Consider the following 57,671-nt stretch of genomic DNA (forward strand, 5'->3'; position numbering starts at 1 on the left):
CTGCAGGGGGGACCCTGTGGGAGAGTAGGACGCCGCCGAACAATTTTTAAGTGAAAGCCCTGTCGGGAACTTCGGTTCCCGGCAGGGCTTTCTCGCGTTGTTCTCCGGGCCACTCGGCGTTCATGTTGGACCCGGATCATCTGCAGCTATGGGACGTGCAGCGGAGAGACTTGAGCGGGCTCTGAGGGACTCGGGTGTGGGCGTCGGCGACGAGGTCGTCATGCCGTCGTTCGCGACCCAGGATGTGGCGCACGCCGTCCGGTCGGCCGGTGCCATACCGGTGTTCGCCGACATCGACGCCGACTCCTTCTGCCTCTCGGCCGAAGCGGCGGCGGGCGCGGTCACCCCGCGCACTGCCGCGATCGTGCCGGTCCATCAGTTCGGGCACCGCGCGGATCTGGCCGGGATCGGTGAAACGGCCCGCCGCCATGGGCTGTTGCTCCTCGACCACGAGGAGGACGAAAGCCCGGCCGCGGAGATCCTGCGGCGCCAGGCGCATGCCGCCTATCTGAGCGCCCGGCTCCGGGGCGTGCGCACCCCGCGCGTCGCCACGGGCGCCGGCCACACCTATCAGCAGTACGTGGTGCGCGTACCGGGGAACGGCCGACCCGACCGGGATGCGTTCGCGATGGTGCTGCGGAACAAGGGCATAGCCTGCCGGGTGCCCGTGCAGACACCCGTCCACCGGACGCCCGGTTTCCGGCGGGATCTCTGGCTGCCGGAGACGGAGCGGGCCGCGGACGACTCCCTGGCGCTGCCGTCCGGCGCGTCGCTCTCCCGCCGCGAACTGCAGCGGGTGGTGTCCGCCTGCAACGCTCTGGGCGGACTGCTGCGTCCGAGGTCCCGGCAGGGGAGTGGTCGGGAGCGCTCCGCGGCTCGGGTATGATCTATCCCGTTGCCGCGCCCCAATAGCTCAGTCGGCAGAGCGTCTCCATGGTAAGGAGAAGGTCTACGGTTCGATTCCGTATTGGGGCTCAGAACAGGAAGCCCCCGCCGTGAGGCGGGGGCTTCCGCATGTCCGGGCTCAGACGGCCGGGTCGGTGGGCGGCTCCGGGACCCGCATGGCGAGGATCGCCATGTCGTCCGAGGCGGGTTCGGCGGCGAAGCGCTCCACGGCGCGGAGTACGCGGGCGGCGACCGCGCCGGCCGTCAGACCCGTGCACGTCGTGAGCACCTCGGCCAGGCCCTCGTCGCCGAGCATCCGGGTGCCCTCGCGGCGCTCGGTGACCCCGTCCGTGACGCACAGAAGGACGTCGCCGGGGGCCAGGGTGACCTCTTCCTCGTAGAGTTCGAGGTCCTCCATGACACCCAGCAGCGGCTGCGGCTCCGCTGCCGGCGCCACGCTGCCGTCCTGCCGCAGGCGCAGGGGTTGCGGATGCCCCGCACAGACGACCTTGAGGAGAGCGCTGCCGTCGGGCTGCGGCCACAACTCGCCGTAGAGCAGGGTGAGGAAGCGGCTGCGGGCACCCTCGTCCAGGATGGCGTCGTTGAGCCGCCCCAGTACGGCAGGGCCGCCCAGGCCCTCGCGGGCGAGGAGCCGCAGCGCGTGCCGCGCGAGGCCGGTGACGGCGGCGGCCTCGGGGCCGGTGCCGCAGACGTCACCGATGGCGAAGCCGTAGGCGCCGTCGCGGATCGGGAAGAGGTCGTAGAAGTCGCCGCCGACCTCATTGCCCTCTCCTGCCGCGCGGTAGATCACCTCGACCTCGACGCCGGGCACATCGGGCAGCTCCGGCGGCAGCAGGCTGCGCTGGAGGGACTGGCTGATGGCGGTGCGCTCGGAGTAGAGGCGGGCGTTGTCCAGGGCGAGAGCGGCCCGCCGGGACAAGTCCTCGGCCAGCTCCAGGATTTCCTGGCGGAAGTGTTCATCGGACGGCTTGCCGAGGGTGAGCATGCCGATGACGCGGTTACGGGCCACCAAGGGCAGGACGACCGTTTCGCCGCCAACGGCGGACGCCGTGGCGAGCGACGGTCCGGGGCCGTGGGCGGCGCCGGAGTCGTCACCGAGGCCGAGGTTCCGCAGTGAACTGCGCAGGGCCGCGGAGTGGGCCGCGTCGCTGGGGGCGGTCCAGACACGGGCGCCGGGGGTCGGTACCGGATCCGGCGGCGGGACCTTGCCGAGCAGGGTCTTGAGGCCGTCGATCCGGTCCTCGTCCTCGTGCAGCACGTAGGAGAGCCCGGGCTCGGAGGACTGGTCGGCCACCGTGTAGACGGCGCACCAGGTGGCGAGGGTCGGGACCGTCATCTGCGCCATCAGGGCCAGCGTCTGGTCCCGGTCGAGGGTGCCCGCGAGCAGATCGGAGGCCTCGACGAGGAAGGAGAGCGAGCCGCGGCGGAGCCGTTCCAGCTCGGTGAGGCGGGCCCGTTCCACCGCGAGGGCGATGCGGTCGGCCGCGAACTGCAGGCGCAGGGCCTCCTCGTTGCTGTAGCGGCCGGCGGCCTCCGCGGCCACGCCCAGGGAGCCGGTGAGCCGGCCCTCGACCTTGAGAGGGACGGTGACGACGGAGCGCATGCCCGTACCGGCGAGGAGCGGGACGGCGCCGGGGACGACGGTGAGGTCTTCGTGGACGGCGGGCATCCGGGCGGAACCGTACCGTCCGGTGCCGGCCTCGACGGGAACCCGGGCGAAGCGCTGGCGGGCCGAGGGGAGGCCGGTGGAGGCGCGGACCTCCAGTTCGGTCTCGTCATCCGTGGCGAGCAGCAGGTAGGCCGCGTCGCCGTCGAGCATGTCGCGGGCGCGCTCGACGGTGCGCTGGAGGAGGCCGTCGAGGTCGTCGGGGGCGGGAGATCCGATGAAGACCTCGAAGGGGTCCGCGGCCGTGCCCTGGCGGTCCCCGGAGGCGGTGGAGCCGTCCGCCGAGGCGGGGGCGCGCAGGGTCGTCTGCAGCACTGCGCGCTCGTGGTCGCGTACGAGCAGGCAGACGGTGGAGGGGTCGCCGTCGGCGTCCCGGACGCGCAGATGGGAGGCGTAGACCGGGACGACGCGGCCGTCCGCCGCGCGAATGCCGTAGGAGCCCTCCCACCGGGAGAGCTGGAGGGCTTCGGCGATCCCGGTGCCGGTGCCGGGGGTGTGCGGCCAGGCGGCGAAGTCGGTGAGGGGTCTGCCGAGGACCTTCCCGGTCTCGTGGCCGAAGAGGACTTCCGCGTCCTCGTTCCAGGAGCTGACGGCACCGTCGCGGTCGATCTGGACGACGGCGACCCGGACCCGGGAGTCGGCCACGGGGAGGGCGTCGGTGGGCAGGGCGGGGCCGGCCGACCGGGTGCCCGCGGGCCGCTCGGGGAGGGTGAGCTCGAACCAGACCTGCTTGTGGGTCGAGCTGTACTCCACGCCCCAGCCGGCGGCGATCGCTCCGCAGAGCATCAGTCCGCGGCCGCCCTCCCGGTCGGGGTTGGCGGCCTGCGCGGCGTTGTGCTGCAGAGGGACGTCGCGCTCCGGGTAGCGGTCGGCGACCTCGACGCGGACCCTGTCGTCGGAGCGCAGGCAGAGGACGTCGGCGGCGGTGCCGGCGTGGACCACGGCGTTGGTGACGAGCTCGCTGGTGAGGACGACCGCGTCGTCGACGATGTCGGAGCAGCCCCAGCCCTGGAGGGTGTCGCGGACGAAGGCACGGGCGCTGGCGACCGAGCGCCCGACCGGCTCGAAGGTGGCCGTAGCCCGCGCGCTGATCACTGGTCTCCTCGGAAAGGTCTCGGTGCCGGGGGAGCGCATCCCGGGAAGGGCGGGGGTGTCGGGGTGCGGGCCGCCGGCGCCGTCGGGCAGACGGCCGGTGCCGCGGTCCGTGTCGTCCTGCCGGACCAGGCTCTCGCCCCGCTCCTTCATCCCACTCCCTCTGGCCGGGCGGCTGACAGCCGTGCCTCTCCGGCCTCCCCAGTCACATGCTTCACCACCGGTGCTTTGGCCGGAGGTGGACAGCCGCATGCAAGGTTACTTACCTTCGCCGTCCGCGAGGATGCCGGTCGCGGGTGATTCCCCCCGGAGAGTGCCGTCGGACGGTGTGCGATGCTGCCGAACTGTTATGGCCTGGTTGGGACGGGGTGAAACACTGGGCGGGTTCAGGAGTCCGGGGAGAACGGTCAACCCTGCAGGAGGACACGGTGGAGTCGGGCGCAGCGGCGCGAAGCACCAAGACGCGCGCGAAGAGCGGGCGCTCTCGTGGCGGCGGGACGACCGAGGTGGACACGGCGGCGCTCAACCGGCTGCTCACCGCGTTGTCGGCGATGCGGGACGGTAATTTCCGCAAGCGGCTGACCGTCTCGGGTGACGGCACCATGGCGGAGATCGCTGCCGTTTTCAACGAGGTGGCGGACCGCAACCAGCAGCTGACCGGGGAGATCGCCCGGGTCCGCCGGGTCGTGGGCCGTGAGGGCAAGCTCACCGAGCGGCTGGAGACGGGCCCGTGCGAGGGCTCGTGGGCGTCGGCGATCGACGCGACGAACGCGCTGGTGGACGACCTGGTGCGCCCGGTCTCCGAGGTCGGCCGGGTGCTGTCGGCGGTGTCCGAGGGCGATCTCGAGCAGCGCATGGACCTGCGCTCGCAGAACCCGGACGGAGCGGCGCACCCGCTGCGCGGTGAGTTCCTGAAGGTCGGGCGCACGGTCAACGGGCTCGTCGACCAGCTGTCGGCGTTCACCGACGAGGTGACGCGGGTGGCCAGCGAGGTGGGCACCGAGGGCAAGCTCGGGGGCCAGGCCAAGGTCCGGGGGATGTCGGGTTCGTGGAAGGACCTGACGGATTCCGTGAACACGATGGCGTACCGGCTGACGGCGCAGGTGCGGGACATCGCGCTGGTCACCACGGCGGTGGCCAAGGGTGATCTGTCGCGCAAGGTCACGGTGCACGTGGCCGGCGAGATGCTGGAGCTCAAGAACACCGTCAACACGATGGTCGACCAGCTCTCCTCCTTCTCCTCCGAGGTGACGCGCGTGGCGCGGGAGGTGGGCACCGAGGGCGAGCTCGGCGGCCAGGCGCAGGTGCCCGGGGTGGCGGGTGTCTGGAAGGACCTGACGGACTCCGTCAACATCATGGCGGGCAATCTGACCGCTCAGGTGCGCGGGATCGCCCAGGTGACGACGGCCGTGGCGAACGGCGACCTGTCGCAGAAGGTGACGGTGAGCGCGCGCGGCGAGGTGGCGCAGCTCGCCGAGACGATCAACACCATGACCGAGACCCTGCGGACGTTCGCGGGTGAGGTGACGCGTGTGGCGCGGGAGGTCGGCGCCGAGGGTGAGCTGGGCGGTCAGGCGCAGGTGCCGGGTGCGGCGGGCACGTGGAAGGACCTGACGGATTCGGTGAACACGGCGTTCCGCAATCTGACGGGTCAGGTGCGGGATATCGCGCAGGTGACGACGGCGGTGGCCAATGGCGATCTGTCGCAGAAGGTCACGGTCGACGTCTCGGGCGAGATGCTGGAGCTGAAGAACACCGTCAACACGATGGTGGACCAGTTGTCGTCCTTCGGTGCCGAAGTGACCCGGGTGGCGCGGGAGATCGGTGTCGAGGGTGAGCTGGGCGGTCAGGCGCAGGTGCCGGGTGCGGCGGGCACGTGGAAGGACCTGACGGATTCGGTGAACACGGCGTTCCGCAACCTGACGGGTCAGGTGCGGAACATCGCGCAGGTGACGACGGCGGTGGCCAATGGCGATCTGTCGCAGAAGGTCACGGTCGACGTCTCCGGCGAGATGCTCCAGCTGAAGAACACCGTCAACACGATGGTCGACCAGCTCTCCTCCTTCGCCGACCAGGTCACCAGGATGGCCAGGGACGTGGGCACGGAGGGGCGGCTGGGCGGCCAGGCCCGGGTCGACGGGGTGTCCGGCACCTGGAAGGACCTGACGGACTCCGTCAACTTCATGGCCGGCAATCTGACCTCGCAGGTGCGCCAGATCGCGCAGGTGACGACGGCCGTCGCCCGGGGTGACCTCTCGCAGAAGATCGAGGTGGACGCGCGCGGCGAGATCCTCGAACTCAAGAACACGATCAACACGATGGTGGACCAGCTGTCCGCGTTCGCCGACCAGGTGACGCGGGTGGCGCGCGAGGTCGGCACGGAGGGCCGGCTGGGCGGTCAGGCGCAGGTGCCGGGCGTGGCCGGGGTCTGGCGGGATCTGACCGACTCCGTGAACGGCATGGCGGGCAACCTGACCGCTCAGGTCCGCAACATCGCGCAGGTCGCCACGGCGGTCGCCCGGGGTGATCTCTCGCAGAAGATCGACGTGGACGCGCGCGGGGAGATCCTGGAGCTCAAGAACACCCTCAACACGATGGTGGACCAGCTCTCCTCGTTCGCGGAGCAGGTGACGCGGGTCGCCCGCGAGGTGGGCACCGAGGGCATCCTCGGCGGCCAGGCGGAGGTGCAGGGCGTCTCCGGCACCTGGAAGGACCTCACGCAGTCCGTCAACTTCATGGCCAACAATCTGACGACCCAGGTGCGGAACATCGCGCAGGTGACGACGGCGGTGGCCAACGGCGATCTGTCGCAGAAGGTGACCGTCGACGCGAAGGGCGAGATCCTCGCCCTCGTCACCACCGTCAACACCATGGTCGACACCCTCTCCTCGTTCGCGGAGCAGGTGACGCGGGTGGCGCGCGAGGTGGGCACCGAGGGGCAGCTGGGCGGCCAGGCCCGCGTACGCGACGTGTCGGGCATCTGGAAGGACCTGACGGACAACGTCAACCTGATGGCGAACAACCTCACCATCCAGGTGCGGAACATCGCCCAGGTCTCGTCCGCGGTCGCCAACGGCGACCTCACCAAGAAGGTGACGGTGGAGGCGCGCGGTGAGGTCGCGCAGCTCGCCGACACCGTCAACACGATGGTGACCACGCTCTCGTCCTTCGCCGACGAGGTGACGCGCGTGGCCCGCGAAGTGGGCACGGAGGGCATCCTCGGCGGCCAGGCCCGGGTGCCGGGCGTCGCCGGCACCTGGAAGGACCTCACCGAGTCGGTGAACTCGATGGCGTCCAACCTGACGGGGCAGGTGCGCAACATCGCGATGGTGACCACCGCGGTCGCCAAGGGCGATCTGACCAAGAAGATCGACGTGGACGCGCGCGGGGAGATCCTGGAGCTCAAGACGACCATCAACACGATGGTGGACCAGCTCTCGTCCTTCGCGGACCAGGTGACGCGGGTGGCGCGCGAGGTGGGCACCGAGGGGCAGCTCGGCGGCCAGGCCCGGGTGCGCGACGTGGACGGCACCTGGCGCGACCTGACCGAGTCGGTGAACGAGATGGCCGGGAACCTCACCCGGCAGGTGCGGGCCATCGCCGCGGTCGCCGCCGCGGTGACCCGGGGCGACCTCAACCTCAAGATCGACGTGGACGCCGCGGGTGAGATCCTGGAGCTCCAGGACAACATCAACACGATGATCGCGACCCTGCGCGAGACCACGCTCGCCAACAAGGAGCAGGACTGGCTCAAGGGCAACCTCGCGCGGATCTCCGGTCTGATGCAGGGCCGCCGCGACCTCGCCGACGTGGCCCGGCTGATCATGAGCGAGCTGACCCCGGTCGTCTCCGCGCAGCACGGGGCCTTCTTCCTCGCGGCCCCGGCCGACTCGGAGAGCACCGAGGTCGCCGCCATAGACGACGCGGGCTCCTACGAGCTGCGTCTGATCGGCTCGTACGGATACTCGATGGGGGCGATGCCCACCGCCTTCCGGCCGGGTGAGTCGCTCATCGGTACGGCCGCGGAGGAGAAGCGCGCGATTCTGGTCGAGAACGCGCCGCCCGGCTACCTCAAGATCTCCTCGGGGCTCGGGGAGGCCCCGCCGGCCCATGTGATCGTCCTGCCGGTGCTCTTCGAGGGCCAGGTCCTCGGCGTGATCGAGCTGGCCTCCTTCCAGCCCTTCACACAGATCCAGAAGGACTTCCTCAACCAGATCGCCGAGATGATCGCCACGAGCGTCAACACCATCAGCGTCAACACCAAGACGGAGGTGCTGCTCAAGCAGTCGCAGGAGCTGACGGAGCAACTCCAGGACCGGTCGGAGGAGTTGGAGAACCGCCAGAAGGCTCTCCAGGCGTCCAACGCCGAACTGGAGGAGAAGGCCGAGCTGCTGGCCCGGCAGAACCGCGACATCGAGGTGAAGAACACCGAGATCGAGGAGGCACGGCAGGTGCTGGAGGAGCGGGCCGAACAGCTCGCCGTCTCCATGCGCTACAAGTCCGAGTTCCTGGCCAACATGTCGCACGAGCTGCGGACCCCGCTGAACTCGCTGCTCATCCTGGCCAAGCTGCTCGCCGACAACGCGGACGGCAATCTCTCCCCGAAGCAGGTGGAGTTCGCCGAGACGATCCACGGCGCGGGGTCCGATCTGCTTCAGCTGATCAACGACATCCTCGATCTGTCGAAGGTCGAGGCGGGCAAGATGGACATCAGCCCGTCCCGGATCGCCCTGGTCCAGCTCGTCGACTACGTCGAGGCGACCTTCCGTCCGCTGACCGCGGAGAAGGGCCTGGACTTCTCCGTGCGGGTCTCCCCGGAGCTGCCGGGCACGCTGCACACCGACGAGCAGCGGCTCCTGCAGGTGCTGCGGAACCTGCTGTCGAACGCGGTGAAGTTCACCGACGGCGGCGCGGTGGAACTCGTCATCCGCCCGGCCGGAAACGATGTGCCGGACGCCATCCGCGAGCAGCTCCTGGAGCACGGTTCGCTGCAGGAGATGGACGCCCCGATGATCGCGTTCTCGGTCACCGACACCGGTATCGGCATCGCGGCCAGCAAGATGCGGGTGATCTTCGAGGCGTTCAAGCAGGCCGACGGAACCACCAGCCGCAAGTACGGCGGCACGGGCCTCGGCCTCTCCATCAGCCGGGAGATCGCCCGGCTGCTGGGCGGCGAGATCCACGCCGCGAGCGAACCGGGCCGCGGCTCGACCTTCACGCTGTACCTGCCGCTCAATCCCGGCGAACTCCCGCCGCAGGGCTACCCGCAGCTCGCTCCCGCCGCCGCCGACCGCGGCCGGGGCCGGCGCGGCGCCGACGGGATGCCCGAGGGGACGGCCGGGGCGACGGACGTCGCGGAGATCGGTGAGGGCACGCCGGTGGAGCGGCCCGCGCCCCGCCGCGCCGCCGCCGGACGGGCTCTGGGGCGCCGCCGCGCGGCGGAGTCGCGGGCCGAACTCCCGCCGGTGCCAACGGCGGAGGGGATCTCCGCGGAGCCGCAGTCGGCTCCCCCGGAGGCGTGGCTCGGCAACGGCCAGGACCTGGTGGTCCCCCGCTCGGGGGGCGGCGGCTTCCACGGGGAGAAGGTGCTGATCGTCGACGACGACATCCGCAACGTGTTCGCGCTGACGAGTGTGCTCGAACAGCACGGGCTCTCCGTGCTGTACGCCGAGAACGGGCGCGAGGGCATCGAGGTCCTGGAGCAGCACGACGACGTGGCGCTGGTGCTGATGGACATCATGATGCCCGAGATGGACGGGTACGCCACGACGGCCGCGATCCGCAGGATGCCCCAGTTCGCCGGGCTTCCCATCATCGCGCTCACCGCGAAGGCGATGAAGGGGGACCGGGAGAAGAGCATTGACGCCGGGGCCTCGGACTACGTGACCAAACCGGTCGACACCGACCATCTGCTGACGGTCATGGAACAGTGGATGCGGCCGCGTGCCGACTGACCGGTGCGGGCAGGTGTGGGAACGCTCCAACCGGGGAACCTTCTGGTCTTCCGTGGCGTTTTCGCTGTGTGCACAGTGACATCGCGGTGACAGGGTGTGGTGACAGGCGGGGTGCGGTTACGATGACCGGCACAAGGACGGGCGGCGCAAGGGAGTCGTCCCCTGGGGCGGCCTCCGGTGCTTCCCCGCGCTCATCGAGCAGGGGAGGCCCCGCGCCGGGGCGAGGAGGACGGGCCATGGTGCAGAAGGCCAAGATCCTCCTGGTCGATGACCGGCCGGAGAATCTGCTGGCGCTGGAGGCCATTCTCTCCGCGCTCGATCAGACACTGGTACGGGCATCGTCAGGGGAGGAAGCGCTCAAGGCGCTGCTGACGGACGACTTCGCGGTCATCCTGCTGGACGTCCAGATGCCGGGCATGGACGGTTTCGAGACCGCGGCGCACATCAAGCGGCGGGAGCGGACCCGCGACATTCCGATCATTTTTCTGACGGCCATCAACCACGGCCCCCATCACACCTTCCGCGGGTACGCGGCGGGCGCCGTGGACTACATCTCCAAGCCCTTCGACCCGTGGGTCCTGCGGGCCAAGGTGTCGGTCTTCGTCGAGCTGTACATGAAGAACTGCCAACTGCGCGAGCAGGCGGCGCTGTTGCGGGCGCAACTGGAGGGCAGCCGTCCCGAACCCGGCGAGTCGACGGAGCCGGCCGGGCTGCTCGCCGAACTCTCCGCGCGGCTCGCCGCGGTGGAGGAACAGGCGGAGGCCCTGTCCAAGCAGTTGGACGACTCCGCGGACGCGGCCGCCGTGGCCACGGCCGCGCATCTGGAACGCAAACTCACCGGTCTGCGGCGGGCACTGGACGCCCTGGAGCCCGGCACGGCCGGCACCGGAACGGTTCCCCCGCAGGGCTGAGCGGGCTTGACGCCACGTCACCCACGACGTCCGTAGCGCGACACGAACGGGTCAACCAGTGGCCACACGTGTACCGTCCGCCCGGCACCGGTAACCTCGCCCCATGGCCTCACGTACGTCCGGCAAGGGTTCCCAGGGCGCAGCGGGCACCTCTCAGGCGCGCGGTGGCCGTGCCGGGGGCGCCGCGAAGAAGGCTCCCGCGAAGAAGACCCCGGCAAGGAAGGCGCCGGCGAAGCGGGCCCCCGTTAAGAAGGCGGCGGCCAAACCCGCTCCCTCACCGACCGGGGGTGTCCTCCGCCTGGTGCGGGCGGTGTGGCTCGGCCTCGCCCACCTGGTCGGCGCACTGTTCCGCGGCGTCGGGCGCGGCGCCAGGAACCTCGACCCGGCCCACCGCAAGGACGGGCTGGCGCTGCTGCTGCTCGGCCTGGCCCTCGTCGTGGCGGCCGGCACCTGGTCCAGCCTCGAGGGACCGGTCGGCGATCTGGTGGAGATGCTCGTCACCGGAGCGTTCGGCCGGCTGGATCTGCTGGCGCCGCTGCTGCTGGGCACCGTCGCCGTGCGGCTCATCCGGCATCCGGAGAAGCCGGAGGCCAACGGGCGGATCGTGATCGGCCTCTCCGCCCTCGTCATCGGGGTGCTCGGGCAGGTCCACATGGCGTGCGGCTCGCCCGGGCGCGGAGAGGGCACCGAGGCCATCCAGGACGCCGGCGGACTGATCGGCTGGGCCGCCTCCAAGCCGCTGATCTTCACGGTCGGCGAGGTGCTGGCCGTCCCTCTGCTGGTGCTGGTCACGGTCTTCGGGCTGCTGGTCGTCACGGCGACTCCCGTCAACGCCATTCCGCAGCGGCTGCGGCTGCTCGGTGTGCGGCTCGGGATCCTGGAAGCCGCCGCCGCGGCACAGGCACCGGCGCCCGACGACGTGGCGTACGAGCAGGAGTGGCGCCGGACGCTCGACCACGAGCCGCGCCGCGGGGCCTCCCGGGCAGGCGCGGCGGCCGCCGACCCGGACGGTGCCGAGGAGGAGGCGCTCTCGCGGCGGCGGAAGTCCCGTCGCGCGCGCGGAGCGCACACCGCGGGTCGGTCGTCGGAGGCCGTGGACGCGGCGGCCGCCGGCGCGGCCTCCGTGGACGGTGCCGTGCTGCACGGGGTGCAGCCCTCGCCGGTGGTCGCCGGGCTGAGCCACGGTGTCGCGTCCGAGCGCACGGCCGAGGTCCCGGGAGCCCGGGAGGCGGAGGAGGCGGCGACCGCCGCGGTGTCCGCCGCTCCGGCGGCCGGACGGATGCGGAAGGAGCCGGCCGCGGGGCAGGACGGCCCCGGGACCGTACCGGACCTGACGCGCAAGGCGCCCGAGCCGGCCGACGCGCTGCCCCCGCGCGCCGAGCAGCTCCAGCTCTCCGGGGACATCACGTATGCGCTGCCCTCCCTCGACCTGCTGGAGCGCGGTGGGCCGGGCAAGACGCGGAGTGCCGCGAACGACGCCGTGGTGGCCTCGCTGACCACGGTGTTCACGGAGTTCAAGGTGGACGCCGCCGTCACCGGCTTCACCCGCGGACCGACGGTGACCCGCTACGAGGTCGAACTCGGCCCGGCGGTCAAGGTCGAGCGGATCACCGCGCTCACCAAGAACATCGCCTACGCCGTGGCCAGCCCCGACGTGCGGATCATCAGCCCCATCCCCGGCAAGTCCGCCGTCGGCATCGAGATCCCCAACACGGACCGGGAGATGGTCAATCTCGGGGACGTCCTGCGGCTGGCCGACGCCGCGGGCGACGAGCATCCCATGCTGGTGGCCCTGGGCAAGGACGTCGAGGGCGGCTATGTGATGGCCAACCTCGCGAAGATGCCGCACATCCTGGTGGCCGGCGCCACCGGTTCCGGCAAGTCCTCCTGCATCAACTGCCTGATCACGTCCATCATGGTCCGGGCCACGCCGGAGGACGTGCGGATGGTGCTGGTCGACCCCAAGCGGGTGGAGCTGACCGCGTACGAGGGCATCCCGCACCTGATCACGCCGATCATCACCAATCCGAAGCGTGCGGCCGAGGCGCTCCAGTGGGTCGTCCGGGAGATGGACCTGCGCTACGACGACCTGGCGGCCTACGGCTACCGGCACATCGACGACTTCAACGCCGCGGTGCGCAGCGGCAAGGCGAAGGCGCCGGAGGGCAGCGAGCGGGAGCTGCAGCCGTATCCGTATCTGCTGGTGATCGTGGACGAGCTGGCGGATTTGATGATGGTCGCGCCGCGGGACGTCGAGGACGCGATCGTGCGGATCACCCAGCTCGCCCGCGCCGCCGGTATCCACCTGGTGCTGGCCACCCAGCGGCCGAGCGTGGACGTGGTCACCGGCCTGATCAAGGCCAATGTCCCGTCGCGGCTGGCGTTCGCGACGTCCTCCCTCGCCGACAGCCGGGTCATCCTGGACCAGCCCGGGGCGGACAAGCTGATCGGCAAGGGCGACGGGCTGTTCCTGCCGATGGGCGCGGGGAAGCCGACCCGGATGCAGGGCGCCTTCGTCACCGAGGACGAGATCAAGGCCGTCGTCGCGCACTGCAAGCAGCAGATGGCGCCGGTCTTCCGGGACGACGTCACGGTCGGCTCCTCGAAGAAGAAGGAGATCGACGAGGAGATCGGCGACGATCTCGACCTGCTGTGCCAGGCGGCGGAACTGGTGGTCTCCACCCAGTTCGGCTCCACCTCGATGCTCCAGCGCAAGCTGCGGGTGGGATTCGCCAAGGCGGGCCGGCTGATGGACCTCATGGAGTCGCGCGGGGTGGTGGGGCCGAGCGAGGGGTCCAAAGCGCGGGATGTCCTGGTGAAGGCGGATGAATTGGACGGAGTGCTGGCAACGATTCGTGGGGAGAATCCTTCGTAAGGGTGGAGCGGTACAACCGTTTCGCCTGTTGCGGCGTCACATGGGATGAGACGACAGGGGTATGTGTGGATCATCGGAGGGGCCCGCCCGTCCGATGGCGTACACACCCGGCCCTCCCGGTTGCCGCGCCCTTTCGCACCCCCCGTAGACTGAACTTCCAGCAGGTGGCTACACGCTCGAAAGGCCTCCCCGTGTCCTTGGGTAACTCCCCCGCAGACGACCGGCCTTCCGTCGGGCGCGCGCTCCAGCAGGCCCGCATCGACGCCGGACTGACCGTCGACTCGGTCAGTACGGTCACGCGCGTGCGCATCCCGATCATCCATGCGATCGAGCAGGACGACTTCTCCCGCTGCGGCGGCGACGTGTACGCGCGCGGCCACATCCGCGCCCTGGCCCGTGCCGTCGGAGTGGACGCCGCCGTTCTCATCGAGCAGTACGACGCCGAGCACGGCGGGCGGCCCCAGCCGACCCCGGCCGCTCCGCTCTTCGAAGCGGAACGCATCCGTCCCGAGCCGTCCCGGCCGAACTGGACGGCCGCGATGGTCGCCGCCATCGTCGCCGTCGTCGGTTTCGTGGGATTCACCCTGTTCAACGGTGACGACGAGGACGCCGGCGGCACCGTCGCGAACAACACCACCCCCGAGTCCCCGGCCGCGAAGCCCGGGGGCGGCAAGCCGTCCGACCCGAAACCGGAACCGACCGACAGCGCCATCGCCGCCGCGCCCGCGGACAAGGTGACGGTCAAGCTGACCGCCGCGGAGGGCGCCAGCTGGATTCTGGCGAAGAACCACAACGGCAAGGTGCTGCACCAGGGCGTGATCAAGGAAGGCGCCTCCAAGACCTTCACCGACAAGGAACGCATCGACCTGATCCTCGGCAACGCCGGCGCGGTGCAGCTCTTCGTCAACGGCAAGGAGGTCGAGGACGAGTTCGCGCCCGGGGAGGTCCAGCGGCTCACCTACACCAAGGGCGACCCGCAGGCCGGCTGATCCGGCGGCGGTGGAGCGGCACCCGCGGCGAGGGGCGGGCCGCCGGGTCCGGAGACCTGGGGCAGGGCTGTCCGCGGGACAAAGTAGGCTGAGCACATGCCCGAACGCCGTACCGTCGCACTTGTCACCCTAGGCTGCGCTCGCAACGAGGTGGACTCGGAGGAGCTCGCAGGCCGTCTGGCGGCGGATGGCTGGGAGCTCGTCCCGGAGGCCGCCGACGCGGATGTGGCCGTCGTCAACACCTGCGGCTTCGTCGAGGCCGCCAAGAAGGACTCCGTGGACGCCCTGCTGGAGGCGAACGACCTCAAGACGGCGGCGTCCGAGGGCGGTGCCCGCACCCAGGCCGTCGTCGCCGTGGGCTGCATGGCCGAGCGGTACGGCAAGGAGCTCGCCGCGGCCCTCCCGGAGGCCGACGGCGTCCTCGGCTTCGACGACTACGCCGACATCTCCGACCGCCTGCAGACCATCCTCTCCGGCGGCGTCCACGCCTCGCACACCCCCCGGGACCGGCGCAAGCTGCTGCCCATCAGCCCCGCGGAGCGGCAGGGCGCCGAGGTGGCGCTCCCCGGCCACGGAACGGTCCCCGCCCCGGCGGCCGCGGCGGATGACCTGCCCGAGGGAATCGCGCCCGCCTCCGGCCCGCGCGCACCGCTCCGCCGCCGCCTGGACGACAGCCCCGTCGCCTCGGTCAAGCTGGCCTCCGGCTGCGACCGGCGCTGCTCGTTCTGCGCCATCCCCGCCTTCCGCGGCTCCTTCATCTCCCGCCGTCCCGCGGATGTGCTGGGGGAGACCCGGTGGCTGGCCGGTCAGGGCGTGAAGGAGATCATGCTGGTCTCCGAGAACAACACCTCCTACGGCAAGGACCTGGGCGACATCCGGCTGCTGGAGACGCTGCTGCCGGAGCTCGCGGAGGTCGACGGCATCGAGCGGATCCGGGTCAGCTATCTGCAGCCCGCCGAGATGCGTCCCGGTCTCATCGACGTCCTCACCTCCACCCCGAAGGTCGCGCCCTACTTCGACCTGTCCTTCCAGCACTCGGCGCCCGGCGTGCTGCGGGCGATGCGCCGCTTCGGGGACACCGACCGCTTCCTGGAACTCCTCGGCACGATCCGCTCCCGGGCCCCGCAGGCCGGCGTCCGCTCCAACTTCATCGTCGGCTTCCCCGGCGAGACCGAGGACGACCTCGCCGAACTGGAGCGCTTCCTCACCGGGGCGCGGCTGGACGCCATCGGCGTCTTCGGATACTCCGACGAGGAGGGCACCGAGGCGGCGGCCTACGAGGGCAAGCTGGACGAGGACACCGTCGCCGAACGCCTCGCGCACATCTCCCGGCTCGCCGAGGAGCTGACGGCCCAGCGCGCCGAGGAGCGGCTCGGCGAGACGGTGCGGGTTCTCGTCGAATCCGTGGACGAGGAGGAGGGGGCGGTCGGCCGCGGTGCGCACCAGGCGCCGGAGACCGACGGGCAGATCCTCCTCACGGACTCCCGCGGGCTGGCGCCCGGACGTATGGTCGAAGCGAAGGTGGTGGCGACCGAGGGCGTGGACCTCGTCGCCGAACCGTCCCCCGCTCTCGGCGGGGAGGCGCCGTCCGGCGCTGCACGCCGTACCGAGGAGGCGGGCACATGACCGGAGTACCCGCCTCCGCGGCGGGAGGTCAGGGGCGGGCCCAGGCCCGCGCCGGAGTCGCGGCGGGCGCCACGGCGGTGGCCGTGCGCCAGGCCGGGCTCTGGAACATCGCCAACGTCCTGACCATGGTGCGGCTGCTGCTGGTCCCCGGCTTCGTGCTCCTCCTGCTGCACAACGGCGGCTACGACCCGGTCTGGCGCTCCTTCGCCTGGGCGGCGTTCGCCGTCGCCATGATCACCGATCTCTTCGACGGCCAGCTGGCCCGGCGCTACAACCTCGTCACCGACTTCGGCAAGATCGCCGACCCGATTGCCGACAAGGCGATCATGGGTGCGGCGCTGATCTGCCTTTCCGCCCTCTCCGACCTGCCCTGGTGGGTGACCGGTCTGATCCTTTTCCGCGAGCTGGGCATCACGGTCCTGCGGTTCTGGGTGATCCGGCACGGTGTCATCCCGGCCAGCCGGGGCGGCAAGCTGAAGACTCTCGCCCAGGGCACGGCCGTCGGGATGTACGTCCTCGTGCTCACCGGGCCGCTCGCCACGCTCCGCTTCTGGATGATGGCGGTGGCGGTGCTGCTCACCGTCGTCACCGGGCTCGACTACGTCCGGCAGGCGGTCGTTCTGCGCCGCGCCGGGCTGGCGCGGGAGCGCGGGGACGCCGCCGCCCGGGCGGCGGCCGGGGGCCCGGGCCGGTGAACGCCACCGCCGCCGCCGACGTACTGGAAACGATGGCAGCGCGCGGTGAGACGCTGGCCGTGGCGGAGTCGCTCACGGGCGGCCTCGTGGCGGCTGAGCTGACCGGAGTACCGGGGGCCTCGCGGGTCCTCAGGGGGGCGGTGACCGCTTATGCGACCGATCTCAAGCACACCCTGCTGGGCGTGGACGGAGCGCTGCTGGCCGAGCGCGGGGCGGTGGACGCGGAGGTCGCCCGGCAGATGGCCGGGGGCGTACGGCGGCTGCTGGGCGCCGACTGGGGGATCGCGACCACCGGCGTCGCCGGGCCGGACCCGCAGGACGGGCAGCCGGTCGGCACGGTGTACGTGGCGGTCGCCGGCCCCGCCGGGACGGTCCGGTCCCGGCTGCTGCGGCCGGCGGGGGACCGTGCGGGGATCCGCCGGGAGAGCGTCGGCGGAGTCCTCGGAATGCTGCGAGAAGAACTGGTCGGAAATGCGCGGGCACAGAATACGGAACACCGCGGGGGGAATTGATGTTTGCAGCCCTGAGTGAACACGTCATCGCTCCCCGCACGGCTGCCGTCCGAGGCGGTACGGTGGGGCGAGAAGGATCCGGATCCGAGGTCCGAGGAGGGAGCCACCGATGATTCTGCTCCGTCGCCTGCTGGGTGACGTGCTGCGTCGGCAGCGCCAGCGCCAGGGCCGAACCCTGCGTGAGGTCTCCTCGTCGGCGCGGGTCTCCCTCGGCTATCTCTCAGAGGTCGAGCGGGGGCAGAAGGAGGCTTCCTCCGAGCTGCTCTCCGCCATCTGCGATGCGCTGGACGTGCGAATGTCGCAGGTCATGCGTGAGGTGAGTGACGAGCTGTCGCTCGCCGAGCTGGCGCAGTCGGCGGCGGACGAGACCGTGCCGGCGCCGATGCGGCCCATGCTCAATTCGGTTTCGGTGACGTCCGTGACGGGCGTACCGGAGGAGCGCGTAACGATCAAGGCGCCGACGGAGGCCGTGGACGTCGTCGCTGCCTGACGGCCCAGTCGGCCACCCCTTGTCGCAGGCCCCGGACGGTTCGCCGTCCGGGGCCCGGCGCGTTCCGGGCGGCTTTTCCGCGGCTTTTCGCACCCCACCCGCTCATGTGTGACCCGTGTCACTTGACAGGGGCGGGTTTCCCGGACATGCCTCCGGCCCGGAGGGTATGCGATGGTGGAGAAGGGTTGATCGGACAAAGCAGGAGGAAACATGTCTGTCGTCAAGAGCCCGCTGGCCGACGAGGGCGACCGCCGGGCGGTTGCCGAGGCACTCCAGGGCGCTCTGGTCGATCTGGTCGATCTCTCGCTGGTGGCCAAGCAGGTGCACTGGAACGTGGTCGGCCCCCGGTTCCGCTCCGTACACCTCCAGCTCGACGAGGTCGTGGACACCGCCCGGGAGCACGCGGACATCGTGGCCGAGCGCGCAGCGGCGCTGGGCATCTCCCCGGACGGCCGTGCCGAGACCGTGGCCAAGACCAGCGGCCTCAACACCGTCAAGGAGACCTGGATCCGGGACACCGACGCGGTCCAGACGCTCGTGGAGGCCCTCGGCTCCGTCATCACGCGGATGCGGGAGCGGATCGAGGCCACGGACAAGCCGGACCCCGTCACCCAGGACATGATCATCGCTGTGACCGGCGAGCTCGAGAAGCACCGCTGGATGTTCCAGGCCGAGGACGCGGAGGGCCTGGGAGCCTGACCGGCCCCGGTCGCCCGCTCCGCCTCGGGGCGAGGAGCGGTGCCGTCCGTGCCGGCCGGCCGGAGGAGGCGGTCACTGTGGAGCGAGAGCCCTGGATAGCCGCGCCGGGTGCGATACCCGGCGCCATACGCACCCCCCGGCTCGTTGCCGTGCCCGGCGCGCTCCGGGCCCTGCCGGGCGCCGTACCCGGCGCGGTGCGTGCCCTTCCGGCCGCCGTGCGCTGGACGCTGGTGCTGGCCCTGGCCGGGGTGTGGTGGTGGGCCGTGCTCCGGCTGGCGCTGTCACCGGGCCGGGCCGGTGTCGTCGAGGCGGCCGTCGCGGCGAGCGGCTGGGGCCTCGGGCTGCTGCCGGTCCACTGCGCCCCGCCGGGAACGGGGGTCGCGGAGGGCCGACGCCATGCCGCTGGAGCCCCCGCCGCGGGCGGCCGCTGAGCCGGCGTACTGGGTCGGCGGATCCGCACAGCACGCGGGAGTGGGGTGGGGAACACGACCGGGAGGGGAACCGGGCATCTCCGACGGGGGATGATCACGGATATGGCCCGGGCTGGCAGCGCGGGCACCAGTAGGTGTCGCGTTCCCGTCCCGGCTCGCCCTGTTCCGCCATGCGGACGGGGGTGCCGCAGCGCCGGCAGGGCCGCCCTGCGCGGCCGTACACCCACAGCTTGCGGTCCCCGCGCGGATCGGCCGTGGTGACGCGGGAGGCGCGGGCCTTGTTGAGGTCCAGGAGCTTCGCGGCGAGCGCGACGAGACGGTCGGGCGACGGGACGTCCCCGGCCGGCAGCCAGGGGGAGAGGCGGAGCATGAAGCACAGCTCCGACTTGTAGACATTGCCCAGGCCGGCGAGATTGCGCTGGTCGAGCAGGGCCTCGCCGACCGGGCGGGCCGGGTCGGCGAGCAGCCGCCGGCGGGCCTCCCGCGGATCCCAGTCGGGGCCGAGCGGGTCCGGGCCGAGATGGCCCACCACGGTGTCCTCGTCGGCGGTGCGGAGCAGGTCGAGTACCGGCAGCCGGTAGCCGACGGCCGTCCGCGCCGCCGTGCCGAGGATCGCGCGGATCTGGTGCTCCGGGCCGCCGCGCGGGCGCTCACCGGCGGCGTAGACCCGCCAGGCTCCGTCCATCCGCAGATGGGAGTGGAGCGTCAGACCGCCCTCGAAGCGGGCCAGCAGATGCTTTCCGCGCGGTACGACCTCCAGCACGCTCCGGCCGGAGAGATCGGCGGTGGCGAGTTTCGGCACCCGGAGATCGCAGCGGACGAGCCTGTCACCGGCCAGGGCTTCGTGCAGGCGCCGGGCGGTCCGCCAGACGGTGTCTCCTTCGGGCATACGGCCATGATGCCCCGGGGCGGACGGGCCGGAGCGCCGTTGCCGGGGAGCCGCCGACCGGGGGTCTCAGCGAGGGCGGAGCCGCAGTCCTCGCGGGGAGGCGTGGAAGCCCGCCGTCTCCAGGGCCCGGCCCACGGGGGACCCCAGTGCCGGGGCGCCGTTGGCCCGCTCCACGGTGACCGTGCCGAGGGCGCCCCGCAGGGCCGCTTCCGCGAGGGTCTCCGCCGCCAGATGGAGCCGGGCGTCGCCCTCCGCGTCGCCGTCCTCCCCGCCGGGCCAGGCGAGCAGCGTCTTGCCGCCGCGCTCCACATAGAGCACCAGCCGCCCGTCGACCAGCACCACCAGGGCGCCCGCCTTCCGGCCCGGCCGGTGGCCGGCGCCGGCGGGCGGTTCGGGCCAGGGCAGGGCGGCTCCGTAGGCGTTGGCCGGGTCGGCGGCCGCCAGCAGAACGGCTCGGCCGCGGCCGCCCTGCGGCTCGCCGGGGACGCCGGGGGCGCCGGGGAAGGCCGGGTTCTCCGCGGCGTCCCGCTCCCGGGCCGTGGCGATGGCGCGCAGCCGGTCCACCGCGCCGTCCATGGCGAACTGCGCGGCCCCCAGCCCTTCGACCACATAGCCGCGCCGCGCCTTGCCGGTGTCCTCGAAGGCGGCCAGCACGCGGTAGGCCGCGGAGAAGCCGCCCTCGACGCCCTCGGCGGCGACCGCGCCGCGGGTGACCACACCGTGCCGGTCCAGCAGGGTCTGCGCGAGGGCGTGGGCCCGGTGCGTCGTGTCGTGCTCCCGCTCCGGCAGCAGCGACCAGCGGCCGGCGACGGTCGGCGGGCCGCCCGGCGAGGCCGGCCGCCCGGTGCGGCCGGGGAGACCGCCGTACCGGCCGCGGGGCACGGGCCGCCTGGCGCGGTGGGCGGTGGCGCCGGCGGTGCGGCCCGAGCCGAGTAGCGAGCGCAGCGGTGCCAGGGTGTCGTTGGTGAGCCGTCCGGACCAGGCGAGATCCCATACGGCGTCGGCCAGTTCGGCCTCCGTGGCCTCGGAGTGGCCGGCTGACCGCACCCGGTCGGCGAGCTGGCGGAAGAACAGCCCGTAACCCCCGGACAGGGCCTGCAGGACGGCCTCGTGGAGCGGGCCCGCCTCGAAGGGCAGCGGGGCGGGGAGGAGCAGCGGGGCCACGTCGGCGAGGTACAGCGAGAGCCAGCCGTCCTTGCCGGGCAGCGCCCCGGCGCCCGCCCAGACGATCTCGCCGGCGGCCGTCAGCTCGTCGAGCATTCCCGGGGTGTAGCCGGCCACCCGGGACGGCAGGACGAGCTTCTCCAGGGCGGAGGCGGGGACGGGTGCGCCCTGCAACTGCTCGACGGCGCGCACCAGTCCGTCGATGCCGCGCAGACCGCGGGTGCCGACCTGCTGCCACTGGGGCAGGAAGGAGCCGAGCGCGGGCGGCGGCACCGGCTCCAGCTCCCGGCGCAGCGCGGCCAGGGAACGGCGGCGCAGCCGCCGCAGCACTCCGCTGTCGCACCACTCCTGGCCGGCGCCCGCCGGGTGGAACTCGCCCTGGACGACCCGGCCGTCGGCGGCGAGCCGGCGCAGGGCACCCTCGGTGACGGCCACGCCGAGGCCGAAGCGCTCCGCGGCCGCGGCGGAGGTGAAGGGGCCGTGGGTCCGGGCGTAGCGGGCGAGGAGGTCGCCGAGCGGGTCCTTGACCGGCTCCGTGAAGGCTTCCGGTACGCCGACGGGCAGCGCCGTGCCCAGGGCGTCGCGGAGCCGTCCGGCGTCCTCCACCGCCGCCCAGTGCTCCCGCCCGGCGATCCGTACGCGGATGGCGCGCCGGGCGTCGGCCAGCTCCCCGGCCCAGCCGGGTTCGGCGCCGCGCGCGGCCAGCTCGGCGTCGGTGACCGGGCCGAGGAGGCGGAGCAGGTCGGCGACGCTCTCCGGGTCCTTCGCGCGGCGGTCCTCCGTCAGCCACTGCAGCTCGCGCTCCAGGCTCTCCAGCACCTCGGCGTCGAGGAGTTCGCGCAGCTCGGCCTGGCCCAGCAGCTCCGCCAGCAGCCGGGAGTCCAGGGAGAGCGCGGCGGCCCGGCGCTCGGCGAGCGGGGAGTCGCCCTCGTAGAGGTACTGCGCGACATAGCCGAAGAGGAGGGAGCGGGCGAAGGGGGAGGGCTCCGGGGTGGTGATCTCGACCAGGCGGACCCGGCGGGCCTCGATGTCGCCCATGAGTTCGGTGAGGCCCGGGACGTCGAAGACGTCCTGCAGGCATTCGCGCACGGCCTCCAGCACGATCGGGAAGGAGCCGAACTCGGATGCCACCTGGAGCAGTTGGGCGGCTCGCTGGCGCTGCTGCCAGAGCGGGGTGCGCTTCCCGGGGTCGCGGCGCGGCAGCAGCAGGGCGCGGGCGGCGCACTCGCGGAAGCGGGCGGCGAACAGCGCCGAGCCGCCGACCTGGTCGGTGACGATCTGCCCGATGTCCTCCCGGTCGAAGACGACGTCGGCCGCCCCGGCCGGCGGCTGCTCGGGGTCGGACCAGGCGGGAACAGGCGGCGCGCTGTCCGGGCCGCTGCCTCCCCCGGGGCCGGGCTCCATGTCCAGCAGGTCCAGGCCCATCATGTCGGCGTCGGGCAGCCGCAGCACGATGCCGTCGTCGGCGTGCATCACCTGGGCGTCCATGCCGAACCGCTCCGCCAGCCGGGCGCCGAGCGCCAGCGCCCACGGGGCGTGCACCTGGGCGCCGAAGGGGGAGTGCACGACGACGCGCCAGTCGCCCAGCTCGTCGCGGAAGCGTTCCACGACGACGGTGCGGTCGTCGGGGACGTGCCCGCACGCCTTCCGCTGCTCCTCCAGATAGGCCAGCAGGTTCTCCGCCGCCAGCGCGTCCAGCCCGGCGGACGTCAGCCGCGCCCGGGCCTCCGCGGGGGCCAGGGAAGCGATCTCGCGGAGGAACGCGCCCAGCGCCCGGCCGAGTTCGAGCGGACGGCCGAGCTGGTCGCCCTTCCAGAACGGCAGCCGCCCGGGCACACCCGGCGCGGGGGAGACGAGGACGCGGTCGCGGGTGATGTCCTCGATGCGCCAGGTGGTGGTGCCCAGCGTGAAGACATCGCCCACCCGCGACTCGTACACCATCTCCTCGTCCAGCTCGCCCACCCGCCCGCCGCCCTTCTTCGGGTCGGCGCCGGCGAGGAAGACGCCGAAGAGGCCGCGGTCCGGGATGGTGCCGCCGGAGGTCACCGCGAGGCGCTGGGCGCCCGGCCGGCCGCTGACCGTCCCGGCCACCCGGTCCCAGACCAGGCGGGGCCGCAACTCGGCGAAGGCGTCGGACGGATAGCGGCCCGCGAGCATGTCGAGGACGGAGGTGTACGCGGACTCCGGGAGCGACGCGAAGGGCGCGGCGCGCCGGACCACGGCGAGCAGCTCCTCGACGTCCCAGGCGTCCATGGACGTCATGGCCACGATCTGCTGGGCCAGCACGTCCAGCGGGTTCGCCGGGACGCGCAGCGCCTCGATGGCGCCCGAGCGCATCCGCTCCGTCACCACCGCCGACTGGACCAGATCGCCGCGGTACTTGGGGAAGACGACCCCGGTGGAGACCGCGCCCACCTGGTGCCCGGCCCGCCCGACGCGCTGGAGCCCGGAGGCCACCGACGGCGGGGACTCGACCTGGACGACCAGGTCCACCGCGCCCATGTCGATGCCCAGTTCGAGACTGGAGGTGGCGACGACGGCGGGCAGCCGGCCCGCCTTGAGATCCTCCTCCACCTGCGCCCGCTGCTCCTTGGAGACCGAGCCGTGGTGGGCGCGGGCCAGCACCGCCGGCGCGCCCCGGGCGGCTCCGGAGCCGCCCATCAGCTCGGCGGGGGAGTGGTCCTCGGGCACCGGCTCGCCCGTGGCCCGCTCGTACGCGATCTCGTTGAGCCGGTTGCAGAGCCGCTCGGCGAGCCGCCGGGAGTTGACGAAGACGATCGTGGACCGGTGGGCCTGGACCAGATCGGCGATCCGCTCCTCGACATGCGGCCAGATCGACGGCCGCTCCGCCGCCCCGCCGTCCGGGCCTTCCGCGGCGTCCCGCGCCGGGGCGCCGCCGAGCTCGCCGAGATCCTCGACGGGCACGACCACCGAGAGGTCGAACCGCTTCTCGGAGGGCGGCTGGACGATCTCCACCCGGCGCCGCGGCGACAGATAGCGCGCCACCTCCTCGACCGGGCGGACGGTGGCGGACAGGCCGATCCGGCGGGCGGGGCGGGGCAGCAGCTCGTCCAGCCGCTCCAGGGAGAGCGCGAGGTGCGCGCCGCGCTTGGTGCCCGCGACGGCGTGCACCTCGTCGAGGATGACCGTCTCGACCCCGGACAGGGCCTCCCGCGCGGAGGAGGTCAGCATCAGGAAGAGCGACTCGGGGGTGGTGATCAGGATGTCCGGCGGGCGGTTGGCGAGGGAGCGGCGCTCGGCGGCCGGGGTGTCCCCGGAGCGGATGCCGACCCGGACCTCGGGCTCCGGCAGCCCCAGCCGGACCGCCTCGTGCCGGATGCCGGTGAGCGGGCTGCGGAGGTTGCGCTCCACGTCGACCGCGAGGGCCTTCAGGGGTGAGATGTACAACACCCGGCAGCGCTTCTTCGCCTCGGCGGGCGGGGGCGTGCTCGCCAGCCGGTCCAGGGAGGCCAGGAAGGCGGCGAGCGTCTTGCCGGAGCCGGTCGGCGCGACCACCAGGACGTCCGACCCCGCGCCGATCGCCCGCCAGGCGCCCGCCTGGGCGGCGGTGGGCGCGGTGAAGGCCCCCGAGAACCAGGCGCGGGTGGCGGGCGAGAAGGCGTCGAGGGCCGGGGCGGCCGGGTCGTGCGGCATGTCCCCATCGTGCACCCCGGTACCGACAAACGCGGCGTCACCGCTGGTGGGGGCCGTCCCCCGGGTCGTCCTCCGGGGGAACGGCCCCCCGGCCGGCGGAGGCGCGGCGGAGGCACAATGGCCGGTATGCGGGAGATACGGGAGAAGCGGGCGAAAGAGCACGCCCGGTACTGGCAGCATCCACGGCTGCCCGGTGTCGATCTGCTGCACGCCCGCTACGTCCGGCACACCTTCTCCCGCCACGCCCACGACGGCTTCGTCATCGGCGCGGTGACCGGCGGGGTGGAGGGCGTCGGGCTGCCCCGCGGGGCGGAGCACGTCGGCAGCGGCGGAGTCGTCCTGATCAACCCGGAGACTCCCCACACCGCGTACGCCGGGGTCAGCGAGGGCTGGAGCTACCGCGTCCTGTACCCCTCGGTCGACGTGGTCGCGGAGGTGGCGGCCGAGACGGCTGCGGTGCGGGGCACCCCGTCGTTCGGCGAGACGGTGCTCGACGACCCGGAGAGCGGCCGGCTGATCGCCGCCGTGCACCGGGCGGCCGAGGAGGACAACGCCCTGGCCGCCGGCACCCTGCTGCGCACCGCGGTCGCCCGCCTGCTGGAGCGCTGCGGCAGCACGGCCGGTCCCGGTCCGGCCGGCCCGCCCGGTGCCGGGGCGCGGGCCGCCGCACGGGCCCGGGACCTGCTGATGGAGCACATGGCGGACCCGCCGCCGCTCGAACAGCTCGCCGCGGCGGTCGGCACCGGTCCGTTCGCCCTGCTGCGCGCCTTCCGCGACGCCTACGGACTCCCGCCGCACGCCTGGCTCACCGGCGCCCGGGTCCGCCGGGCCAGGGCCCTGCTCGACGAGGGGGCCGCGCCGGCCGAGGCGGCCGCCGCCGTCGGTTTCACCGACCAGCCGCATCTGAACCGGCACTTCACCCGGATCGTCGGGGTGCCGCCCGGCGCGTACCGGCGGGAGCGGCAGCGCGCCCGTGCCCTCGGTGCCGCAAGAACGTCCAAGACGGGGAGCGGCGCCGCTCCGTAGCGTGCGGGCGTGGACGGCGCGGACGGTGTGGACGGCGCGAACGACGGTGGACGAGACGGACGGACGAGGCAACCGGTGGACATGAGGGAGACCGCGGGAACCCCGGACGCGGGGCGCGGAACGGAACCGGGGCGCGGGACGGAGCCGGGGGCCGGTGCCCCGGTGCGGGTGGAGACCCTGCCGCGCTCCGACGCGGCGGTGGTGCGGGACGCGCTCGGCGTGGGCGTCGCCGTGGGGCTGTCGGGCTTCGCCTTCGGGGTGACCTCCGCGGGAGCCGGTCTCACCCTGCTCCAGACCTGCGCGCTCAGCCTGCTGGTGTTCACGGGCGCCTCGCAGTTCGCGCTCGTCGGCGCGCTCGCGGCGGGCGGCAACCCGTACACGGCCGCGGCCGGGGCGTTCTTCCTCGGGGTGCGCAACGCCTTCTACGGGCTGCGGCTGTCGCAGCTGCTGCGCGTCCCCCGCGCCCTGCGCCCGTTCGCCGCCCAGTGGGTCATCGACGAGACCGCCGCGGTCGCCCTCGCCCAGCCCGGGCGGCGCGCGGCGCGGATCGGCTTCGCCGTCACCGGCGCGACCCTCTACGTGCTGTGGAACCTGACCACGCTGCTCGGCGCGCTCGGTGCCTCGGCGCTGGGCGATCCGCGGGTGTGGGGCCTGGACGCCGCAGGCCCGGCGGTGTTCCTGGCCCTGCTCGCGCCGATGCTGAGGACGGCGACCGAACGCGCGGTGGCCGGTGTGGCGGTGGTGCTCGTGCTCGTCGGCGTGCCCGTGCTGCCCGCCGGGGTGCCGGTGCTCGTCGCGGCGCTGGCCGCGCCGGTCGTCCTGGCGCTGCGCGGCCGGGGCGCGGCCCGTCCGGTCCGTCCCGGGAAGGGGCGCGGCCGGTGAGCGTCTGGATCGCCATCGGCCTCACCACGGCCGGCTGCTACCTCGTCAAACTGTTCGGGCTGTCGGTGCCCGCCGGCGCGCTGGAACGGCCCGCCGTCAAGCGGCTGGCCGCCCTGCTGCCCATCGCGCTGCTGGCCGCGCTCACCGCCCAGCAGACCTTCGGCGAGGGCTCCGCCCTGGTCCTCGACGCCAGGGCGGCGGGGGTCGCCGCCGCGGCGCTGGCGCTGCTGCTGCGGGCCCCGTTCCTGGTGGTCGTGGGGGCCGCCGTCCTGGTGACCGCGGCGGTGCGCGCGCTGACCGGCTGACGGCCGGCCGGGACCGCACCGCCGAGGCGGGATACTGGACCTCATGCGGTTGACGGACTTCTGGCAGCGGATGGCGGATCACTTCGGTGCGGCGTACGCCGACTCCTTCGCGCGCGATCATGTGATGTCCGAGCTCGGCGGGAGGACGGTGTACGAGGCGCTGGAGGCCGGCTGGAACGCCAAGGACGTGTGGCGGGCCGTCTGCGCCGCCATGGACGTCCCCGCCGACCGCCGCTGACCCCGGTGGCCGGGTGAGCCGTGACCCCGGGCGCCGGACGGGCCGCCCCGGGGGGAGCGGGCCGCACCCCGGATGGGTCAAACTGGCACCGTGGCAGCGAACGACGACGAACCCGGTGGCGCCCCGGAACCCGGACCGCGCCCTGTCCCCGCCGAGCGGGCCCCCGTGCGCGGTGGTGAGCGGATGCCTGCCTGGCTGCCACGCGCCATCGCCCTGGTGTTCGCCGCCTATGCGGTCTTCCTGCTCGCGAGCTGGGCCTTCCAGCAGCTCACCGGACTGCTGATCAACATCCTGATCGCGTTCTTCCTGGGGCTGGCGATCGAACCGGCGGTGGACCGCATGGCGGACCGCGGGATGCGCCGAGGCCTGGCAACCGCCCTGGTGTTCCTGGGTCTCGTCGTGGCCGTGGCCGGGTTCGTCACCCTGCTCGGCTCGATGCTCGCCGGCCAGATCGTCACCATGGTCGAGAACTTCCCGGCCTATCTCGACTCGGTGATCCGCTGGAGCAACAAGACCTTCGGCACCAGCGTCTCGCGCCTGGAGATGCAGGACAGCCTGCTCAAGTCCGCCTGGCTGCAGAAGTACGTGCAGAACAGCGCGGGCGGGGTGCTGGACGTGTCGGCGCAGGTGATCGGCGGCCTGTTCATGACCCTCACCGTGGCGCTGTTCTCCTTCTACTTCGCGGCCGACGGTCCGCGGCTGCGCCGGGCCCTGTGCTCCATGCTGCCGCCGGCCAAGCAGGCCGAGGTGCTGCGGGCCTGGGACATCGCGGTCGCCAAGACCGGTGGCTACCTCTACTCGCGCGGCCTGATGGCGCTGGTCTCCGGTGGCGCGCACTACGTGCTGCTGGAGATCCTCGGGGTGCCGTACGCCCCGGCCCTGGCGATCTGGGTGGGGCTGGTCTCGCAGTTCATTCCGGCGATCGGCACCTATCTGGCGGGCGCGCTGCCGATCCTGCTGGCGTTCACCGTCAACCCCTGGTACGCGCTGTGGGTGCTCGTCTTCGTCGTGATCTACCAGCAGCTGGAGAACTACATCCTGCAGCCGCGGATCACGGCCCGGACCGTGGACATCCACCCCGCCGTCGCCTTCGGCTCGGTCATCGGGGGCGCCGCGCTGCTCGGTGCCGTCGGCGCGCTGATCGCGATCCCGGCGACGGCCACGCTGCAGGCGTTCCTGTCGGCCTATGTGAAGCGGTACGACGTCACCGACCATCCGCGGGTGCGCAGCCGGCGGCCGGTGCGGGAGCGGGGGGCCTCGACGCTCTCCCGGGTGCGCCGGGCGCTGCTCGGCCGCCGGCCGCCGGAGAGCGGGGACGGGGACGGAGACGGGGACAGGGACAGGGACAGGGACAGCTGAGGGGGCGGCGCGGGCCCTGTCCCGGGGCGCGGCGCGCGGGCGGGTGATCGGCTTGACACCAAAATCGAACATCCATTCAGATGGATGGCCCGGCCGGGTTTTCCACAGCCCGGCCGGCGACGGGGCGCGTTGTCAGTGCCAGGCGTTAGCGTCATGGACGTGAAGCGATCGACTCAAGCAAACCGGGTGGAACCCATGGCAGCAGGATCCGACCGCGAGAAGGCGCTCGACGCCGCGCTCGCGCAGATTGAACGGCAATTCGGCAAGGGCGCCGTCATGCGCCTCGGTGACCGGCCGAACGACCCCATCGAGGTCATCCCCACCGGGTCGACCGCTCTCGACGTGGCGCTGGGAGTCGGCGGTCTGCCGCGCGGCCGGGTCGTCGAGGTGTACGGCCCGGAGTCCTCCGGTAAGACGACCCTCACGCTCCACGCGGTGGCCAACGCCCAGAAGGCGGGCGGCACCGTCGCCTTCGTCGACGCGGAGCACGCGCTCGACCCCGAGTACGCCAAGGCCCTGGGCGTCGACACGGACAACCTCATCCTCTCCCAGCCGGACACCGGCGAGCAGGCGCTGGAGATCGTGGACATGCTGGTCCGCTCCGGCGCCCTCGACCTGATCGTCATCGACTCCGTGGCGGCCCTGGTGCCGCGCGCGGAGATCGAGGGCGAGATGGGGGACTCGCACGTCGGTCTCCAGGCCCGGCTGATGAGCCAGGCGCTCCGCAAGATCACCAGCGCCCTGAACCAGTCCAAGACCACGGCGATCTTCATCAACCAGCTCCGCGAGAAGATCGGTGTGATGTTCGGCTCACCCGAGACCACCACCGGTGGCCGGGCGCTGAAGTTCTACGCCTCGGTGCGGATCGACATCCGCCGGATCGAGACCCTCAAGGACGGCACCGACGCGGTTGGCAACCGCACCCGCTGCAAGGTCGTGAAGAACAAGGTCGCGCCGCCCTTCAAGCAGGCCGAGTTCGACATCCTCTACGGCGAGGGCATCAGCCGTGAGGGCGGACTGATCGACATGGGCGTCGAGCACGGCTTCATCCGCAAGTCCGGTGCCTGGTACACCTACGAGGGCGACCAGTTGGGACAGGGCAAGGAGAACGCCCGCAAGTTCCTCAAGGACAACCCGGACCTGGGCAACGAGATCGAGAAGAAGATCAAGGAAAAGCTGGGGATCGGGGTGCGCCCGGAGGCTCCGGCCGCAGAGCCGGGAGCGGACGCGGCGGGAGCGCCCGCCGAGCCGGCGAAGGCGGTGCCCGCCCCGGCCGCCAAGGCGACCAGGGCCTCCAAGGCCGCTGCCGCCAAGAGCTAGCCCATGACGCGGCGAACCGGCCGGCCGCAGGGGCGGCGGAAGGACGGCGGCGAGGACGACAGGGACGGCGGTGGCCCCTCTCCGTCGAGGGCCGGACAGGGGACACCGCGTCCGGGCGCGGGTACGGCCGCGTCCCGGACCGACGACCCCGGTGAGCGGGCACGGGCCATCTGCCTGCGCCTGCTCACCGGGACGCCGCGCACCCGCAAGCAGCTCGCCGACGCCTTGCGCAAGCGGGACATTCCCGAGGACGTGGCCGAGGAGGTCCTCTCCCGCTTCGAGGAGGTCGGTCTGATCGACGACGCCTCCTTCGCCGGTGCCTGGGTCGAGTCCCGCCACCACGGGCGGGGGCTGGCCCGCCGCGCCCTCGCTCGGGAACTGCGCACCCGCGGAGTGGAATCGACGGTCATCGACGAGGCCGTGGGCCGGCTCGACTCCGAACAGGAGGAGGAGACGGCCCGGGCGCTGGTGGAGCGCAGACTGCGGTCCACCCGGGGGCTGGACCGGGAGAAGCGGATCCGCCGCCTCGCCGGGATGCTGGCCCGCAAGGGCTACTCGGAGGGGCTCGCCCTGCGGGTGGTCCGGCGCGCGCTGGAGGAGGAGGGCGAGGACCCGGAGGCCCTGGAGTGGTTCCTCCCCGGGGACTGAACCCTTGTCCCGCCTCCGTCCGTTCGCCGGCCCGGTGTCCGGACCCTCTGACGTGCTCCGGGGAGCGTGGACTCCCCACCTCATGGCCCTGTGACCTGGGACGGCGGGGTGGTGACCGTCGGGCCGGCTCCCTCGGCGCACCGGCGCCGTGACGCGCGCATCCACGCTGCCGGGGGACGGCGGCCCGATGAGCCGGTGCGTCAGCGTGCCCCGCGGTGCCTTGAACCGAACCGGTCCCAGCAGGGCCTAGGCCGCTCCGGCCTCAGCGGCGTATGCCGGTCGCGGAGGAGACGCCGTCCGCGGACGCCGGCGTCACCGCGTTCGCGTCCCCGGCCCCGGCGGGATGCCCGTCTCCGGCGGTCGTCCGGGCCGTGCCTGCTGTGCCGACCCCCTGCGCTCCGCCTTTCTCCGCCGTTCCGTTCTCCCCGGTTCCGGCCCTTCCCGGTACGGCACCGCCGCCCGCCGGGGCCGCCCCGCCTCCGCCCCGCACGGTCTCCGCGCAGGCGTGGAGCTCCGCCGGATCCACGCCCGTCAGCGCGGCGACCAGATGGCCGTCCGGCCGGACCATCAGCACCGTGTGCGCCGCCGCGCCCGGATAGCCCTCCGTCACCAGCAGTTCGGCCGGTACCGGCAGCGCGGCCACGGCCGCGGCCAGCCGCGGCATCAGCCCCGCGCCCATCCAGTGCCTGCGGTCCCAGACACCGGTCCCCGGAGCCACCAGCAGCACCAGCAGATCACCGCCGAGCCGCTCCCGCAGCCGCGCCACGGCGCCGTCCGGCGCGGTCACCGCCACATCCTCCACCGGCTCGCCCGGCAGGGTGCCGACCTCGGCCGCCGCCTCCGTCGGGGGAGGCGCGAGCGGGGAGTGCGCGTACCCGGGTGGCGCTCCCAGCGGGCCCCGCCCCAGATGACCGTCCGTCAACAGGCTCTCCTCCCCGCGTCCGGCCCCGGGCAGCAGCGACCGGCGTACGGCGGGCCAGGCGCCCGCGGCCCGGACCAGCGGCAGTGCCTGGTCGGCCGCGCGCAGCCGGGCGCCGACGGACCGGCGCCGCTCCGCCTGATAGCTGTCGAGCAGCGTCTCGGAGGCGCCGTGGTGCCGCGCCAGCGCCAGCTTCCAGGAGAGGTTCGCCGCGTCCCGCAGCCCTTCGTCGAGTTCCTGGGTGCCGAGGCTGCCCAGCAGGTGCGCCGCGTCCCCGGCCAGGAAGACCCGGCCCGACCGCCACCGGCGCGCGAGCCGGTGGTGGACGGTGTGCACCCCGGTGTCCAGCAGGTCGTACGGGGGGATGTCGCCGCACCAGGTGGTGAGGGTGTCGCGGATCCGGGCGACGAGAGCCTCGGGCGTTACGAGGTCCCCCCGGGGCGGCAGCAGCCAGTCGATCCGCCAGACCTTGTCCGGCAGCGGGCGCGCCAGCACCTCCTCGGCGCGCGGGCCCCGGTACAGCACGGCCTCGCCGGGCCAGGGGAGTTCGGTGCGGAGCGCGGCGACCGCGTGCCGTTCGACGGCCGTCCGGCCGGGGAAGCGCACGTCGAGGAGCTTGCGCACGGTGGACCGCGCCCCGTCGCAGCCGACCAGATGGCTGCCGCGCCACGGGCGGCTGCCCGCGCCGCCCCCCGGCTGCGAGCCCGCCGGCCCCGTCGGCCCCGCCGGCCCCGCCGGCTCCCGGGTGTACGCGGTGACGCCGTCCGCGTCCTGCTCCAGGGCGTGGAGGCGGCAGCCGGTGACGATCCGGGCGAGGCCCCCGGCCTCCAGCGCGGACCGCAGCCCGTGGACGAGTTCGTGCTGCGGCAGATGGAGCGGGGCGTCGTCCCCCAGCTCCTCCCGCCGTGGCGACTGCCTCCGCCGCAGCGTCCGCCAGGCCGTCCACCGCGTGCCGGTGCCGGAAAGGGAGGTGCCGAGGAGGCGGCCGGCGAAGGCGGCGCTGTCGGGGCTCAGCACGGTGGTCCGGGCGGGCCGCGGCTCGTACGCGCCGGAGCTCTCGTCCAGGACGAGGACGGGGACGTCGTGCCGGGTGAGCGCCAGGGCGAGCGCGAGACCGACGGGCCCCGCGCCGACGACGATCACCGGGTCCACGGGGCGGCTCCTTCGACCCGGAGGGTCGGGGAAGGGATGGTGCAGGGGGCCCGGTGCGTGATCACAGAAGGAATGCAACCCACTGGGATTGCCCACGTCAAGCGAGAGGGACAGCGGCTGACCACCGCTGTCCCTCTCGTCGCTTCCGTCCCCGCCGGCGCGGCTCAGCGCGTCTTGCGCACACCGCCGTCGCCGGGCCCGTGCCCGGGGCCTCCCGGGCCGTCCGTGCGGTCGTCGCCGGGCGCCGAGACCACGGCGACGTCGCTGCCGATGTCCTCGGTCACCACGGCTCCGGTTCCCTTGCGGGAGCGCCGGGCCCGGCCTTCCAGCCAGCTGGCGAAGCTGGTGAGCAGGAAGTTGAGCAGGATGAAGAGGAGAGCGACCACGGTGAAGGCGGCGATGGTGTTCGCGCCGTAGTTGGCGGTGATGCTCCGGACGCGGCTCAGCAGTTCGGCGAAACCGAGCAGCGCGCCGCCCAGCGCCGTGTCCTTCACGATCACCACGAGCTGGCTGACCAGGGCCGGCAGCATCGCGGTCACGGCCTGCGGCAGCAGCACATAGGACATGATCTGTCCCTTGCGCATGCCGATGGCCTTGGCGGCGTCCGTCTGCCCGTGCGGCAGGGAGAGGATGCCGGCGCGGACCACCTCGGCGATGACGGAGGCGTTGTAGAGCACCAGTCCGGTCACCACCGCGTAGAGCGGGCGGATCTCCGACTCCACATCGGTGAGCTGGGCGTACGCCTCGTTCGCGAACAGCATCAGCAGCAGCACCGGGATGGCCCGGAAGAACTCGACCACCGCACCGACCGGCACGCTGATCCACCGGTGATCGGACAGCCGCCCGATGCCGAGCAGGGCGCCGAACGGCAGCGCGATGACGATGGCCAGGGCCGCCGCCTTCAGGGTGTTCAGCAGACCGGGCAGCAGGAAGGTGGTCCAGATCCGGGAGTCCTCCACGAACGGGAGCCACTTCTCGCCGGCGAGCTGGTTCTTGTCCGCCATGGTGTCCAGGACCCACCAGGACACCAGCCCCAGAACGACGAGGAACAGGACGGTGTAGAGCCAGTTGCGCCGCTTGGCGCGGGGCCCCGGAACGTCGTACAGAACGGAGAGGTCACTCATCGCTTCACCGCCACACGCTTGCTGACCCAGCCGAGTAGAAGCCCTGTGGGAAGGGTCAGGACAATGAACCCGAAGGCGAACACGGAGAAGACGAGGAAGATGACGTCGCTCTCGTTCTCGATCATCTCCTTCATCAGCAGTGCCGCTTCGGAGACTCCGATGGTGGCCGCCACCGTCGTGTTCTTGGTGAGGGCGATGAGGACGTTCGCCAGCGGGGCCACCACCGACCGGAAGGCCTGTGGCAGGACGATGAGTGTCAGCACCTGCGTGAAGCCGAGCCCCAGTGCCCGCGCCGCCTCGGCCTGGCCGACGGGCACCGTGTTGATGCCGGAGCGCAGCGCCTCGCAGACGAAGGTGGCGGTGTAGGCCACCAGGCCGAGCACGGCCAGCCGGAAGCCGATCTGGTCGGAGTCCCGGCCGCCCAGGGTGACGCTCAGGGTCTGGTAGAGCCCCAGCGAGGCGGCGACGAGGACGACTGTGAGCGGAGTGTTCCGCATGATGTTGACGTATGCGGTGCCGAAGCCGCGCATCAGCGGAACGGGGCTCACGCGCATCCCGGCGAGGATCGTTCCCCAGATGAGGGATCCCACGGCCGAGTAGACGGTGAGCTGCACCGTCACCCAGAACGCCCCGAGCAGGTCGTACCGCTCTAGATCAAGAAAGTCGAACACGTGGATCCGCGCTCTCCCCTGGTGGTCGGATGGTGCGGCGCGCCGCCCGGGCGGACGGCGCGCCGACGGGTCCTCAGCTGGTCTCGGTGATCTCCGGCGCCGGCTCGTTCTTGTAGCCGGCCGGGCCGAAGTTGTCCTTGACCGCCTTGTCCCAGGAGCCGTCCTCGACCATCTTCTTCAGAGCGTCGTTGATCTTCTTCTGGAGCTCGGTGTCGCCCTTCTTGAGGCCGATGCCGTAGTTCTCGTCGCTGAGGCTGAGCCCGGCGAGCTTGAACTTGCCCTTGTGCTCGTCCTGCGCGGCGTAGCCGGCGAGGATGGCGTCGTCCGTGGTCAGGGCGTCAACGACCTTGTTCTCCAGACCGGTCAGGCACTGGGAGTAGCCGCCCTGCTCATCGAGGTCGGCCTTGGGCGCGAGCTCGTTCTTGACGTTCTGCGCGGAGGTCGAGCCGGTGACCGAGCAGAGCTTCTTGGAGTTGAGGTCCCCGGCTTCCTTGATCGACGTTTCGTCGGCCCGGATCAGCAGGTCCTGGTGGGCGAGGAAGTACGGGCCGGCGAAGCTGACCTTCTCCTTGCGCTCATCGGTGATCGAGTAGCTGGCGACGATGAAGTCGACGTCCCCGCGCGAGATCAGGTTCTCCCGCTCGGCGCTGGGGGCTTCCTTCCACTCGATGTCCTTCTCGTCGTAGCCGAGCTCCTTGGCGACGTACGTGGCGACGTCGACGTCGAAGCCCGTGTAGTCGCCGTCCGGGGTCTTCAGACCGAGACCCGGCTGGTCGAACTTGATGCCGACGGTGATCTTCTCGTCGTCACCGCTGTCACTGCCGCCGCCACAGGCGGTGGCAGTGAGGGCGAGGACGACTGCGGCGGCGGCAGCGGTGCCGGCCTTGCGGAGTTTCATGAGCGAACTTCCTCACGGTGATCGGTAACGGGATGTTCTGCCGGGCCGGGCCCGGGGGAGACGGGCCGGCTCAGTGGTGGAGGATCTTCGACAGGAAGTCCTTGGCGCGGTCGCTGCGCGGATTGCTGAAGAACTGCTCCGGCTGGGCTTCCTCGACGATGCGGCCGTCCGCCATGAAGACGACGCGGTTGGCGGCGGAGCGGGCGAAGCCCATCTCGTGGGTGACGACGACCATCGTCATGCCGTCCCGGGCGAGCTGCTGCATGACCTCCAGCACCTCGTTGATCATTTCCGGGTCGAGCGCGGAGGTCGGCTCGTCGAAGAGCATGACCTTGGGGCCCATCGCCAGGGCCCGTGCGATGGCCACGCGCTGCTGCTGGCCTCCGGACAGCTGGGCGGGGTACTTGTCCGCCTGGTTGGCCACGCCCACCCGGTCGAGCAGCGCACGGGCCTTGTCCAGGGCGGCCTTCTTGTCCGCCTTCCGGACCTTGAGCTGGCCCAGCATGACGTTCTCCAGCACGGTCTTGTGCGAGAAGAGGTTGAAGGACTGGAACACCATGCCGACGTCGGCCCGCAGCCGGGCCAGCTCCCGGCCCTCGGCGGGCAGGGGCTTGCCGTCGATCGTGATCGAGCCGGAGTCGATCGTCTCCAGCCGGTTGATCGTGCGGCACAGCGTCGACTTGCCGGACCCCGACGGCCCGATTACGACGACCACCTCGCCGCGCGCGATGGTCAGGTCGATGTCCTGGAGCACGTGCAGGGCGCCGAAATGCTTGTTGACGTTGTCCAGCACGACCAGTTTGTCCGTAGTGGCCACGGCGTCCTTGGTCACCGGTACTTCGGTCATCGGCTTCTTGCTCCATCCTCCTCGGTTGCAGAGGACCCTAGTGAGCGCTGCCGACCTGCGTCATTACATCTGAGGGGAAATTGAGGATAACGAAACGGCTACGCGCGACAGCGGAGAGTAGTCGCCCGGCGACTCCTGCCGCACTATGCGCATGGCCCGCTACCGGCTCCGTAACGATGTCCGCGGGAGAACCCGTCCCGTCCCGGCCATCGGGTACGAATCGGTCTGTGCGCGCGAGGGCCGCAACACGCCGCAGCGGCACCCGAACCGGAAGGGGGACCTTGTGAGACTGCTCCTCGTCGAGGACGACGACCACGTCGCGGCCGCCCTGTCCGCGGTGCTCGCCCGGCACGGATTCAGCGTGACGCACGCCCGCAGCGGCGCGGAGGCGCTGGAGGCGCTGCTCCCCGACGCCGGCGCCCCCTTCGGGGTGGTACTGCTCGACCTCGGGCTGCCCGACCAGGACGGCTTCGAGGTCTGCGGCAGGATCCGCAAGCTCACCACCACCCCCGTGATCATGGTGACGGCGCGCGCCGATGTGCGCTCCCGGATCCACGGCCTGAACCTCGGCGCCGACGACTACGTCGTCAAGCCGTACGACACCGGGGAGCTGCTGGCCCGGATCCACGCGGTGTTCCGGCGGACCGTCCCCGGCGAGAAGGCCGAGCCGGCCCCCGCGGCGGGCTCGGAGCCGGACGCGCTGCGGCTCGGGCCGGTGCTCATCGAGCTGCCCACCCGGCGGGTCGCGGTGGACGGCGTGACCGTCTCCCTGACCCGCAAGGAGTTCGATCTGCTGGCCCTGCTCGCGCAGCGCCCCGGCGTCGTCTTCCGCCGGGAACAGATCATCAGCGAGGTCTGGCGCACCAGCTGGGAGGGGACCGGCCGCACGCTGGAGGTGCACATCGCCTCGCTCCGCTCCAAGCTGGGGATGCCCGCCCTGATCGAGACGGTGCGCGGCGTCGGGTACCGGCTCGTCGAGCCGGCGGCCTGAGGACTCACGGGGCCGGGCCCGGTGCGTACACGACTCCTTCCGCTTCTCATCGTCCTCATGGCCGGTGTGCTGCTGGCGCTCGGTTTCCCGCTGGCGGCGAGCCAGGCCGCGGCCGAGCAGCAGCGGGTCGTCGTGGACCGGATCGACGACACCGCGCGCTTCGCCGCCCTCGCCCAGTTCGTGGCGGCCCGCCCGGAGGAGACGGGGGCGTCGGAGGGGCAGGCGGACGCGGGCGGCCGGCGGGCGGCGCTGGCCTCCCGGCTGCAGCGGTATCACGAGCTGTACGGGATCAGGGCCGGGGTCTTCTTCCGTGACCGCGAGGCCATGGCGGTGGCCCCGGCCGGCTGGAAGGTGGCCCGGGACGGCGAGGGCGGCCAGGCGTTCCGCGAGGCCCTCGCCGGGCGCCGCAGCCACAATCCGGCGCAGGTCTGGCCCTGGCAGCGGGACCGGCTCACCATCGCCTCCCCGGTGGTGCACGAGGGCGATGTGATCGCCGTCGTTGTCACCGACTCGCCGACCGGGCAGATGCGCTCCCGCATCCTGCGCGGCTGGCTGCTCATCGGCGCCGGGGAGTCGGCGGCGATGCTCCTGGCGATCGGCGCCGCCATCCGGCTCACCGGCTGGGTGCTGAGACCCGTACGCGTGCTCGACGCGGCCACCCACGACATCGCCACCGGCCGGATGCACTCCCGCGTCGCCGTCTCGGGCGGCCCGCCGGAACTGCGGCGGCTCGCACGGTCGTTCAACGAGATGGCCGACACCATGGAGGACGTTCTCGAACAGCAGCGCGCCTTCGTCGCCGACGCCTCGCACCAGTTGCGCAACCCGCTCGCGGCTCTGCTCCTCCGCATCGAACTGCTGGCGCTCGAACTTCCGGACGACAACGAGGAGATCGCCTCCGTCCGCACGGAGGGCAAGCGGCTGGCCCGGGTCCTCGACGACCTGCTCGGCCTCGCTCTCGCCGAGCACGCCGACCCCGACCTGCAGCTCACGGATGTCGCCGGCCTGGTGACGGAACGGGTGGGCTCCTGGCGCCCGGTGGCCGACCGCGCGGAGGTCGGCCTCCGCTACGAGGGCCCCGCAGGAGCCACCGGCTGGGCCGATCCGGTGGCGCTCTCCAGCGCGCTGGACGCCGTGGTGGACAACGCCCTGAAGTTCACGCCCGGCGGCGGGGACGTCACCGTCGGCGTGGAGGGGCCGTCGGGAACACCGTCCGCATCACCGTCGCCGACGCCGGCCCCGGTCTCGACCAGGAGGAACTGGACCGGATCGGCGACCGCTTCTGGCGCAGCGGCCGGCACCAGAACGTCTCCGGCTCGGGTCTCGGCCTGTCGATCTCCCGCGCGCTGCTGGCCGCGGGGGGAGCCTCGATCGGCTTCGCGCCCAACGAGCCGCGGGGCCTGCTGGTGACGATCACCCTGCCGCGGACCGCGCCGCCGGAGCCTCCCCGGCTGCACAGGGCGTAGCACGCGCGGTGCCCGGCGGCGCCGCGGTGCTCGGGACTGGCTCGGGACTGGCCCAGGACTTCACAGGGCTTCCGGGGCTTTTCGGGGCTTCTCAGGACTTCACGGAGCGGTAGTAGCGGCTGGCGCCCTCGTGGAGGTCCAGTGGGTCGGTGAAGACCGCCGTGCGGAGGTCCACCAGCTGCGCCGCGTGGACGTCCCGCCCGATTTCGTCCCGGCTGTCGATGACGGTGCGCGTGATGGCCTCGGTGAGGCCGGGATCCGTGCGCTCGGTGGTGACCAGCAGATTCGCCACCGCGAGCGTCTTCACCGGCCGGCCGCGCTGCACGTCGGGGTAGGCGTCGGCCGGCATCAGCGCGGACCGGTACTGCCAGGTGTCCGGTCCCTGCCGGTGCAGTTCGTCCACGAGGTCGCCGAGCTGTACCAGCCGGATGTCGAAGCCGTCCGCGAGATCGGCCACCGCCGTCGTGGGCAGTCCTCCGGACCAGAAGAAGGCGTCGATCCTCCCCTCGCGCAGCATGCCGGGCATCTTGTCGATCCCCACCCGCACCGCGGTGATGTCCTCGTCGGGGTCGAGCCCCGCCGCCCGCAGCAGCCGGTGCGTGATCAGGCTGACGCCGGAGCCGGGCTGGCCGATCGCCACCCGCTTGCCGCGCAGCTCCCGCGCGCTGCCGATGTCCGAACCCCGGGGAACCACGAGCTGCATGTAGTCGTCGTAGAGCCGCGCGCAGGCCCGCAGCGAGGCGGCGTCCCCCGGGTTCACCTCCTCGTACGCGGCCACGGCGTCGGCCGCGGCGATGGTGAAGTTGGCCCGGCCGGACACCAGCCGCTGGAGGTTCTGCACGGAACCCTCGCTGGCCCGCAGCCGGACGTCCACCTCCGGGAGGTCCTCCGCCAGCCGTTCCTTGAGCAGCTTCCCGTAGAGCGAGTAGACGCCCGTGGGAACCCCGGTGCTGAACGTCATCGTTCCCCGCGCCGGCGGCTCGTCGCGCAGCGGCAGCAGCCACCACGCCAGCAGCGCCAGCGCCGCGCAGCCGGCGAGCGCGGTCAGGACGGCGCGGCGCTTGCCGATACGGGGCAGTGCGGGAGCCATGCGGGCAATCCTGCCAGGGACGCCCCCGCCGGGACCAGGGGCGTCCCGGACCGGGGCCCCGGGCTCCCGGAAGCCGGGGGCGGACCGGGAGCCCGACCCCGTACCCTGGTGGGCGAGATGAGCGCGAAGACCTACGAGGTGCGCACCTACGGGTGCCAGATGAATGTCCACGATTCCGAGCGGCTCTCCGGACTCCTGGAGGACGCCGGATACGTCCGCGCGCCCGAGGGCCGTGCCGAGGGCGAGGCCGACATCGTCGTCTTCAACACCTGCGCGGTGCGGGAGAACGCCGACAACCGGCTGTACGGGAATCTCGGCCGGCTGGCCCCGCTGAAGGCGAAACGGCCGGGCATGCAGATCGCCGTCGGCGGCTGTCTGGCCCAGAAGGACCGGGACACCATCGTCAGGAAGGCCCCCTGGGTCGACGTGGTCTTCGGCACCCACAACATCGGCAGTCTGCCGGTGCTGCTGGAACGCGCCCGCGTGCAGGAGGAGGCGCAGGTCGAGATCGCCGAATCGCTGGAGGCGTTCCCCTCGACGCTGCCCACCCGCCGCGAGTCCGCCTACGCGGCCTGGGTCTCCATCTCCGTCGGCTGCAACAACACCTGCACCTTCTGCATCGTCCCCGCGCTGCGCGGCAAGGAGAAGGACCGCCGGCCCGGCGACATCCTCGCCGAGGTTGAGGCACTGGTGGCCGAGGGCGTCACCGAGATCACCCTGCTCGGCCAGAACGTCAACGCCTACGGCTCCGACATCGGCGACCGCGAGGCGTTCTCCAAGCTGCTGCGCGCCTGCGGGTCCGTCGAGGGCCTGGAGCGGGTCCGCTTCACCTCGCCGCACCCCCGCGACTTCACCGACGACGTCATCGCCGCCATGGCGGAGACGCCCAACGTCATGCCGCAGCTCCACATGCCGCTGCAGTCCGGCTCCGACCGGGTGCTCAAGGCCATGCGCCGCTCCTACCGCCAGGAGCGCTACCTCGGCATCATCGAGAAGGTGCGCGCCGCCATGCCCGACGCCGCCATCTCCACGGACATCATCGTCGGCTTCCCCGGCGAGACGGAGGAGGACTTCGAGCAGACCCTGCACGTCGTCCGAGCCTCCCGCTTCGCCCAGGCGTTCACCTTCCAGTACTCCAAGCGTCCCGGCACCCCGGCGGCCGAGATGCCGGACCAGATCCCCAAGGCCGTGGTCCAGGAACGCTACGAGCGGCTGGTCGCCCTCCAGGAGGAGATCTCCTGGGAGGAGAACAAGAAGCAGACCGGCCGCGTGCTGGAGGTCCTGGTCGCGGAGGGCGAGGGCCGCAAGGACGGCGCCACCCGCCGCCTCTCCGGCCGTGCCCCGGACAACCGCCTGGTGCACTTCACCCGCCCGGAGGAGCCGGTCCGCCCCGGTGACATGGTCACCGTCGAGATCACCTACGCGGCCCCGCACCACCTCCTCGCCGAAGGGGCGCCGAAGGCGGTACGGCGCACCCGTGCGGGCGACGCCTGGGAGCGCCGCAACGCCGCGCCGGCGACCCCGTCCGGCGTGATGCTCGGCCTCCCCACGGTCGGCGCTCCGCCGCCCGCGCCCGCCCCCGTCGCGGGCTGCGCGCGCGACTGACGTACGGAGCGGTGACCGGGCCGCACCGCGAGGTGACGGCCCGGTCACGCCTGCTCGCCGTCCGGCGTGACGGCCGGATCCCGGCACGCCGCCCGCCGGCCGGTTCCCCTCGTCTCCCCGGCGCGGGCCGGCCCGCTTGCTAGGGTTCCGGCCATGCTCGTCGCCGCCGCCGTGTGCCCGTGCCCGCCACTGCTCGTCCCCGAGGTCGCGGCCGGCGCCGCCGCCGAACTCGACGGACTGCGGGCCGCCTGCTACGACGCCGTCGCCGTCCTGGCCGCCGCCCGGCCGGACCGCCTGGTGGTGATCGGCCCCGCCGAGCAGGCGGGCCGCGGGCCCCACCCGCAGGGCGCCCCGGGCTCCTTCCGCGAGGTCGGGGTCGACCTCGGGGTGCGGCTCGGCCCGGCGGACGGCCCACCCGCCCCCGAGCGCGCCCTCCCGCTCTCCCTGGCTGTCGCCGGCTGGCTCCTGGAACGCACCCGCTGGGCCGCGGCCCCGGTGGAAGGGCTCGGTGTCGGCGAACCGCTGTCGGCGGACCGGTGCGCCCAGGTCGGCGGGGAGATCGCCACGGGTGCCGAGCGCGTCGCGCTGCTCGTGATGGGCGACGGCAGCGCCTGCCGCTCCGTACGGGCCCCCGGCTATCTCGACGAGCGTGCCACCGCGTTCGACGCCGGAGTCGCCCGCGCGCTCGCCGGGGTGGACACCAAGGCGCTGATGGCCGTCGACGAGGAGCTCGCCCACGACCTCAAGGCGGCGGGCCGCGCCCCCTGGCAGGTGCTCGCCGGCGCGGCGGACGGCGCCGACCTCAACGGGGAACTGCTGTACGACGACGCCCCCTACGGGGTCGGCTACCTCGTCGCCACCTGGTCCTAGCCCTCCCCGGTCGGCGGCCCCGCTCCGCCGAACGCCGCGCGCACCCGAGGCGTTTGGGAGACTGGAACGGTGAAGAGCACAGAAGGCGCCCCCCGAGTGATCGCTGTCGTCGGCCCCACGGCGGCCGGGAAATCCGATCTGGGCGTCGGTCTCGCCCTGCGGCTCGGCGGTGAGGTCGTGAACGCCGACTCGATGCAGCTGTACCGCGGCATGGACATCGGCACCGCCAAGCTCACCCTCGCCGAGCGCCGCGGCGTACCCCACCACCTCCTCGACATCTGGGACGTGACCGAGGCCGCGAGCGTCGCGGAGTATCAGCGGCTGGCCCGCGCGGAGATCGACCGGCTCCTCGCCGAGGGTCGCACCCCCGTGCTGGTGGGCGGTTCGGGTCTGTATGTGCGCGGAGCTCTCGACGCCCTGGAGTTCCCGGGGACGGACCCCGCCGTACGGGCCCGTCTGGAGGGCGAGTTGGCGGAATCGGGCCCCGGCGCCCTGCACGCCCGGCTCGCCGTCGCCGACCCCGCGGCCGCCCGGGCGATCCTGCCCGGCAACGGGCGGCGCATCGTCCGCGCGCTGGAGGTCATCGAGATCACCGGGCGGCCCTTCACGGCCAGCCTCCCGGGACCCGAACCGGTCTACGACACGGTCCAGATCGGCGTGGACGTGGAGCGGCCCGAGCTGGACGCCCGGATCGCCGCCCGCGTCGACCGGATGTGGGAGGACGGGCTGGTCGCGGAGGTGCGGGAGCTGGAGGCCGCCGGGCTGCGCGAGGGCCGCACCGCCTCCCGGGCGCTCGGCTACCAGCAGGTGCTGGCCCATCTGGCGGGGGAGTGCACCGAGGACGAGGCGCGCGCCGAGACGGTGCGCGCGACCAAGCGCTTCGCGCGCCGCCAGGACTCCTGGTTCCGCCGCGACCCCCGGGTGCACTGGCTGAGCGGAGCGGCCGATCGCCGCGGGGAACTCCTGGGTCAGGCGTTGACGTTGGTCGAACGAGCGGTCACAGCCTGATCACGTGATGGCATCGGGACGCTCCGCACGCCCTCAGCGGCCCGGCGGGCGTGCCATCATCAAGCTCTGATCGCATGATGACGTCGAGTTGGGAGGGCGCGTGGCGATGGAGGCCGGCCCTCGTGACAGATCGCATTCCGTCGACGGGCCCCCGGGGCTGGACGGGCTCCCGGCGTCACTGGCCCCCGACGGACCGGAGGACGACGGGACCGTCCCGGAGGGCGGCGAGTCCTTCCGCGAGATCCGCCCGCAGCGGCGGCTGCGCATCTGGCAGCTCGCGCCGATCGTGGTGCTGGCGGCCGTCGGCTCCCTGATGTTCGCCTTCCCGCTGGCCTTCGCCTTCGGCGACGGCGGCGCGGTCGTCGCCATGCTCGGTCTGCTCATCAGCTGCTGCGCCGCCGGCTGGAGCGTGATGGCGGCCCGCCGGGCGGGGCTGACCTGGCCCGGTCTGCCGGCCCCCGGCTCGGGCGGCCGGCCGGATTGGCGGGTCGCGGCCCTCTACACCCTCTTCGTCGTCACGGTGGCCCTGCTCTGCCTGTGGCGCGTCGCGCGGCTCCGCTGACGGGTTTCCCATCGGCCCGTCCGCCGCCCGGCCCCGCGGGCCCGTAGAATCGGAAGGGTGAGCACCGCACCCCTCGCCTTTCTCAAGGGCCACGGCACCGAGAACGACTTCGTGATCCTGCCCGACCCGGAGAACCGTCTCGACCTCCCCCCGGCGGCCGTCGCCCGGCTGTGCGACCGCCGGGCCGGCATCGGCGGTGACGGGCTGCTGCACGTCGTGCGCTCCGCCGCCCACCCCGAGGCGGCCGGCATGGCCGATGCCGCCGAGTGGTTCATGGACTACCGCAACAGCGACGGCAGCGTCGCGGAAATGTGCGGCAACGGCGTCCGGGTGTTCGCCCGGTATCTGCAGCGCGCGGGGCTCGTTTCCGAGGGCGATCTCGCACTGGCCACCCGCGCCGGTGTGCGCCGGGTGCACATCGCCAAGACCGCGGAGGACGGCACGCCGGGCGACATCACCGTCGGCATGGGCAACGCGCTGCTGCCCGGGGGCGAGGTGTCGGTGACGGTGGACGCGCGCCGCTGGCCCGCCCGCCACGTCAACATGGGCAATCCGCACGCCGTCGCGTTCGTCGAGGACCTGGCCCACGCCGGGCGGCTGCTCGACCCGCCGCCGGTGACGCCCGCGGCCGCCTACCCCGACGGCGTGAACGTCGAGTTCGTCGTCGACCGCGGCCCGCGCCACGTGGCGATGCGCGTCCACGAGCGCGGGTCCGGCGAGACCCGGTCCTGCGGCACCGGCGCCTGCGCGGTGATGGTCGCGGCGGCCCGCCGGGACGGCGCCGATCCGGCGGTCACGGGACGCCCCGAGACCTACACCGTGGACGTCCCCGGCGGACGGCTCGTGATCACCGAACACCCCGACGGCGCCGTCGAGATGACCGGTCCCGCCGAGATCGTGGCCGAGGGCACTCTCGACGCCCGCTGGCTCGCGGCCGTTCTGCACTGACCTTCGCTCGATCGGGTGGCCTGAGCCACGGAGGGCGACGGCCGGACGACAGTTCGTGATGGGGTCGGTAGCATCAAGCACCGGCCCGGGCGCCCGCCGGCCTCCGGGGGCACGCGGCGCCGCCCCGGCCGGCCGAGTCGCCGGAGGTGCCCATGTGCGCAGAGGCCACGAGCCCCGTCCCTCCCGTCCGCAGGCGCGGCCGCCCCCGTATCGATCTGCGCAGGCTCGGGCACGCGGCGCTCCGCGGCCCGGCGCCCCGGCATCCGCTGCCGGACGCGATCGAGCACGTGGCCAAGGTCCACCGCGCCCACCACCCCGGGGCCGACCTCGACCCGCTGCGCCGCGCCTACCTCCTGGCCGAGTCCTCGCACCGGGGGCAGACCCGCAAGAGCGGCGAGCCGTACATCACGCACCCGCTCGCCGTCACCCTGATCCTCGCCGAGCTCGGCGCCGAGACCACGACGCTGACCGCCTCGCTTCTGCACGACACCGTCGAGGACACCGAGGTCACCCTGGAACAGGTGGGCGAGGAGTTCGGCGAGGAGGTCCGCTATCTCGTCGACGGCGTCACCAAGCTGGAGAAGGTCGACTACGGCGCCGCGGCCGAACCCGAGACCTTCCGCAAGATGCTGGTAGCCACCGGCAACGACGTCCGGGTGATGTCGGTGAAGCTCGCCGACCGGCTGCACAACATGCGCACCCTCGGCGTCATGCGCCCCGAGAAACAGGCCCGGACCGCCCGCGTCACCCGGGACGTCCTCATCCCGCTCGCCGAGCGCCTCGGCGTGCATGCCCTCAAGACCGAGCTGGAGGACCTGGTCTTCGCGGTGCTGCACCCCGAGGCCTACGAGCGCACCCGGCGCCTCGTCCGGGACCGCACGGCCCGCCCCGGCCCGCTGGAGGCCACCGCGGAGCGGGTGCGCGCGGTGCTGCGCGAGGCGGACATCGCCGCCGAGGTCCACATCCGCCCGCGGCACCTGGTCTCGGTCCACCGGGTGCGGCTGGGGCGCGGTGAGCTGACCGCGGCCGACTTCGGCAGACTGCTGGTGCTCGTCGCCGAGGACGCCGACTGCTACGCGGTCCTCGGCGAGCTGCACACCTGCTTCACTCCGGTGGTCTCCCAGTTCAAGGACTTCATCGCGGCGCCCAAGTTCAACCTCTACCAGTCCCTGCACACGGCCGTGGTCGCCCGGCAGGAGGGCGGCGAGGTCACCGAGGTCCTGGTGCGCACCCACCGGATGCACCGGGTGGCCGAGGCGGGCGTGGTGGCGCTGGGCAGTCCGTACACGGCGGACGGCCAGGACGGCGCCGAGGCCCCGGACGGCGAACGCACCGACCCGACCCGGCCGGGCTGGCTCTCCCGGCTGCTCGACTGGCAGCGGGACACCCCGGACCCCGACACCTTCTGGGACTCGCTCCGCGAGGAACTGGCCGAGGACCGCGAGATCACGGTCTGCGAGGCGGGCGGGGCCACGGTGGTCCTCCCCGCCGGCGCCAGCTGCGTGGACGCCGCCTACGCGCTGCACGGCGGCGGTGCCCACTCCTGCATCGGCGCCCGGGTCAATGGCCGGCTCGTATCGCTGGCCAGCTTGCTGCGCGACGGGGACACGCTCCAGCTCCTCATGGCGCAGGACGGTGCCTCGGGCCCGTCCCCCGAGTGGCTGGACTGCGCCCGGACCCCCGCCGCGCGCATCGCCATCAGCGGCTGGCTGGCGGCGCACCCGGCGGCCGCCGCCCGGGAGACGGCGCGGAGCCGTCCGGCGGGGCCCGCGGAGCCGGACCCGGCCGGGCCGGCACCGGGACCGCCGGGCGGCGGGCCCGCCGACGGCTGCCGGGTCACCCTGCTCGCCGAGGCCTTCGGCCGGCCCCGGCTGCTCGCGGAACTCACCGAGGCCATCGCCCAGCAGGGCGCCGCCGTCGTCTCGGCCCGCGTCGAACCCCCGCATGAACAGCGCGTCCAGCACACCTACACGCTGCGGCTCGCCGGCCCGGCCGGACTGCCGGCTCTGGTGCGGGCGATGCGGAGGGTACCGGGGGTGTACGACGTCAGCCGGGTCGGAGCGCCGGGGGAGAGGACGCCGGACGCGGACGAGGACGAGGACGAGGACGAGGGGGCGCCGGGGGCGGACCGGGCGCCCCGGGCGGACGGGGCGCCCCGGGCGGACGGGGCGCCGCCGTGCCGGCCCGCCGCGGGGGCCTCAGCCGTCCCCGCGGTCCCCGAGGGCCCGGCGGCCCGACCGACCGCCGGGAACGCGGCCCCCGCCGGGCAGCCGGGCCGGGAGAGCCGCGCGCGGGCCGGTAAACCGGGGTGACGGGCCGCCCGGCCCGTGGGACGATCGTCGCACCGGCACGGCCGCGGCCCGGGGAATCCCCCGGGTGCACCGGGCGTTGTTCCCGGCAGGAACTCCCATCGACGTAAGGATCAAATGACCCCCTCTTCCTCTCCTTCCCAGGACACCGAGCGCTTCGCGCGTACCTCCTCGGCCAGTCTCCGTGCCGACGCCCTGATGGAAGAGGACGTCGCCTGGGGTGACGAGTTCGACGAGCAGCGTGACGGCGAGCAGTACGACCGCAGCGAGCGCGCGGCCCTGCGCCGGATCGCGGGCCTGTCCACCGAGCTGGAAGACGTCACCGAGGTCGAGTACCGGCAGCTGCGCCTGGAGCGCGTGGTGCTGGTCGGCGTCTGGACGTCCGGTACGGCGCAGGACGCCGAGAACAGCCTGGCCGAGCTGGCGGCCCTCGCCGAGACCGCGGGCGCCCTGGTGCTGGACGGTGTGATCCAGCGCCGCGACAAGCCGGACCCGGCCACGTACATCGGCTCCGGCAAAGCCGCGGAACTCCGCGACGTCGTGCTGGAGACCGGGGCGGACACCGTCGTCTGCGACGGTGAGCTCACCCCCGGCCAGCTCATCCACCTCGAGGACGTCGTCAAGGTCAAGGTCGTCGACCGGACCGCGCTGATCCTCGACATCTTCGCCCAGCACGCCAAGTCCCGCGAGGGCAAGGCGCAGGTCTCGCTGGCGCAGATGCAGTACATGCTGCCCAGGCTGCGCGGCTGGGGCCAGTCGCTCTCGCGTCAGATGGGCGGTGGCGGCTCCGGTTCCTCCGGTGGCGGCATGGCCACCCGCGGTCCCGGTGAGACCAAGATCGAGACGGACCGGCGGCGGATCCGCGAGAAGATGGCGAAGATGCGCCGGGAGATCGCGGAGATGAAGACCGGCCGCGATGTGAAGCGGCAGGAGCGCAAGCGCAACAAGGTGCCCTCGGTCGCCATCGCCGGCTACACCAACGCCGGCAAGTCCTCGCTGCTCAACCGTCTCACCGGGGCGGGAGTCCTGGTGGAGAACGCCCTGTTCGCCACCCTCGACCCCACCGTGCGCCGGGCGGAGACGCCCAGCGGGCGGGCCTACACCCTGGCCGACACCGTCGGATTCGTCCGGCATCTGCCGCACCACCTGGTCGAGGCGTTCCGCTCCACCATGGAGGAGGTCGGCGACGCCGATCTCATCCTGCACGTGGTGGACGGCGCGCACCCGGTCCCGGAGGAGCAACTGGCCGCCGTCCGCGAGGTGATCCGCGACGTGGGCGCGCAGGATGTGCCGGAGATCGTGGTCGTCAACAAGGCGGACGCGGCGGATCCCCTCGTCCTCCAGCGGCTGCTGCGGACGGAGAAGGGCGCCATCGCCGTGTCGGCCCGTACCGGTCAGGGCATCGATGAACTGCTCGCGCTGCTCGACGAGAAGCTGCCCCGGCCCCGGGTCGGTATCGAGGCCCTGGTGCCGTACACGCAGGGCGGTCTCATCTCCCGGGCGCACGCCGACGGCGAGGTGATCTCCGAGGAGCACACCGGGGAGGGCACCCTCCTCAAGGCGCGGGTCCACGAGGAACTGGCCGCCGAACTGGCGCCCTACGCCCTCGCCGGACAGCGGTAGCGGTCGGCGCGCGGCGGCACAGCGGCCGGCGCACAGAGGTACATGGCGGAAGGCCCGCCCCCCGGACAACCGGGGGGCGGGCCTTCCGCCATCTGCTGTCTCCGCGTCCGTCAGGAGGCGAACTTCCGGCTGACCGAGTCGAAGACCGCCTTGGCGCCGGGACCGAGCTGCGGACCGGCGAGCCAGCCACCCGTCACCGGCCCGATGGAGGTGTTCGACACCAGCGCCGTCTCGTTGTTCACCGAGGCGAACCAGCCGCCGCCGGAGGAGCCGCCCGTCATGGTGCAGCCGATCCGGTACATGGTGGGCTGGTCCTGGAAGAGCGAGAGCCGGCCCGGCGCGTCCACGCAGGAGAACATCCGTACGCCGTCGAAGGGCGGCGCGGCCGGGTAGCCCCAGGCGCCCATGGAACGGATGTCCTGCACCGAGGGGGTCTCGAAGGCGACCGGGAGGGCCGCGCCGACGGTCTCCTCCAGCGACTTGCCGCTGCCCTCCTCGGGCTTCACGTGCAGCACCGCGTAGTCGTGCGGGGCTCCGGCGCCGCCCTCCTGGGCGCCCTGGGAGATCCACTCCTGCGAGGTCGAGGCCCAGTCCGACCACCAGATGCCGTACGGGGCGACCTGCTCGCGCGGGGTGTTGGCGATCTGCTCCGCCGGCACCTCGTTGTCGTTGTACGAGGGCACGAAGACGATGTTGCGGTACCAGCCGCCCTGCTTCCCGGCGTGCACGCAGTGGCCGGCGGTCCACACCATGTTCGACTTGCCGGGGTTGGCCGGGTCCTTCACCACGGTGCCCGAGCAGACCATGGAACCCTCGGGTCCGTCGAAGAACACCTTGCCGACCGGGGCCGCGTTCCGGTGGTACGGGGTCTCCACCCGCTGTGCCTGCACCGGTTCGGGCGTCGGGTCGGTGACGCCCTGCTCCTCGGCCACGTCGGTGGGGACGGTCTTCTCCGGGACGTCGGCGTCCTTCATCCGGTCCGGCTTCCACAGGTCGTCGATGACCGGGTTGATGAACTCGTTGGCCTCGCGCAGCCAGTCGTCCTTCTTCCAGTTCTTCCAGTCGCCGTTCCGCCATTTGTCGAGGTCGAGACCGAGCTCCTTGAGCCGGGAGTTCAGGTCGTCGGGCAGGGCGAGGTCGTTCTCGCCGCCGCCCTGTCCGGCGGTGGCGGCGGCCGGGTCACTCGTGTTGTCCTCCGTGGGTCCGCACGCTGTCGCGGTGACCGCCAGCACTGCGGCCAGCGCGGCCGCGGCGAGCGCCGGCCTGCGTATCGATGCCATGGGTGGAACTCCCCGTTGAAGTCCGGAAGATGGAAGGGTCATGGACGCCGACAAGGCTGTCGGACCCCCACTATGCCGTGCCGGTGAGGACGCCCCCGGCCGGGGCTCCGGTTCCCGCACGGGGACCGCCAAGGATCTTCGCAGCAACCGTGATCTCCGCCCTTCGCCCTCGTTGTCCATACGGGGAAACGCCGGGCGGCGTTCACGGAGGAACGATCACCGTGGCCGTCGCACACGCTCCGCGGGCGGTGCCGGGCACCATCGCGCGGCAGGGCGTCCACCGCCGGTGCCGGTGCCCACCGGCGGGCGCGGCCTCCGTCCCCCCGCTTGCCGACGGGAGCCTTCCCCGGCGGTTCCGCGTCAACCCGGGGCGGTGCGCTCCGCGGCCCGCCCGGCGGCCGCGTCGCCCAGCTCCCCAGCGACCCTGCGACGAAGGAGACAGGCGCTCCCGCCCGCGGACCGACCGGGACGGGGCGCGCCGACCGGACATGAACCCCACCACCAGCGGGCCCGAGACGCCCGCCGACACCGACCGCCCCGCGCCCGCCGGCCGGGCGCCCGTCACCACCGCGCACCTCACCCCGGCCCCCGGCACCCGTACGAGCCCGGCCCTCCCGCCCGCCGCCCTCCCGGCCCAGGGCCCGGCCGGTCCCCGTCCCGCGCGCCACCGCCTCGAACCGCTGGGCCGTCCCGAACCGCTGGACCACCCCGATCCCGGCACCGCCGCCGACACGGCCACCGCCGAGAACCTGCTGCGCTGCTGGGTCCGGGAGACAGGCACCCCGGCCCCGGCGGGTGACACCCTCCGCGTTCCGCTCACGGCCTGCGGCACCGCGCTCCGCGTACCGGTCCACCACTGGTCGCCCTGCGGCTGGCACCGGTTCGGCACCCCCGTCCTCCTCGGCGCGCCCGAGGACTCCCCGCCCCTCGACGCCGTGACGCTCGCCGCGCTGCTGGTCCGGGAGGCGCGGTACGGCGCGCGGGGGCGGTCCGCCCGGAGCGACGGCGCCGAACTCGTGGGGCGCGTCGCCGACTCCGTACGCCGCACCGCCGCGTTCCTCACCGGCCGGCGGACGCGCCCGGCCGCCCCGCCCGGCACCCCGCCCTTCCTCGACGGTGAGCAGTCCCTGCTGCTCGGCCACCCGCTCCACCCCACCCCCAAGAGCCGTGAAGGACTCTCCGACGCCGAGGCGGACGCGTACTCGCCCGAACTGCGCGGAGCCTTCCCGCTGCACTGGCTCGCCGCCGACCCCTCCGTGCTGGCCGCCGACTCGGCGTGGACCGAACGCGGCCGGACCGTCCCGGCCGAACAGCTCGCCGAACGCCTGGCCGGTCCCGGAGCCGGTCTCCGCCCCGGTCCGCGCACCGGACTCCCGGACGGCACCGTGCCGCTGCCTCTGCACCCCTGGCAGGCGCACGCCGTCCGGCATCTCCCGGCCGTCGCCGAACTGTTCGACAGCGGACTGCTCCACGACCTCGGCGCGCACGGCCCCCTCTGGTACCCGACCTCCTCCCTGCGGACCGTGTACCGGCCGGACGCCCCCGCGATGCTCAAACTCTCCCTCGGCCTGCGGATCACCAACTCCCGCCGGGAGAACCTGCCCAAGGAACTGCGGCGCGGCGTCGAGGTGCACCGGCTGCTCCGCACCGGTCTGGGCGCGCGGTGGCAGAGTGCCCACCCGTCCTTCGACATCGTCCGCGACCCCGCGTGGCTGGCCGTGCGCGCTCCGGACGGTGCGCCGGTCCCCGGCCTCGACGCGGTGATCCGGCACAACCCCTTCCGTCCCGGTGACGACGCCGTGTGCGTCGCCGGGCTGGTCTCCCCGCGCCCCTGGCCGGGCCGCGCCTCCCCGTCCGTCCGCTCCCGCCTCGCCCACGTGCTCGGCACCCTGGCGGCCCGCACGGGCCGCCCGCCCGCGGCCGTCGCCACCGAGTGGTTCCTGCGCTATCTGGAGACCGTCGTCCGCCCCGTCCTGTGGCTGGACGGGGCGGCCGGGATCGCGCTGGAGGCACACCAGCAGAACACCCTTGTCCTGCTGGACGCCGAGGGCTGGCCCGCGGGCGGCCGGTACCGCGACAACCAGGGCTACTACTTCCGGGATTCCCGCCGCGCGGAGCTCGACGGCCGCCTCCCCGGCATCGGCACCGCGAGCGACACCTTCGTTCCCGACGAGGTCGCCGACGAGCGCTTCGCCTACTACCTGGGCATCAACAACGTGTTCGGGCTCATCGGGGCGTTCGGCTCCCAGCGGCTCGCCGACGAGCGGGTGCTGCTGGCGGCGTTCCGCCGCTTCCTCGGCGACGCGGCGCTCCACGGCACCGGCCCCGGCGGAGCGGTCTCCCCGCTGCCCCGCCTGCTGCTGGAGTCCGCCACCCTGCGCTGCAAGGCCAACCTCCTCACCCGGCTGCACGGACTGGACGAACTGGTCGGCCCGGTCGACACCCAGTCCGTGTACGTGTCCGTCCCCAATCCCCTGACAACGTCGGGGTCATGACGGGCGAGCACGGCCGCGCCGCCGCCGGGTCCGGCGGCGCGGCGCACCCGTCCGTCTCCAGCACCGCCGACACGGTCGACCTGCGCCTGCCGGACGGCGCGGGGGACGGCGGCGAGGACGGCGCGGGAGACGGCCGCGCGGCGGCCGCGCACGGCTTCCTCAGGGGGAGTACCGGCGGGCCACCGGGCGCGGAGAACGCCCCGGGTCCGGCGGCCGGCCGGGAACTGCTCGGGGACATCGCGGCCTGGGGACCGGCCGCCGTGCGGGCCGGCACCTTCCGGCTGCTCCCGGCCCGCGCCGACCGCGATCTGCCGCTGGTGTCCCGCTGGCTCCGCGACTCCGCCGCCGTCCTCCGGGACGGCCCTGACCCGGTGGAGGCCGCCGGCCGCCGTCTCCGCCTCCGGCACGGCGGCGACGGCCGCCTCGTCCCCTGCCTGGGCCTCCTCGACGGCGTGCCGATGAGCTACTGGGAGATCTACCGCGCCGATCTGGCCCCGCTCGCCCGCCACTTCCCGACCCGCCCGCACGACACCGGCGTCCGCCTCCTCATCGGCGCCCCCGCCGACCGCGGACGAGGGCTGGGCAGCGCCCTGCTGCGTGCGGTTTCCGGCCTCGTCCTCGACAATCGGCCATCCTGCACCCGAGTCGTCGGCGAACCCGACCTGTGTGACACGCCGTCCGTGGCAGCCTTTCTTCGTGCGGATTTCCGTTTCTCGGCGGAGGTGGACCTCCCCGGCGGACGCGCCGCCGTGCTGATCCGCGACCGTTCCCCGCACGGCCCCCGGTGACGCGCGCCCGTGCCCGCCCCGCCCCGTCCCGCACACCGCCCCGTTCGCCCCGTCCGGCGCACCACCCCGCCCCGCACCGCATCCCGCTACCACTCGGCCCGTCCCCGTTCCGCCGTCCGAGGAGCAAGATTGCGTTCCACACCCCAGCAGCGCCAGGCCGTCTGGCAGCGCGCCGCCCGCCGCATGTTCGCCAAGATGCTCGGTGAACTCGCCTACGAAGAAGTCCTCGTCCCCGAACCCGACGGCCATGACCCGCTCGCTCACCGGCTCACCGTCGCCCCCGGCCTCACCTACCGCTTCCGGGCCCGCCGCGGCGCGTACGGGCACTGGCGGGTGGATCCCGCGTCCATCGCGCCCTGCGCCGACCCGCTGCTCTTCCTCGCCCGCGCTCACCGCACCGTCCTCGGTCTCTCCGGTGACACCACCGGCCACCTCATCCGGGAGCTCACCACCACGCTCGCCGCCGACACCCGTCTCGACGAGGGAGCGCTCAGCGCCGCCGAACTCGCCGACCTCGGCTACGCCGAGCTGGAGGGCCACCAGACCGGCCACCCCTGGCTCGTCGCCAACAAGGGCCGGGTCGGCTTCTCCGCCCGCGACACCGAGCGCTGGGCGCCCGAGGCCCGCCGGCCGCAGCGGCTGCCCTGGATAGCCGTCCACCGCGACCTCGCGGCCTACCGGGGCGTGCCCCGCCTCGACCGGCCGGACCGCCTCTACGCGGAGGAACTCGCCCCGGAGACCCGGGCGGACTTCGCCCGCGCCGTCGCCGAGCAGGGCCGCGACCCGGAGGACTACCTGTGGCTGCCGGTCCACCCCTGGCAGTGGGACGAGAGCATCGCACCGCTGTTCGCCCCGTACATCGCCGACGCCCGGATCATCCCGCTCGCCGAGGACGGCGACCTCCGGCTGCCCCAGCAGTCCATCCGCACCTTCCTCAACATCAGCCGCCCGGAGGCCCGGACGGTCAAACTGCCGCTGTCGGTGCTCAACACCCTGGTCTGGCGCGGCCTGCCGACCGAGCGCACCCTGGCCGCCCCGGCCGTCACCGAGTGGGTGCACGCCCTGCGCGACGACGACCCCTTCCTGCGCGACGAGACCCGCGTCATCCTGCTCGGCGAGACCGCCTCCGTCACGGTCGAACACCCCGTCTACGACCGGCTGCCGGAGGTGCCCTACCAGTACCGCGAACTGCTGGGCTGCATCTGGCGCGAATCCCTCCCGCCGCAGCTCGACCCGGGGGAGCGGGCCCGCACCCTGGCCGCCCTGCTCCACACCGACCCGCACGGGCGCTCCTTCACGGCCGAACTCGTGTCCCGCTCCGGCCTCGCACCCGAAGCCTGGCTGCGCCGGCTCTTCGCCGCGCTGTTGCCGCCCCTGCTGCACTTCCTGTACCGCTACGGCACCGTCTTCTCACCGCACGGGGAGAACGCCATCGTCGTCTTCGACGAACGCGACGTTCCCGTGCGGCTGGCAGTGAAGGACTTCGTCGACGACGTGAACGTCAGCGCCGAGCCGCTGCCGGAGCACGAGGGCATGCCCGAGGCGGCGCGGGACGTCCTGCTCACGGAGGAGCCCTCGTTCCTCACCCAGTTCATCCACTCCGGGCTGTTCATCGGCGTCTTCCGCTATCTGGCACCGCTGTGCGAGGAGCATCTCGGCGTGCCGGAGGACGAGTTCTGGTCCCTGGTGCGCCAGGAGATCCTGCGGCACCACGCCCGCTTCCCGGAGGACAAGGAGCGGTTCGAGACCTTCGATCTGCTCAGTCCCCGCATCGACCGGCTCTGCCTCAACCGCAACCGGCTTCATCTGGACGGCTACCGCGACCGGGCCGACCGCCCCCACGCGGCGGTCCACGGCACCGTCCCCAATCCGCTGGCCCGGACGTGAGGCGGGCGATGTCAGTCCCTGCCCGTAGGGTGGTCACGCTATGACGAAGCCCTCTCTCCCCGAGCTGCTGCACGCCGCCGTCGCCGCCGTCGGCGGCACCGAGCGCCCCGGCCAGGTCACCATGGCCGAATCGGTCGCCGCGGCGATCGACGACGGCTCGCACCTGCTCGTGCAGGCCGGCACCGGAACCGGCAAGTCCCTGGGCTATCTGGTGCCCGCTCTCGCGCACGGGGAGCGGGTGGTCGTGGCGACGGCGACTCTGGCCCTCCAGCGCCAGCTGGTGCAGCGCGACCTGCCCCGCACGGTCGACGCCCTCCACCCCCTGCTGCGCCGCCGCCCCGAGTTCGCCATGCTCAAGGGCCGCTCCAACTACCTCTGCCTGCACCGGCTGCACGAAGGCGTGCCGCAGGAAGAGGAGGACGGCCTCTTCGACGTCTTCGAATCGGCCGCCCCCAGCAGCAAGCTCGGCAAGGACCTCCTGCGGATGCGGGACTGGGCCGACGAGACGGAGACCGGCGACCGGGACGCCCTCTCACCCGGAGTCTCCGACCGCGCCTGGGCCCAGGTCTCCGTCTCCTCCCGCGAGTGCCTCGGCGCCTCCCGCTGCGCCTACGGCGCCGAGTGCTTCGCGGAGGCGGCCCGCGAGCGCGCCAAGCTGGCCGATGTCGTGATCACCAACCACGCCCTGCTCGCGATCGACGCCCTGGAGGGCGCGCCCGTGCTGCCGGGTCATGAGGTGCTGATCGTCGACGAGGCCCATGAACTGGTCTCCCGTGTCACGGGGGCGGCCACCGGCGAGCTGACCCCCGGATCGGTCAACCGCGCGGTGCGCCGTGCCGCCAAGCTCGTCAACGAGAAGGCGGCCGACGCGCTGCAGACCGCCGCCGAGGGCTTCGAACGGCTGATGGAACTGGCCCTCCCGGGCCGTTTGGAGGAGATCCCGGAGGATCTCGGGTACGCCCTGATGGCGCTGCGCGACGCCGCGCGCACGGTCATCACGGCCCTCGGCAACACCCGCGACAAGTCCGTGCAGGACGAGGACGCCGTCCGCAAACAGGCGCTGGCCTCGATCGAGAACGTCCACGCGGTGGCGGAGCGCATCGTGGAGGGCTCCGAGTACGACGTCGTCTGGTACGAGCGGCACGACCGGTTCGGTGCCTCCCTGCGCGTGGCGCCGCTGTCGGTCTCCGGACTGCTGCGCGACAAGCTCTTCACCGACCGCTCGGTGATCCTCACCTCCGCCACCCTCCGGCTCGGCGGCGACTTCAACGGCGTCGCCGCCTCGCTGGGCCTGCCTCCGGAGGGCACGGCTCCCGCCGCGGGGGAGGATGCCGAGCCGGTGCCGCAGTGGAAGGGAGTCGACGTCGGCTCCCCCTTCGACTATCCCCGGCAGGGCATCCTGTACGTCGCCCAGCATCTGTCCCAGCCCGGACGGGAGGGCGACCGCGGTGACATGCTCGACGAACTGGCGGAGCTGGTGGAGGCCGCCGGCGGGCGGACTCTCGGCCTCTTCTCCTCCATGCGCGGAGCACGGGCGGCGGCGGAGAACCTGCGGGGCCGGCTGGACCTGCCGGTCCTGCTGCAGGGCGAGGAGACGCTGGGCGAGCTCATCCGGGCCTTCGCCGAGGACGACCGCACCTGCCTCTTCGGCACCCTCTCGCTGTGGCAGGGCGTCGATGTCCCCGGTCCGAGCTGCCAGTTGGTGGTGATGGACCGCATCCCGTTCCCGCGACCGGACGACCCGCTGATGAGCGCGCGGCAGAAGGCGGTCGAGGAGAACGGAGGCAACGGCTTCATGGCCGTCGCCGCCACCCACGCGGCCCTGCTGATGGCCCAGGGCGCCGGCCGGCTGGTCCGCGCCACGGGAGACCGGGGGGTGGTCGCCGTCCTGGATCCACGGCTGGCGCGAGCCCGGTACGGCAGCTTCCTCCGTGCCTCGATGCCGGACTTCTGGTACACCACGGACCGCAACCAGGTGCGCCGCTCGCTGGCGGCCATCGACGCGGCGGCTCGCACCGAGGAGCGCTGACCGGCGCCGGACGCGGGCGGGCAAAGGAGGAGCCCCGGAACCGGCGCAGTGGTTCCGGGGCCCAGCCGTGGGGGCGTGGCTCAGACTCGGCGGAGCACCGCGACGACCTTGCCCAGGATGGTGGCCTCGTCACCCGGGATCGGCTGGTAGGAGGCGTTGTGCGGCAGCAGCCACACGTGGCCGTCCTCGCGCTTGAAGCGCTTGACCGTGGCCTCGCCGTCGAGCATGGCCGCCACGATGTCGCCGTTCTCGGCGACGGGCTGGCGGCGTACGGTGACCCAGTCGCCGTCGCAGATGGCCGCCTCGATCATCGAGTCACCGACGACCTTGAGGACGAACAGCTCGCCGTCACCCACCAGTTGACGGGGGAGCGGGAAGACGTCCTCGACCGACTCCTCGGCCAGGATCGGACCGCCGGCCGCGATCCGGCCGACCAGCGGGACGTACGAGGCGGCGGGCTTGCCGGCGGTGTCGGCGGGCACGGGGCTGGGGGTGTCCGAGCCGCGTACCTCGTAGGCGCGGGGGCGGTGCGGGTCGCGCCGGAGGAAGCCCTTGCGTTCCAGGGCCATGAGCTGGTGTGCCACCGAGGAGGTGCTGGACAGCCCCACCGCCTGTCCGATCTCCCGCATGGACGGTGGGTATCCCCGCCGCTGGACGGAGTCCCGGATGACCTCGATGACCCGGCGCTGCCGGTCCGTGAGCCCGGAGCTGTCCGCGCGGATTCCCGGGGGCCGTCCGGGCAGCGAGCGCGTGGGCTTCTGGTCCTCCGGGCTCAGGG

General features: G+C 73.0%; 41 protein-coding genes, 1 tRNA gene and 1 pseudogene (1 of these 43 running past the window's edge). 32 read left to right on the top strand and 11 right to left on the bottom strand.

Going from position 1 to position 57,671, the window contains the following annotated elements:
* The first annotated feature begins 97 nt into the window (after positions 1–97).
* Complete coding sequence (locus tag IF83_RS0104735) at positions 98–886, top strand: DegT/DnrJ/EryC1/StrS family aminotransferase (RefSeq protein ID WP_279617209.1); 789 nt, start codon at positions 98–100, stop codon at positions 884–886.
* Between the two features lie 16 nt (positions 887–902).
* Positions 903–975: transfer RNA gene (locus tag IF83_RS0104740), tRNA-Thr, on the top strand.
* Between the two features lie 49 nt (positions 976–1,024).
* On the opposite strand, the gene IF83_RS0104745 is transcribed toward IF83_RS0104740, so the two are convergent.
* Complete coding sequence (locus tag IF83_RS0104745; protein WP_037678766.1) at positions 1,025–3,706, bottom strand: SpoIIE family protein phosphatase; 2,682 nt, start codon at positions 3,704–3,706, stop codon at positions 1,025–1,027.
* Positions 3,707–4,092: 386 nt separating this feature from the next.
* Here IF83_RS0104745 and IF83_RS0104750 point away from each other — a divergent pair, with 386 nt between their 5' ends.
* From IF83_RS0104750 to IF83_RS35610, 10 genes are all read left to right on the top strand, one after another.
* The gene (locus IF83_RS0104750) at positions 4,093–9,618 is read left to right on the top strand and encodes a HAMP domain-containing protein (RefSeq protein ID WP_078843172.1); all 5,526 of its coding nucleotides are present in this window, start codon (positions 4,093–4,095) and stop codon (positions 9,616–9,618) included.
* 236 nt (positions 9,619–9,854) lie between these two features.
* Positions 9,855–10,529: a response regulator gene (locus tag IF83_RS0104755; protein ID WP_030542743.1), complete on the top strand. Its 675-nt coding sequence runs from the start codon at positions 9,855–9,857 to the stop codon at positions 10,527–10,529.
* A gap of 103 nt (positions 10,530–10,632) precedes the next feature.
* On the top strand, positions 10,633–13,404 hold the full coding sequence (locus IF83_RS0104760; RefSeq protein WP_030542744.1) for a DNA translocase FtsK: 2,772 nt from the start codon (positions 10,633–10,635) through the stop codon (positions 13,402–13,404).
* Between the two features lie 191 nt (positions 13,405–13,595).
* A complete protein-coding gene (locus IF83_RS0104765; RefSeq protein WP_030542745.1) occupies positions 13,596–14,393 on the top strand; it encodes a helix-turn-helix domain-containing protein in 798 nt (265 codons plus the stop codon).
* 96 nt (positions 14,394–14,489) lie between these two features.
* Complete coding sequence (rimO, locus tag IF83_RS0104770) at positions 14,490–16,019, top strand: 30S ribosomal protein S12 methylthiotransferase RimO (RefSeq protein WP_030542746.1); 1,530 nt, start codon at positions 14,490–14,492, stop codon at positions 16,017–16,019.
* A complete protein-coding gene (gene pgsA / locus IF83_RS0104775; RefSeq protein WP_037678726.1) occupies positions 16,016–16,714 on the top strand; it encodes a CDP-diacylglycerol--glycerol-3-phosphate 3-phosphatidyltransferase in 699 nt (232 codons plus the stop codon). Before rimO ends, pgsA begins: the two co-directional genes overlap by 4 nt.
* Before the next feature lie 32 nt (positions 16,715–16,746).
* Complete coding sequence (locus tag IF83_RS0104780; RefSeq protein WP_030542748.1) at positions 16,747–17,226, top strand: CinA family protein; 480 nt, start codon at positions 16,747–16,749, stop codon at positions 17,224–17,226.
* A gap of 109 nt (positions 17,227–17,335) precedes the next feature.
* On the top strand, positions 17,336–17,716 hold the full coding sequence (locus IF83_RS0104785; RefSeq protein WP_019709745.1) for a helix-turn-helix domain-containing protein: 381 nt from the start codon (positions 17,336–17,338) through the stop codon (positions 17,714–17,716).
* Between the two features lie 210 nt (positions 17,717–17,926).
* Positions 17,927–18,415 carry a Dps family protein gene (locus tag IF83_RS0104790; RefSeq protein WP_030542749.1) on the top strand — a complete coding sequence of 163 codons (489 nt, stop codon included), beginning with the start codon at positions 17,927–17,929 and terminating at the stop codon, positions 18,413–18,415.
* Positions 18,416–18,492: 77 nt separating this feature from the next.
* Complete coding sequence (locus tag IF83_RS35610) at positions 18,493–18,846, top strand: hypothetical protein (protein ID WP_107046698.1); 354 nt, start codon at positions 18,493–18,495, stop codon at positions 18,844–18,846.
* Between the two features lie 94 nt (positions 18,847–18,940).
* Here IF83_RS35610 and IF83_RS0104800 read toward each other — a convergent pair whose 3' ends face one another.
* Together IF83_RS0104800 and IF83_RS0104805 are read right to left on the bottom strand one after the other, a co-directional pair.
* A complete protein-coding gene (locus IF83_RS0104800; RefSeq protein ID WP_030542750.1) occupies positions 18,941–19,735 on the bottom strand; it encodes a DNA-formamidopyrimidine glycosylase family protein in 795 nt (264 codons plus the stop codon).
* Between the two features lie 66 nt (positions 19,736–19,801).
* On the bottom strand, positions 19,802–24,553 hold the full coding sequence (locus IF83_RS0104805) for a DEAD/DEAH box helicase (RefSeq protein ID WP_030542751.1): 4,752 nt from the start codon (positions 24,551–24,553) through the stop codon (positions 19,802–19,804).
* Between the two features lie 126 nt (positions 24,554–24,679).
* On the opposite strand from IF83_RS0104805, the gene IF83_RS0104810 reads away from it, so the two are divergent.
* The 7 genes from IF83_RS0104810 (at position 24,680) to recX (ending at position 30,331) form a co-directional block, all read left to right on the top strand.
* A complete protein-coding gene (locus IF83_RS0104810) occupies positions 24,680–25,579 on the top strand; it encodes an AraC family transcriptional regulator (protein WP_107046702.1) in 900 nt (299 codons plus the stop codon).
* A gap of 81 nt (positions 25,580–25,660) precedes the next feature.
* The gene (locus tag IF83_RS0104815; RefSeq protein WP_078843188.1) at positions 25,661–26,461 is read left to right on the top strand and encodes an AzlC family ABC transporter permease; all 801 of its coding nucleotides are present in this window, start codon (positions 25,661–25,663) and stop codon (positions 26,459–26,461) included.
* On the top strand, positions 26,458–26,766 hold the full coding sequence (locus tag IF83_RS0104820) for an AzlD domain-containing protein (RefSeq protein WP_030542754.1): 309 nt from the start codon (positions 26,458–26,460) through the stop codon (positions 26,764–26,766). Before IF83_RS0104815 ends, IF83_RS0104820 begins: the two co-directional genes overlap by 4 nt.
* 43 nt (positions 26,767–26,809) lie before the next feature.
* A complete protein-coding gene (locus tag IF83_RS0104825; RefSeq protein ID WP_030542755.1) occupies positions 26,810–27,004 on the top strand; it encodes a DUF3046 domain-containing protein in 195 nt (64 codons plus the stop codon).
* A 72-nt stretch (positions 27,005–27,076) separates the two neighbouring features.
* Positions 27,077–28,363 carry an AI-2E family transporter gene (locus IF83_RS0104830; RefSeq protein ID WP_078843174.1) on the top strand — a complete coding sequence of 429 codons (1,287 nt, stop codon included), beginning with the start codon at positions 27,077–27,079 and terminating at the stop codon, positions 28,361–28,363.
* A gap of 195 nt (positions 28,364–28,558) precedes the next feature.
* The gene (gene recA / locus IF83_RS0104835; protein WP_030542757.1) at positions 28,559–29,683 is read left to right on the top strand and encodes a recombinase RecA; all 1,125 of its coding nucleotides are present in this window, start codon (positions 28,559–28,561) and stop codon (positions 29,681–29,683) included.
* A gap of 3 nt (positions 29,684–29,686) precedes the next feature.
* Entirely contained in the window at positions 29,687–30,331 is a 645-nt protein-coding gene (gene recX, locus IF83_RS0104840; RefSeq protein ID WP_030542758.1) for a recombination regulator RecX, read from the top strand.
* Between the two features lie 262 nt (positions 30,332–30,593).
* Here the strand turns inward: recX and IF83_RS0104845 are convergent, their stop codons facing one another.
* The 5 genes from IF83_RS0104845 to IF83_RS0104865 form a co-directional block, all read right to left on the bottom strand.
* The gene (locus IF83_RS0104845; RefSeq protein WP_078843175.1) at positions 30,594–32,402 is read right to left on the bottom strand and encodes an FAD-dependent monooxygenase; all 1,809 of its coding nucleotides are present in this window, start codon (positions 32,400–32,402) and stop codon (positions 30,594–30,596) included.
* 164 nt (positions 32,403–32,566) lie between these two features.
* A complete protein-coding gene (locus tag IF83_RS0104850) occupies positions 32,567–33,526 on the bottom strand; it encodes an amino acid ABC transporter permease (RefSeq protein WP_051722471.1) in 960 nt (319 codons plus the stop codon).
* Positions 33,523–34,197 (bottom strand): amino acid ABC transporter permease, encoded by a 675-nt coding sequence (locus tag IF83_RS0104855; protein ID WP_030542761.1) that lies wholly within the window; start codon positions 34,195–34,197, stop codon positions 33,523–33,525. Before IF83_RS0104855 ends, IF83_RS0104850 begins: the two co-directional genes overlap by 4 nt.
* 73 nt (positions 34,198–34,270) lie before the next feature.
* Positions 34,271–35,095, bottom strand: coding sequence for a glutamate ABC transporter substrate-binding protein (locus IF83_RS0104860; protein WP_030542762.1), 825 nt, complete (start codon positions 35,093–35,095; stop codon positions 34,271–34,273).
* A gap of 70 nt (positions 35,096–35,165) precedes the next feature.
* Positions 35,166–35,942: an amino acid ABC transporter ATP-binding protein gene (locus tag IF83_RS0104865; protein ID WP_030542763.1), complete on the bottom strand. Its 777-nt coding sequence runs from the start codon at positions 35,940–35,942 to the stop codon at positions 35,166–35,168.
* 283 nt (positions 35,943–36,225) lie between these two features.
* On the opposite strand from IF83_RS0104865, the gene IF83_RS0104870 reads away from it, so the two are divergent.
* Positions 36,226–36,933 (top strand): response regulator transcription factor, encoded by a 708-nt coding sequence (locus IF83_RS0104870; RefSeq protein WP_030542764.1) that lies wholly within the window; start codon positions 36,226–36,228, stop codon positions 36,931–36,933.
* Between the two features lie 21 nt (positions 36,934–36,954).
* Positions 36,955–38,399 (top strand): annotated as a pseudogene (locus IF83_RS29870) (sensor histidine kinase).
* Positions 38,400–38,490: 91 nt separating this feature from the next.
* On the opposite strand, the gene IF83_RS0104880 reads toward IF83_RS29870, so the two are convergent.
* Positions 38,491–39,489 (bottom strand): TAXI family TRAP transporter solute-binding subunit, encoded by a 999-nt coding sequence (locus tag IF83_RS0104880; protein WP_030542765.1) that lies wholly within the window; start codon positions 39,487–39,489, stop codon positions 38,491–38,493.
* Positions 39,490–39,606: 117 nt separating this feature from the next.
* Here IF83_RS0104880 and miaB point away from each other — a divergent pair, with 117 nt between their 5' ends.
* The 7 genes from miaB to hflX all read left to right on the top strand — a co-directional run bounded on the left by miaB (position 39,607) and on the right by hflX (position 48,414).
* Positions 39,607–41,094, top strand: a complete 1,488-nt coding sequence (miaB, locus tag IF83_RS0104885; protein WP_030542766.1) for a tRNA (N6-isopentenyl adenosine(37)-C2)-methylthiotransferase MiaB — start codon at positions 39,607–39,609, stop codon at positions 41,092–41,094.
* Positions 41,095–41,247: 153 nt separating this feature from the next.
* Positions 41,248–41,964, top strand: a complete 717-nt coding sequence (locus IF83_RS0104890; protein WP_030542767.1) for a class III extradiol dioxygenase subunit B-like domain-containing protein — start codon at positions 41,248–41,250, stop codon at positions 41,962–41,964.
* A 69-nt stretch (positions 41,965–42,033) separates the two neighbouring features.
* A complete protein-coding gene (gene miaA / locus IF83_RS0104895) occupies positions 42,034–42,972 on the top strand; it encodes a tRNA (adenosine(37)-N6)-dimethylallyltransferase MiaA (RefSeq protein ID WP_030542768.1) in 939 nt (312 codons plus the stop codon).
* Between the two features lie 106 nt (positions 42,973–43,078).
* Complete coding sequence (locus IF83_RS0104900; protein ID WP_030542769.1) at positions 43,079–43,534, top strand: hypothetical protein; 456 nt, start codon at positions 43,079–43,081, stop codon at positions 43,532–43,534.
* Positions 43,535–43,591: 57 nt separating this feature from the next.
* The gene (dapF, locus tag IF83_RS0104905) at positions 43,592–44,482 is read left to right on the top strand and encodes a diaminopimelate epimerase (RefSeq protein ID WP_030542770.1); all 891 of its coding nucleotides are present in this window, start codon (positions 43,592–43,594) and stop codon (positions 44,480–44,482) included.
* A gap of 152 nt (positions 44,483–44,634) precedes the next feature.
* Complete coding sequence (locus tag IF83_RS0104910; RefSeq protein ID WP_107046699.1) at positions 44,635–46,794, top strand: HD domain-containing protein; 2,160 nt, start codon at positions 44,635–44,637, stop codon at positions 46,792–46,794.
* 114 nt (positions 46,795–46,908) lie between these two features.
* Positions 46,909–48,414 carry a GTPase HflX gene (gene hflX / locus IF83_RS0104915; RefSeq protein ID WP_030542772.1) on the top strand — a complete coding sequence of 502 codons (1,506 nt, stop codon included), beginning with the start codon at positions 46,909–46,911 and terminating at the stop codon, positions 48,412–48,414.
* Positions 48,415–48,524: 110 nt separating this feature from the next.
* On the opposite strand, the gene IF83_RS0104920 is transcribed toward hflX, so the two are convergent.
* Positions 48,525–49,694, bottom strand: coding sequence for a trypsin-like serine peptidase (locus IF83_RS0104920; RefSeq protein ID WP_030542773.1), 1,170 nt, complete (start codon positions 49,692–49,694; stop codon positions 48,525–48,527).
* 488 nt (positions 49,695–50,182) lie between these two features.
* Between IF83_RS0104920 and IF83_RS0104925 the strand changes: the two genes are divergently transcribed.
* From IF83_RS0104925 to IF83_RS0104940, 4 genes are all read left to right on the top strand, one after another.
* Positions 50,183–52,189, top strand: a complete 2,007-nt coding sequence (locus IF83_RS0104925; RefSeq protein ID WP_030542774.1) for an IucA/IucC family protein — start codon at positions 50,183–50,185, stop codon at positions 52,187–52,189.
* Positions 52,186–52,977, top strand: a complete 792-nt coding sequence (locus tag IF83_RS0104930) for a GNAT family N-acetyltransferase (RefSeq protein WP_030542775.1) — start codon at positions 52,186–52,188, stop codon at positions 52,975–52,977. The genes IF83_RS0104925 and IF83_RS0104930 overlap by 4 nt, the downstream gene beginning before the upstream one ends.
* Before the next feature lie 183 nt (positions 52,978–53,160).
* The gene (locus tag IF83_RS0104935; RefSeq protein ID WP_051722483.1) at positions 53,161–54,864 is read left to right on the top strand and encodes an IucA/IucC family protein; all 1,704 of its coding nucleotides are present in this window, start codon (positions 53,161–53,163) and stop codon (positions 54,862–54,864) included.
* 40 nt (positions 54,865–54,904) lie between these two features.
* Positions 54,905–56,893, top strand: coding sequence for an ATP-dependent DNA helicase (locus IF83_RS0104940; RefSeq protein WP_030542777.1), 1,989 nt, complete (start codon positions 54,905–54,907; stop codon positions 56,891–56,893).
* An 80-nt stretch (positions 56,894–56,973) separates the two neighbouring features.
* Here IF83_RS0104940 and lexA read toward each other — a convergent pair whose 3' ends face one another.
* Positions 56,974–57,671 carry the 3' portion of a transcriptional repressor LexA gene (lexA, locus tag IF83_RS0104945; RefSeq protein ID WP_463607008.1) on the bottom strand. 34 nt of this gene lie beyond the right edge of the window, so only the last 698 of its 732 coding nucleotides appear in the window; its start codon lies beyond the right edge, outside the window; it ends in the stop codon at positions 56,974–56,976.

The sequence above is a fragment of the Streptomyces albus subsp. albus genome (assembly GCF_000719865.1).
GTDB lineage: Bacteria > Actinomycetota > Actinomycetes > Streptomycetales > Streptomycetaceae > Streptomyces > Streptomyces albus_E.

Coding starts and splice junctions, on each gene's coding strand:
- IF83_RS0104745 (WP_037678766.1), bottom strand. CDS start 3,706: ATGCGCTCCCCCGGCACCGAGACCTTTCCGAGGAGACCAGTGATCAGC.
- IF83_RS0104755 (WP_030542743.1), top strand. CDS start 9,855: ATGGTGCAGAAGGCCAAGATCCTCCTGGTCGATGACCGGCCGGAGAAT.
- IF83_RS0104760 (WP_030542744.1), top strand. CDS start 10,633: ATGGCCTCACGTACGTCCGGCAAGGGTTCCCAGGGCGCAGCGGGCACC.
- rimO (WP_030542746.1), top strand. CDS start 14,490: ATGCCCGAACGCCGTACCGTCGCACTTGTCACCCTAGGCTGCGCTCGC.
- pgsA (WP_037678726.1), top strand. CDS start 16,016: ATGACCGGAGTACCCGCCTCCGCGGCGGGAGGTCAGGGGCGGGCCCAG.
- IF83_RS0104780 (WP_030542748.1), top strand. CDS start 16,747: ATGGCAGCGCGCGGTGAGACGCTGGCCGTGGCGGAGTCGCTCACGGGC.
- IF83_RS0104785 (WP_019709745.1), top strand. CDS start 17,336: ATGATTCTGCTCCGTCGCCTGCTGGGTGACGTGCTGCGTCGGCAGCGC.
- IF83_RS0104790 (WP_030542749.1), top strand. CDS start 17,927: ATGTCTGTCGTCAAGAGCCCGCTGGCCGACGAGGGCGACCGCCGGGCG.
- IF83_RS0104800 (WP_030542750.1), bottom strand. CDS start 19,735: ATGCCCGAAGGAGACACCGTCTGGCGGACCGCCCGGCGCCTGCACGAA.
- IF83_RS0104805 (WP_030542751.1), bottom strand. CDS start 24,553: ATGCCGCACGACCCGGCCGCCCCGGCCCTCGACGCCTTCTCGCCCGCC.
- IF83_RS0104810 (WP_107046702.1), top strand. CDS start 24,680: ATGCGGGAGATACGGGAGAAGCGGGCGAAAGAGCACGCCCGGTACTGG.
- IF83_RS0104815 (WP_078843188.1), top strand. CDS start 25,661: ATGAGGGAGACCGCGGGAACCCCGGACGCGGGGCGCGGAACGGAACCG.
- IF83_RS0104825 (WP_030542755.1), top strand. CDS start 26,810: ATGCGGTTGACGGACTTCTGGCAGCGGATGGCGGATCACTTCGGTGCG.
- IF83_RS0104830 (WP_078843174.1), top strand. CDS start 27,077: ATGGGTCAAACTGGCACCGTGGCAGCGAACGACGACGAACCCGGTGGC.
- recA (WP_030542757.1), top strand. CDS start 28,559: ATGGCAGCAGGATCCGACCGCGAGAAGGCGCTCGACGCCGCGCTCGCG.
- recX (WP_030542758.1), top strand. CDS start 29,687: ATGACGCGGCGAACCGGCCGGCCGCAGGGGCGGCGGAAGGACGGCGGC.
- IF83_RS0104850 (WP_051722471.1), bottom strand. CDS start 33,526: ATGAGTGACCTCTCCGTTCTGTACGACGTTCCGGGGCCCCGCGCCAAG.
- IF83_RS0104860 (WP_030542762.1), bottom strand. CDS start 35,095: ATGAAACTCCGCAAGGCCGGCACCGCTGCCGCCGCCGCAGTCGTCCTC.
- IF83_RS0104865 (WP_030542763.1), bottom strand. CDS start 35,942: ATGACCGAAGTACCGGTGACCAAGGACGCCGTGGCCACTACGGACAAA.
- IF83_RS0104880 (WP_030542765.1), bottom strand. CDS start 39,489: ATGGCTCCCGCACTGCCCCGTATCGGCAAGCGCCGCGCCGTCCTGACC.
- miaB (WP_030542766.1), top strand. CDS start 39,607: ATGAGCGCGAAGACCTACGAGGTGCGCACCTACGGGTGCCAGATGAAT.
- IF83_RS0104890 (WP_030542767.1), top strand. CDS start 41,248: ATGCTCGTCGCCGCCGCCGTGTGCCCGTGCCCGCCACTGCTCGTCCCC.
- IF83_RS0104900 (WP_030542769.1), top strand. CDS start 43,079: ATGGAGGCCGGCCCTCGTGACAGATCGCATTCCGTCGACGGGCCCCCG.
- IF83_RS0104910 (WP_107046699.1), top strand. CDS start 44,635: ATGTGCGCAGAGGCCACGAGCCCCGTCCCTCCCGTCCGCAGGCGCGGC.
- hflX (WP_030542772.1), top strand. CDS start 46,909: ATGACCCCCTCTTCCTCTCCTTCCCAGGACACCGAGCGCTTCGCGCGT.
- IF83_RS0104920 (WP_030542773.1), bottom strand. CDS start 49,694: ATGGCATCGATACGCAGGCCGGCGCTCGCCGCGGCCGCGCTGGCCGCA.
- IF83_RS0104925 (WP_030542774.1), top strand. CDS start 50,183: ATGAACCCCACCACCAGCGGGCCCGAGACGCCCGCCGACACCGACCGC.
- IF83_RS0104930 (WP_030542775.1), top strand. CDS start 52,186: ATGACGGGCGAGCACGGCCGCGCCGCCGCCGGGTCCGGCGGCGCGGCG.
- IF83_RS0104935 (WP_051722483.1), top strand. CDS start 53,161: ATGTTCGCCAAGATGCTCGGTGAACTCGCCTACGAAGAAGTCCTCGTC.
- IF83_RS0104940 (WP_030542777.1), top strand. CDS start 54,905: ATGACGAAGCCCTCTCTCCCCGAGCTGCTGCACGCCGCCGTCGCCGCC.